Raw genomic sequence first — 56,667 nt, forward strand, 5'->3', positions numbered from 1 at the left:
CGACATGGTCGACATCTTCCGCGCCTCGGCGGCGGTGCCGGCGATCGTCGACGAGGTGCTGGCGCTCGACCCGTTGCCCAAGGTCATCTGGATGCAGCTCACCGTGCGCCATGACGAGGCCGCGGCCCGCGCCGAAGCCGCCGGCATCAAGGTGGTGATGAATCGCTGCCCCAAGATCGAATATGGCCGACTTTCGGGCGAAATCGGCTGGAACGGCGTCAACAGCCGGGTCATCTCGTCCAAGAAGCCGGTGATGCGCCAGGGCTTCCAGAGCTTCGGCATTCGCCAGCGGTAAGCGGAAAGGAATTTCGCTTTTCCAGGCTTTCCATGCCGGAATCTGCGCCGCGATCGCTTGAGACGGAAAAATCGTCTTTGCCTTTGTTCGCAGGCTTTGCGATCAATGCGGCCGGTTTGTAAATTGTCAGGAGGAACTCATGTCCCAGCGCACGCCCGGCTTCAACACGCTTGCAATCCATGCGGGAGCCCAGCCGGACCCGGCGACCGGCGCGCGCGCCACGCCAATCTACCAGACGACGGCCTATGTCTTCGACGACGTCGATCATGCCGCGTCGCTGTTTGGGCTCAAGGCCTTCGGCAACATCTACACCCGCATCATGAACCCCACGCAGGCGGTGCTCGAGGAACGGGTCGCCGCGCTCGAGGGCGGCACCGCGGCGGTTGCCACGGCTTCCGGCCATGCGGCGCAGCTTCTCGTCTTCCATACGCTGATGCGGCCGGGCGACAACTTCGTCGCCGCAAACAAGCTCTATGGCGGCTCGATCAACCAGTTCGGCCATGCCTTCAAGAATTTCGGCTGGGAGGTGCGCTGGGCCGATCCGGCGGACCCCGAGAGCTTTGAGAAGCAAATAGACGGCAACACGCGCGCGATCTTCATCGAGAGCCTCGCCAATCCGGGCGGCACCTTCGTCGACATCGAGAAGATCGGCGACATTGCGCGAAAGCACGGCCTGCCGCTGATCGTCGACAACACCATGGCAAGCCCGTACCTGCTGCGGCCGATCGAGCACGGCGCCGACATCGTCGTGCACTCGCTGACCAAGTTCATCGGCGGTCACGGCAATTCTATGGGCGGTATCGTCGTCGATGGCGGCACCTTCGACTGGTCGAAGTCGGGCAACTATCCGATGCTGTCCGAGCCGCGCCCCGAATATGCCGGGCTGGTGCTGCACGAGACCTTCGGCAATTTCGCCTTCGCCATTGCCTGCCGGGTGCTGGGACTGCGCGATTTCGGCCCCTCGATCTCGCCGATGAACGCCTTCCTCATCGCCACGGGGCTGGAGACGCTGCCGCTGCGCATGCAGCGCCACTGCGACAACGCGCTGAAGGTGGCCGAGTGGCTGACGAAGCACGACAAGGTCGCCTGGGTATCCTATCCCGGCCTGCCGTCGGACCCGAACCACGCGCTGATGAAGAAATATTCGCCCAACGGTGCCGGTGCGGTCTTCACCTTTGGCCTGAAGGGCGGCTTCGAGGCCGGCGTCAAGGTGGTGGAAGGCGTGGAGCTGTTCTCCCACCTTGCCAATATCGGCGACACCAAGTCCCTCGTCATCCATCCGGCATCCACCACCCACCGCCAGCTCAGTGACGAGCAGAAGACGGCGGCCGGTGCCGGCAACGACGTGATCCGCCTGTCGGTGGGCATCGAGGACGTCGCCGACATAATCGCCGATCTGGAGCAGGCTCTCGCCAAGGCATAACGCCATGTATGTCAGCCATTTCCTGGCGGTCACGACCGCCGGCACCGAGACGGAAGAGGGGGCTCCGGCCCCCGACCGGATCGTGTCCGGCGCGCCCAGTTTCAAGACCTGGAACGTCGAGGAGGCCGATGGCGGTCTCTACGCCGGCATCTGGGAAGCGACGCCGGGCAAGTGGCGCATAGAGTACGACGAGTGGGAGTTCTGCCACATCCTCGCCGGCATATCGATCGTCACCGAGGATGGCGGCGAGGCCCATACGCTGAAGGCTGGTGACAGCTTCATCCTCAGACCCGGCTTCAAGGGCACGTGGGAAGTCGTTGAGACGACTCGCAAGGAGTATGTGATCCGCGTGTAAGCGGCGCGCATTGCCCTTTCCGCAACGTAATCCCCCATATCCACGCTTTCCACAGGCGCACGTGCATTGCCAGGCATGCCGCTGCGTCATACCCTCAGGACATCTCAGAGCCCAACGGCCCCGCCCGGACAGCGGGAACAAGCTGAAGGGTCCAACTGGGACCGCTCCGGCAGAGAGGCGGCAACGGCGTCAAAACCGTCGCAAGATCGAACCCGGAAAGTCCAGCGGAACCGCTGAAGGCGGTCTGGAACGCTACAGGCGGACCGATGCTGCCATGAAGGCCGGGAAAGTCCTTTGATGGTGTCTCGAACGACCTTTCGGGCGTGAGAGAACGGTCCGGGCAGGCAAATTCCTTCGGGAATGCGCAAGCACGAGACCACCGTCAGAAACAGGTTTCGGTGCGGCTTCGTCTCTTCGAGGCGTAACCATATCGAGAGTCTGATCTGAACAGGGAGGCACTGGGAGCAATCTCAGTGCTTTCCTTGTTTCGGCGTCTGGAATGGCGGTCACCAGCGGCAGACAAGCCGCTCTAGCCCATGAAAATGGTAGATGTCGCGATATTGCGGCTCTTCCGCGATTTTGAGGCTTGGCAGGCGTTCGAAGAGCACCTTTAGCGCTGCCTGCATCTCCAGTCGTGCCAGCGGTGCGCCGATGCAGAAGTGGATGCCGGCGCCGAACGAGACGTTCTTCTGGTCCTGCCTTGAAGGATTGAAGCTGCGCGGCGCATCGAATGCTGCCGGGTCGTTGTTGGCCGCGCCAAGCAGCAAAGCAACCTGCTCGCCGGGCTGGAGGGCGATCCCGGGCGCAAGCTCGACTTCCTCATAGGCATAGCGCGTGAACATGTGCAGCGGCGCGTCGTAGCGCAGGCATTCCTCGACCGTGGCGGCAACGGCTTCATCGCTGCCGAGGAATGCGGCGGGCCCGCCATCCAGCGACAGCAGGGTGCGTATCGCGTTGCCGGTCTGATGCACGGTCGCCTCGTGGCCGGCATTCAGCAGCAGGATCGCCGAGGAAACCAGTTCGTCCTCCGACAGCTTCTCGCCGCTTTCGTGTGCCGCGATCAGCACGCTCAGAAGGTCGTCGCCGGGCTTCCGCCGCCGCTCCTCGGCATGGTGGCGGATGAAGGCGGCGAAGTCTCCGGCAGACCGATTTGCCTGTTCTTCGGTCTCGCGTGTCGGGGCGTGCATATACATGCGCACCATGTCGTTGGACCAAGCCACCAGTTGCGGCCCCGTCTCCGCGGGCACACCCATCATCTCGGCGATGATGGTGGCGGGTATCGGCGTGGCGAAGGCGGCTATGAGATCGGCCTCGCCATTCGCCTCGAAACCGTCGATGAGTTCGTGGGCGAGGCGTTCGACGCGCGGGCGCAGGCGCTCGACCTGCCTGGAGACGAAGGCGCGGTTGACCAGCGTGCGCAGCCGCGTGTGGACGGGCGGCTCGAGCTCCAGCATCGAGCCTGCCTCGGCCCGGTCGAAGTCGGCGAGGTGCCCGCGGTCGCCCTTTGCAGCGACGCTGGCCATGTAGCCGCCCGGCCGCTCGCGGCCGAGCCGCCGGTCGCGGAAGGTGCGGTTGACCGCCTCGTAGCCCGCCAGACACCAAAGGCCGAAGTCTTCCCAGAAGAAGACCGGGCATTGCGCGTGGAAGAAGGCATAGGCGGGGTAGGGATCCTGCACGAATGCCGGCTCGTGCGGGTCAAGCCGGACGTGGCGGCTGGCTGGGTCGAAATCGACATAGTCTGGCTTTTGCATGCCGCTTCCTTAGCGCGGCTTGCTTCGCATGTGCCAGTCCCTATGGTTGCGACGGAATTGCCGGTGCGGCTGTATCTGAGGGACAGGAAACATGAAAACGATCGTGGTCGGCGCAGGCATCGCCGGGCTTTCGACGGCGTGGGAGCTGACGCGGCGCGGTCATGCCGTGACCCTTCTGGAGCAGGGACCTATCCCCAATCCGCTTGCGGCGTCCGGTGACCACCACCGCATCATTCGCCGTGCTTATGGACCGGGGAGCGGTTATGGCAAGGCGATCAGTGAGGCCTATGATGCGTGGGACGCACTCTGGAGCGATCTCGGGCAGAGCCATTATGACGCCCGGGGTTTCCTCTGCGTGTCGCGCGCGGTGGGCGACGACACCGACCTCTATCGCGAAGGCATGGAAAAGGGCGGCTGGCCGATCGAGCTGTTCTCCGCCGACGAAGCGGCCCGCCGCTGGCCGTTTCTCGAAGCCGGGAGCTTCCGTTACGCGTTCCACTCGCCCGAGGGCGGCGCGCTGCATTGCCGGCGCATCGCCGCCGGCATCGGGGAATGGCTGCGTGCCAACGGCGCGGATGTGCGCGAGCAAATGCAAGTCGTCGCAGTCGACTGCGAGGCGGGCAGCGTAAAGCTGGCGGACGGCAATAGCCTGACGGCGGATCAGGTCGTGGTCACGGCGGGCGCCTGGGTGACCAAACTCTTCCCTGACCTCGTCTCCGAGCTGACGACCTATCGCACAGCCGTCTCCTATCTGGAGCCGCCAACCGATCTGAAGCAGGCATGGGAGGCAGCGCCGGTGATTCTCGATGTCGGCGGCGACACTGACGGCTACATCATCCCGCGTTCCGGCGATGGCGGCCTCAAATTCGGTTCGGGACTTCACAAGCGGCAGCAGGACGACGCAAATGCCGCGCGCGAGCCCGAAGACGGGGAGGGCGAAGCGATCCTGCGCCTGTTCTCGCCGCCGATCGCGCGTGTGGACGAGTACACGGTAAGCAATGTCGTGACCTGCGCTTACACCTTTACCGAGGACCAGCGCTTCTTCGCGACGCGCAAAGGAAAGTGCCTCGTCGTCTCCGCCTGCTCGGGCCATGGCTACAAGTTCGGCACGGCCGTCGGGCGCCGGGTGGCGGCCGCGGTCGAGAACGGGGATACGCAAGACCTGATTCGCTGGCTGCGGGCCGAGGATATGTGACGCAACGACATGCCGGGTTCGGCTTTCGAGGCATTTACCTTCGTCAGTCGTCGGGCTTGCGCAAGGCAAAGCCGGCATCCTATCTAACGGGTAACGCCAATCCTCGATTCCGGCCGTCTACGCGCCGATTTCCATCCGAAAAGGGACACCCATGAGAGACCCGATCGAAACCTACATGAATCTCGTTCCGATGGTGGTCGAGCAGACCAACCGTGGCGAGCGGGCCTATGACATCTTCTCGCGGCTTCTCAAGGAGCGCATCATCTTCATCACCGGTCCGGTCGAGGACGGCATGGCGACGCTGGTCTGCGCGCAGCTCCTGTTCCTCGAAGCCGAGAACCCGAAGAAAGAGATCAATCTCTACATCAATTCGCCCGGCGGTGTGGTGACGAGCGGCATGGCGATCTATGACACCATGCAGTTCATCAAGCCGGCCGTGTCGACGCTGTGCATCGGCCAGGCCGCGTCGATGGGTTCGCTGCTGCTGACGGCAGGCCATGCCGATATGCGTTTTGCGACGCCGAATGCGCGCATCATGGTGCACCAGCCTTCCGGCGGCTTCTCGGGCCAGGCCTCGGATATCGAGCGTCACGCGCAGGACATCATCAAGCTGAAGCGGCGCCTCAACGAGGTCTATGTCAAGCATACCGGCAAGGACTACGAGACGATCGAAAAGACGCTCGACCGCGACCATTTCATGACCGCCGACGAGGCGAAGGACTTTGGCCTCATCGACAAGGTCATCTCCAGCCGCGAAGCCGTCGAGGGTCCGGCGGACGCTTGATCCGGCGCATGGGGAACGGCTCTGACGCATTTTTGACGTGCTCTGCGCCATTTCGGTCACAATTTGCTGTTCCCACGGCGCAGGTGGCATCCTACGTTAAGCCAATGTTGAGTTTCGGCGGCTTAGCTTTTCCAAGGGATTCGCGTACCGTCGCCGCCGTTTTCGGATTGTCTGGAGTACGAAGCGGCTTCATTGAGCCAATGGCATTGGCGGGAACGCGCTCCCGTCATAGAGTTGTGTCTGCGGACGGTGCGTTGCGCCGCGGCCGGGACAGAGCCGAAAGGGTTTGGATAGCATGAGCAAGGTCAGCAATGGTGGTGGCGGCGGCGACTCGAAGAACACGCTGTATTGCTCGTTCTGCGGCAAAAGCCAGCATGAGGTCCGCAAGCTGATCGCCGGTCCGACGGTTTTCATCTGCGATGAATGCGTCGAGCTGTGCATGGACATCATCCGCGAGGAGAACAAATCCTCGATGGTGAAGTCTCGCGAGGGTGTGCCCACCCCGCAGGAGATTCTCACGGTTCTCGACGACTATGTGATCGGCCAACCCTACGCCAAGCGCGTGCTGTCGGTTGCCGTCCACAACCACTACAAGCGGCTGGCGCATGCCGGCAAGAACGCTGACGTCGAACTGGCGAAGTCGAACATCCTGCTGATCGGTCCGACGGGCTGCGGCAAGACGCTGCTGGCCCAGACGCTGGCGCGCATCATCGACGTGCCCTTCACGATGGCCGATGCGACCACGCTGACGGAAGCGGGCTATGTCGGTGAGGACGTCGAGAACATCATCCTGAAGCTGCTGCAGTCGGCCGACTACAATGTCGAGCGCGCCCAGCGTGGTATCGTCTACATCGACGAGATCGACAAGATTTCGCGCAAGTCCGACAACCCGTCGATCACCCGCGACGTGTCAGGCGAGGGCGTTCAGCAGGCACTGCTCAAGATCATGGAAGGCACCGTCGCTTCGGTTCCGCCGCAGGGTGGCCGCAAGCATCCCCAGCAGGAGTTCCTGCAGGTGGATACGGCCAACATCCTGTTCATCTGCGGCGGCGCGTTCGCCGGCCTCGACAAGATCATCTCCGACCGTGGCCGCAAGACCTCTATCGGCTTTGGCGCGACGGTCGCCTCGCCGGAGGATCGCCGCACCGGCGATCTGTTCCGCCAGGTGGAGCCCGAGGATCTGCTGAAGTTCGGCCTCATCCCCGAATTCGTCGGCCGTCTGCCGGTGCTGGCAACGCTCGAGGATCTTGACGAGCCGGCGCTGATCCAGATCCTGACCGAGCCGAAGAACGCACTGGTCAAGCAGTACCAGCGCCTTTTCGAGATGGAGAACGTGGAACTCACCTTCCACGAGAGCGCGCTGTCGGCGATCGCCAAGAAGGCTATCGAACGCAAGACTGGCGCACGTGGTCTCCGCTCGATCATGGAGGCCATCCTGCTCGACACCATGTTCGAGCTTCCGGCGCTGGAAGGTGTGCAGGAGGTCGTCATCTCCGATGAGGTCGTCTCCGGCAATGCGCGCCCGCTCTACATCTATGCCGAGCGCGAGAAGGAAAAGGGCAACGCCAGCGCATAGGGCTGGCGTTCCGCTCCGCAACGGCTGGCATAGTTGACCGGATGCGGCCTCGTGGCGCTTGCCATCGGGCCGCATGAGCGCCATAAGCGGCGGACGGCAACGCATCCTGCCAGAGGAATCGATGAAGACCTTTTTCACGCAGTTCTTTACGTGGTGGAACGGCCAGACGCTCGGCACGCGCTTCCACACATGGCGCCACGGCACCAAGGTCGGCACCGACGAACTCGGCAATACCTATTACGAGGGCGGCAAGGATTCCGAGGGACGCACGCGTCGCTGGGTGATCTACAACGGCTACTCCGAGGCCTCGGCGATCCCGTCTGGCTGGCATGGCTGGATGCACCACCGCACCGACGTTGCGCCGAGCAGCGAAGATTATAAGCCACGCGAGTGGGAGAAGGCGCACAAGCCGAACCTGACGGGTTCCGCGGCCGCCTACCGTCCGCGCGGCTCCGTGCTGACGCCTCAGGAGCGCCCGCGCGTGACCGGCGACTACGACGCCTGGACACCGGGTTCCTGAATTGGTGCGGCGGGAGAGGGCACTTTTCTCGCCACATTCTTCTCATATCGAATGGCCTCTTCCCGAAACCGGATCGCGCGCCGCATGGGCAACGACAGCATGATCGAGAATGGCCGCAAACGCTTTCCTGCGAGGATGCATAGCATCCTGCTGACCGGACTGACCGCTGCTCTGCTGGCAACCAGCGGGCCTGCGCTGGCGGAACGTGTCAGCAATCCGGTCGCCGAGTTCACCGGCGTCGACAAGATTACCGGCCGCATCATCACTTTCGACGTCTATGTCGACGAGACGGTGCAGTTCGGCGCGCTTCAGGTGACACCCCGCGTCTGCTACTCGGCGCCCGACACCGAGGAGCCGAAGACCGATTCCTTCGTCGAAGTCGACGAGATCACGCTCGACCGCAAGATCCGGCGCATCTTCACCGGCTGGATGTTCGCCGAAAGCCCCGGCCTCAATGCCGTGGAGCACGCCGTCTATGACGTATGGCTGAAGGCCTGCAAGCAGGAATCGGACGTGCCGGCACCGGAAGAAGCCAAGAGCTGACGTCAATCGTTGAAGCGGGCCTCGCCGGCCAGCGCTTCCTCGAGCAGCGTTTCGTATTTCGCACGTGGCACGTCGATCGCGCCGAAGCGCTTCAGGTGCTCGGTGGTGAACTGCGTGTCCAGCAGAATGAAGCCGCGCTCCCGCAGCCGTTCCACCAGATGCATGAGGCAGATTTTCGAGGCATCCGTCTCGCGCGAGAACATGCTTTCGCCGAAGAAGGCGCGTCCGAGCGTCACGCCGTAGAGCCCCCCGACAAGCCGCCCCTCGCGCCAGGCCTCGACGGTGTGGCAATTGCCACGCGCGAAGAGTTCGGCATAGGCCTCGCGTATCGGCTGGTTTATCCAGGTCGACATGCGGCCTTCGCGTGCTTCGGCGCAGCCTTCGATGACACCCTCAAAGTCGGTGTCGAACCGGATGTCGAAATGGCCGCGCCGCGCCGTCTTCATGAGGCTCCTGGGCGAGTGGAACGCGTCCAGCGGGATGATGCCCCGGCTCTCGGGCCGCACCCAGAATATCTCCGGATCGTCGGCGTTCTCGGCCATGGGGAAGACGCCCGACGCATAGGCGCGCAGCAACAGGTCGGGCGGGATGCGTTGGCCGGGTGCGAACGGGCGGGTCATCGCAGTGTGGCCGGTTCTCTACTCCGCCTTGGCGAGATACTTTTCCAGCCAGTGGATGTCATAGTCGCCGTTGGCGATGTCGATGTTGCCGATCAGGTCGCGGAACAGTGGCAGCGTGGTGTTGATGCCGTCGACCACAAACTCGTCCAATGCGCGGCGCAGCCGCATCATGCATTCGACGCGGTTGCGTCCGTGCACGATCAGCTTGCCGATGAGGCTGTCGTAATAGGGCGGGATCTTGTAGCCGGAATAGGCGCCTGAATCGACGCGGATGCCGAGGCCGCCTGGCGTATGGAAATGGGTGATCCTGCCGGGCGAGGGGACGAAGGTCTTCGGGTCCTCGGCGTTGATGCGGCATTCGATGGCATGGCCCTCGAACCGCACTTCGTCCTGCGTCACGGAAAGCCCGCCGCCGGAAGCGACGCGAATCTGTTCGTGGACGAGGTCGATGCCGGTGATCGCTTCCGTCACCGGATGCTCCACCTGCAGGCGGGTATTCATCTCGATGAAATAGAACTCACCGTTCTCATAGAGGAACTCGATGGTGCCGGCGCCCGAATAGCCGAGGTCGGCGACTGCCTTTGCGCAAATCCCGCCGATCTTTTCGCGTTCGATCGCGTTGAGTGCCGGAGAATTCGCCTCTTCCCAGACCTTCTGGTGACGGCGCTGCAGCGAGCAGTCGCGCTCGCCGAGATGGATCGCCTGTCCGGCACCGTCGCCAACGATCTGCACCTCGATATGGCGCGGCTTCTCGAGATATTTCTCGATATAGACGGCATCGTCGCCGAAGGCGGCACCCGCTTCCGTGCGCGCGGTATTCAGTGCGACCAGCAGGTCTTCTTCGGAGCGCGCCACCTTCATGCCGCGTCCGCCGCCACCGGCCGAAGCCTTGATGATGACCGGATAGCCGATCTCGGCCGCGATCCGGAGCGCTTCCTTCTCATCGGAAACCGCGCCCTCGGAGCCCGGCACGACCGGAATGCCGAGGCGCTTGGCGGTGCGCTTTGCCTCGATCTTGTCGCCCATCACGCGAATATGGTCCCCCGAAGGGCCGATGAAGGTGATGTTGTGGGCGGCGAGAATGTCGGCGAACTTGGCGTTCTCCGACAGGAAACCGTAGCCGGGATGGATCGCATCGGCGCCGGTGATCTCGCAGGCCGCAACGATCTGGTGAATGTTGAGATAGGAATCGCGCGAGGCGGGCGGGCCGATGCAGACACTCTCGTCGGCGAGACCGACATGCATCGCATCCGCATCCGCGGTGGAGTGCACGGCCACCGTCTGGATGCCGAGCTCCTTGCAGGCGCGCAGCACCCTCAGTGCGATCTCGCCGCGATTGGCGATCAGGATTTTGTGGAACATCCGCCTTGCCCCGGCCTACTCGATGACGACCAGCGGCTCACCGTACTCGACCGGCTGCGCATCCTCGAACAGGATCGCGGTGACGGTGCCGGAGCGCGGCGAGGGGATCTGGTTCATCGTCTTCATCGCTTCGATGATCAGCAGCGTCTGGCCTTCCTTGATCTGCTGGCCAACCTCGATGAAGGGCTTGGCGCCCGGCGCGGCTGCCAGATAGGCGGTGCCGACCATCGGCGACGGAACGGCATTCTTGCTGTTGTCGGCCGGTGCGGCGGGCTGGGCGCCAGTAGTGGCGGCAGACGCCGACTGCGCAGCAGATGCCGGCGCCGGGGCGGCAAGGGGTGCCGAGTAGGCCTGAACGGCTGCCGGCGTGCGCGACACGCGGATGCGCAGATCTTCCTGCTCGACCTCGATCTCGGTCAGGTTCGTCTCGTCGAGAATGCTTGCGAGATCGCGGATGAGCTGCTGGTCAACACCGGTTTTCTTCGTCGACATCGGAGGTTTATCCTTGCCCTTTTTGCTGGGCCGCCCCGAGCCGGGCGGCGAGCGCGTGCAGTGCCATGGCATAGCCCTGCGAGCCGAAGCCGCAGATCATGCCGGTCGCGACCGACGACACCCATGAATGGTGCCGGAACTCTTCGCGCGCGTGAATATTGGAGAGATGCACTTCGGCGACCGGCAGCGGCGAGACCGCGCGGATCGCGTCGTGGATTGCGATCGAGGTGTGGCTGTAGGCGCCCGGATTGATGACGATGCCCTTCGCCTTGGAACCCGCTTCCTGAATCCAGTCGACCAGCACGCCCTCGTGATTGGACTGGCGAAAGTCGATCTCGATGCCCAGCTTTGCGCCGGTCGACCGGCAATCCTCGCCGATCGTCTCAAGCGTTTCCCCGCCATAGATACCCGGCTCGCGTTTGCCGAGCATGTTGAGGTTGGGACCGTTGAGGACGAAAATGATATTGGACATGTAAAGATGGTTTCCTGCGCCGGCACCTCTATAAAGGGCATAACCAGCGGCGAAAAGAGCGCAAGTGCGTTCTTTTCATGTCCACAGCAGCCTGAAGCGACGAGATCGTCCCTCAGGATGCGCTCTCGTCAGTTGGTGGCCCGCACCTGCTCGACCTTCTCCTGCAGAACCGCGCGGCCGAGAGCGCCGAAAACGACCTCTTCGCCGACCACGTAGGAAGGCGTGCCGGTGATCGAGAGCCTGCTCGCCAGCTCGTAGGTCTGGTTGAAGGCATCCGTGATCGCCGGGTTCTTCATTTCCTCGCGCAGTGTCGCCTCGTCGACACCCTGTCCAAGTGCCGCGCGTATGGCCGATTCCTCGGTCGCGCGCTCGCCGGCCATCAGTTCACGGTGGAACGCTGCGTATTTCTCAGGGGCGAGCGCCCGAAACGCCATCGAAACGACATGCGCCTTCTGCGAATCCGGGCCGAGGATGGGGAATTCCTTGAGCACGAAACGCAGATCCGGATTGGCTTCGACCATCGCGTCCATGTCGTCCATGGCGCGGCGGCAGAAGCCGCAATTGTAGTCGAAGAACTCGACGATGGTTACGCTGCCCTCGGGATTGCCGATGACTCCGTCGTGCTCCGCGTCGAAAATTGCGTCAGAGGACGAGGCGATCGTCTCGACCTGCGCGACGCGCTGAAGCTCCCGCTCCTTCTCCTCCAGCGCGACCTGCATGTCGCTGAGGATTTCGGGATTGGAGAGCAGGTAGTCGCGCACCACGGTCTCGATCTCGCCGCGCGTTGCCGCCGCTGGCTCGACAATTGCCGCCGTCTGCTGAGGCGCAGCGGCCACATCCGTGCGGCTGCCTGCCGCGAAGCCGAGGGCGAGCATTGCCACTGAAATCGTGACGCCTGCGATGCCGAGTGCGACCGTCTTGCCCATTGTCTTCGTCCTTGTTGCTCAGTTGGCGAACCTTAGCGGCCCACCGGTCTGTAGTTGATGATGTCCTGCGCCCGAAGCCAGCCCGGCGAACCGTTTGGCATCTTCTGCTGCGCCCGCGCGGCAAAGATTTTCGCGTCGCGGTAGTTGCCTGAATAGAAATGACCGTCCGCCGTGGCAAGCTCAGCCTGCGGCACGTCGCCGAGCTGCCCGTAAGCCTGGGCGAGATACCGGTAGCCCGCCGCATATTCAGGGTCGCGCGAAAGGCCAGCCTGAAGTTCGTTGACGGCCTTGCGCAGGTCTTCCTGCTTACCGGTCGCCATCAGTGCCTGGCCATGGCCAATCTGAATGATGCCCGATCTTTGTTTGTCGAGCCGCATCGCCGTGGCGAAGGACGTCGCAGCTTCCGCCGGCCTGCCGGCCTTCATCAGGATTTCGCCGCGCATCTCGTGGAAGTACGGGTTCTTGGGCGCCGCGCGCACGAGCGTGTCGATCTTGCTGACGGCGGCTCGCGCGTTGCCTGAAAGGAAAGTGCCGATCGCATCGGCGTAGATCGCGGGCACCCCGCCCGGATTGTCGCGGAAGAGGCGGCCAGCCGCGGCATGCCCCTGGGTGAAGGCTGCGATCTTCGCGCGCACCATGTCGTGGCGCTGCTGCAGTGCCGGCGGGTCCTTGCGGTCGAAATGGCGGCTTGCACGCGCCAGCGTCTCCAGGTTGGCGATGCGCTCGCGCGGAACAGGGTGGCTGAGCTGGTAGGGGTCGACCCGCACGCCGGCGAGCGTCATGGAATCCGCCAGCCGCTCGAAGGTCGCCAGCATGCCCTTGGCCGACTGTCCGGTGCGTTCGAGATAGGTGATCGCGGACCGGTCGGCGGTTGCTTCCTCGGTGCGCTGGTAGCTGAGTACGGAGCGCCGAGCCGCCTCCATGCCGCCGGTGAATATGCCGGCGGCGGATTGTCCGAGCCCGCGCGCGCCTGAGGCGGAGCCCGCAACCGCGGCGCCGACCCCGAGCACGGTGGCAATCACGGCCATGGTCTGCGCGCGCGCAAGCTGCTGGTGAAGTCGCTGTTGGTGGCCACCGGCGATGTGGCCGGCCTCGTGGGCAAGCACCCCGATCACCTCGTTCGGCGTTTGCGACATCAGCAGTGTGCCGGTGTTGATGAAGATGCGGCGGCCGGTAACGAACGCATTGAACGATGGGTCGTTGACCAGCACGATCTCGATGCCGGAACGGCCGAGCCCGGCCGCCTCGAGCACAGGCCGCGCATATTCGCGCACCAGTGCCTCGATCTCCGCATCGCGCACCAGCGAGATATTGCGCGCCTGGGCGAATGCCGGCGGTGGCGCAGGCAGGGTCATCGGCGCTGCTAAGGCAGCTGCCGCGAGCAGACGGACGGCGAATGCGCGTGAAAGAAACGACGACATGGCAACCACAGGTAACCGACCTCGCATTCGGTGGAAAGGCGAGGTGAATGAAATCATGAACTTGTGATCCCTGTACTTTCCGGCAATTGTGCGGCGCATTCAGCCCGCCAGAAAAGGAGCCATGATGGTCGTCGCCATTTCGAGACGCAGCGAGGTCGAGCCGTTCCACGCGATGGACGTGCTGGCCGAGGCCAACAGGCTCAGGGCGCAAGGGCATCCGGTCGTCTCCCTGGCGGTGGGCCAGCCGTCGGATCCCGCGCCGGCGGTGGTTCGCCAGGCGGCTGCCGATGCGATAGCGGCTGGCAAGATCGGCTATACCGATTCGCTGGGACTGCCAGCACTGCGCGCGGCGATCGCAGCACATTATGCGGACCACTACGGCATCGAGGTACCGGCCGCGCGCATTGCGGTGACCACCGGCTCGTCCGCAGGCTTCAATCTCGCCTTTCTCGCGATGTTCGATCCGGGCGACCGCGTCGCGATCACCGCGCCCGGCTATCCGGCCTATCGCAACGTGCTGACCGCGCTTGGGCTGGAGGTCGTCGAGATCAGGCTCGACGGGGAGGGCGCGCTCACGGCGGACCATCTCGAACGGGCGCAGCGCGAAAAGCCGCTGAAGGGCGTCTTGTTTGCGAGCCCCGCTAATCCGACGGGTGCGGTGATTCCGCCTGAAACCTTGCGGGGCATCGTCGAAGCCGCACGCGCCATGGGAATCGCGGTGATCTCGGACGAAATCTATCACCGCCTGGCTTATACAGCGCCCGATACGACGGCGCTGGCCTTCGGCGATGACGTGACGGTCATCAACTCCTTTTCCAAGTATTATTGCATGACCGGCTGGCGTATCGGCTGGATGGTGCTACCCGAGACGCTCGTGCGGCCTGTCGAGCGCGTGGCGCAAAGCCTGTATATTTCCGCGCCCGAGATTTCCCAGGCTGCCGCGATCCGAGCCTTCGAGGCGGGCGCCGAACTGGACAGGGTCAAGGAGCGCTATCGCGTCAACCGCGCGTTGCTGGCCGACGCGCTGCCGCAGATCGGCCTGCCGCTGGCCGCCCCGATGGATGGCGCGTTCTATGCCTATTGCGACGTGTCGCGCCATACCAATGACAGCATGGATTTTGCGCAGCGCTTGCTGAAGGAATGCCATGTCGCGGCCACGCCGGGGCTCGATTTCGACCTTGCCGAGGGGCACCGCTTCCTGCGCCTGTCGTATGCCGGCAGCGAAGCCGAGATTTCGACTGCGATCGAGCGGCTGCGCGCTTGGCTCTAACAGAGAAACCGGCGCAAGCGCCGGTTTCCATATTGCTTTTCAGATGAGGTCAGGGATCAGAAGAAACCCTTGCGCTGCCACCAGCCACCCTTGCGCGGCTTGGTTTCGTCATTTACGGGCGTCGACGACGTGACCACCGGCTCGGCAGGTTTCGTCTCCACCTTAGCTACGACCGGCATTTCCGCGGGCGCCACCGGCTCGGAAGGTGCTTCCGGCGCGGTTTCGGCAACGACTTCGCTTGCCGCCTCCTCAGCCACTGCCTCGGCGGCAGCAGCCTTGCGGCGGGGCGCGCGTTTCGCCTTCGGCTTGGCTGGCTTTTCCGCCGCCGCTTCGGCTCCCTCGTCGGTCATCGGCGCTGCAAGATCGGCTGCCGCATCGGCGACTTCCGGTTCTTCGGCCTTTGCCTTCTTCGAAGTGCGGCGCGGCGCCTTCTTTTTCGGCTTCTCGGCTGCCTCAGCCTCGGCGACTGGCACAGCCGGTGCCGCGGCTTCCACGGCGTCCATCGCTGCCTGATCGGCCATCTCGGGCGCTACGTCGGCGGGGGCTTCGGCTTCCGTTGCCGCCGACACCGCGTCGTCGCCAGCCTCGGCTGCAGCCTCGTCGTCGCGACGGTTACGCTTGCCGCCACGCTTGCCGCGCCGGCGCTTCTTGGACTGGCCGTCGCCATCGGCTTCGGCCTGAACGGTCTGCTCGGCCGCACCCTCGTTGTCCGTGTCGGCCTCATCCGCCTGTTCAGCAGCGCCGCCGGCATCCGCGGCTTCACCTTCAGCATTGTCACCGGCAGCTTCCGCATTGCGATCGCGGTCACGACCGCCGCGCCGCCGCCTGCGCCGCTTGCGCTTGCGCTGGCCTTCGCCGTTTTCGTCCTGGTTCCGCTGCTCCGCGGGTGCGGCGGCTTCCGCCTCTTCTTCCTCGTCAACGACATCGATGATGTCGTCTTCAGGCTCTTCGGGATAGACGATTGGTGCCGGCGGCGTGAAGCCTGCGGGCCGTTCGGCCGGCGCACCCTTGATGATCGCATAATGCTGCGACCGCACGCCTTCGTCCGCCTCCACCGAGATCGTTAGCCCGAAACGGAGCTCCAGCTCGGTCAGGGTCGAACGCTTGTGGTTCAGCACGTAGATCGCCGTCGAGGTGGGCGTGCGCACCGTGATGTGATTGCGCGAATCCTTGAGCAGGAATTCCTCGATGGCGCGCACGACGTGAAGCGCAACCGAGGATTCCGAACGCACATGGCCGGCGCCGCCGCAATGCGGGCAGGGCTGCATGGTCGATTCGAGCACCGAAGCGCGGATGCGCTGCCGAGACATCTCGAGCAGGCCGAAATGCGAGATGCGGCCGACCTGGATGCGCGCGCGGTCGTTCTTCAGGTGATCCTTCAGGCGCTTTTCGACCGCACGATTGTTGCGGTTCTCTTCCATGTCGATGAAGTCGATCACGATCAGGCCGGCGAGGTCGCGCAGGCGAAGCTGCCGCGCGACTTCCTCCGCCGCTTCCAGATTGGTCTGGAGCGCCGTGTCCTCGATCGAGTGCTCCTTGGTCGAGCGCCCGGAGTTGACGTCGATCGCGACCAGCGCCTCCGTCTGGTTGATGATGATGTAGCCGCCGGATTTCAGCGTCACCTGCGGCTGCAGCATCTTGTCGAGCTGCCCTTCGATCCCGTTGCGCGCGAAGATCGGCGAGGTGTCGCGGTAGGGCTGCACGACCTTCGCGTGGCTCGGCATCAGCATGCGCATGAAGTCCTTGGCCTCGCGATAGCCGTCTTCGCCCGCGACCAGGATTTCGTCGATGTCCTTGTTGTAGAGGTCGCGCACCGAACGCTTGATGAGCGAGCCTTCCTCGTAGACGAGGGCCGGGGCCGACGACGAAAGCGTCAGCGTGCGCACATTGTCCCACAGCCGCATCAGATATTCGTAGTCGCGCTTGATCTCGGCCTTGGTGCGGCTTTCGCCGGCCGTGCGCAGGATGACGCCCATGCCCTGCGGAACGTCGAGATCCTTGACCACGTCCTTCAGGCGCTTGCGATCCTGCGCATTGGTGATCTTGCGGGAAATGCCGCCGCCGCGTGCCGTGTTGGGCATCAGCACCGAATAGCGGCCGGCCAGCGACAGGTATGTGGTGAGCGCCGCGCCCTTGTTGCCGCGCTCTTCCTTGACCACCTGCACCAGCAGGATCTGCCGGCGCTTGATGACTTCCTGGATCTTGTACTGGCGGCGGCTGGGCCGGCGACGTTCGCGGATTTCCTCCAGCGCGTCCTCGGCGCCGACCGACTCGACCTCGCCGTCATCGTTGTTGCCGCCATTGTCGCCATTGCTGGCGTGATCGTCGTCGGCATTGTTGTTGCGGTCGTCGCTTTCGACGTCTTCCGAGACTGAGTCGGCCTCGACGGCCTCGGCGATGGCACGAGGCGTATCGTCGTTGCCGCTCTCCTCGCGCTCCGTGCCGTTTTCCTCGGCAGACTCGTCATCCGACGGCGAATCGTCGGCTTGGTTTTCGCCGTCGTCGGAAGCTTTACGCTCGTCGGTGGCGCGCCCGCGGTTACGCCCACCACGACGACGGCGGCGATTGCGACCGCGCTCCTCGTTTTCGTCCTCGTCGTCCTCGGACTCAGCCTCCTCGGCCTCGGCGCGCAGCAGCGCCTGCCGGTCGGCCATCGGGATCTGATAGTAGTCGGGATGGATTTCGGAGAAGGCCAGGAAACCGTGCCGGTTGCCGCCATACTCGACGAACGCGGCCTGGAGCGACGGCTCGACCCGCGTTACGCGGGCCAGATAGATATTTCCCTTGAGCTGCTTCTTGTCCTGGGACTCGAAATCGAATTCTTCGATGCGGTTACCGCGAACGACGACAACCCGCGTTTCCTCCGGGTGGGAGGCATCTATAAGCATTTTGTTGGGCATTATGTCTTGTCTCCCCGGCGCGGGCAGACGACGGCAACCGCGTAAACACACGGCTCCTTTGCGACGTTCTGGGGGACGCGCCGGACAATAGTGTGTCCGCATAGCGCATCCGTAGCCGACCATCCGCTCCGGCCGCGGCCGGGACGGCGCGGTTTCTTCCGGGCTGGAACATGGTCAGGCTTTCGATCATCGCGTTACATGCGGAACCATTTTTGAACCAAGGTCCGACAGGACGGACCAGCTAATGTGCTCGTACAGAGCCGACAGGGCGCACAGCCCCACCGTTTTCCTCACGCCAGGCGGTCCGCGTCACCGGACCCACCCTGCAGAAAAAATCCTTCGGAAACGCTGCGCCGGGACCGGTCGGGCCTTGTAAGCCGCCAAAATGCCGTTGCTGCCAAAGCAAGGGTGGGCGGCAGGCTGGAACGATCACGAGCATTGCAGTGATCCAAGCCCGCTTTTATGATTTGCGGCAGGTCATGGCAACCCCGATTTCGCAGCCCGATTCGTATCCGAGTATCGGGGCTTGCGGGCTAAAGGGTTGCTTAACCATACGCCGCTACCAATCGTTAAGATTACGAATTCCGGGCCTTCGGGAAGCACAGGACTCAATGCAGCCGCAGCCTTATCGATCAGCATTCGAAGGCAGGCGCAGCCGGCTCGCTGCAGGCTTTTGCGCATGGCTGCTGCTTGTCGCGGCCATGCTGTGCGGGGCTTCAGGCGCATCGGCGGAAGAAGTGCTTCAGGCGCACGGCTACAAGATGGCCGGCGATGCCGCGCGCACGCGCATCGTTGTACATTTCGACCGCGAGCCGGAAATGCGCTGGTTTCTGCTGCGCAGCCCGCATCGGATGGTGATCGACCTGCCGGAGGCTGGTTTCGCCTTCGACGACGCGGAACTGGAGCCGCGCGGGTTGGTCACCGAGGTTCGCTACGGCAACCTCGATGAAGGACGCTCCCGCATCATCCTCTCGTTTGACGGGCCGTTCGCCGTCGAACGGATGGACATTCTCGAAAACGAATCGAATCACGGTTTCCGCCTCGTTGCAGATATCGTCGCGGGCTCCGAGAAGGCCTTCGAAACGGCGATGGCCGAACAGATCGAGGCGACCGGTTCCACTCAGGTTACACCCAAAGGCGACCGGGTCGGCCATGCCGGCAATGAAGGCCCGCGGCCGTTCCGGATCGTCATCGACGCTGGCCATGGTGGCATCGACACCGGTGCGAAGGGTGTCACCGGCACGCTGGAAAAGACCATAACGCTCGCATTTGCGCTCGAACTGCAGAAGGCGCTCCGCGATCTGGGCGAGTACGATGTCTTTCTCACGCGCGACCGGGATCTGTTTCTGCGTCTCGACGAACGCGTTCGCATCGCGCGCCAGCACGAGGCCGACCTTCTGATCTCGATCCATGCCGACGCCATCCGGCTGAAGGGCGTTCGCGGGGCAACCGTTTACACCGTGGCCGACAAGGCATCCGACGCCGAGGCTGCCGCCAAGGCGATCCGAGAGAACCTGGCCGATGAGGTTGCAGGCATCACCGTCGAGGAAGAGAGCCAGGAAGTGGCCGACATCCTGGCCGATCTTATTCGGCGCGAAACGCAGAGCTTTTCGATCCGTTTCGCCCGCTCGCTGGTGGGGGAACTGTCATCGTCGATCCAGATGATCAACAAGAACCCGCACCGCTTCGCCGGCTTCCGGGTGCTTCGTGCACCGGATGTGCCTTCGGTGCTGCTCGAGCTTGGCTATCTGTCCAATCCGGACGACGAAAAGCTGCTGCGCGATCCCGATTGGCGCGCCAAGGCCGTCTCGAGCATCTCCTCGGCGATAGGCCTTTTCGAGTCCGCGCGGCAGGGAGCTGGCGGGTGAGACCGCTGCGCGGCCGGTTTCACATTCGTTGCAACGACACAACACACTGTGATTTAATCGAAGAATCGCGCAAATGCGCTTCCCAGCCGCCGCAATTTCCCCACAAGGGGGAATAAGAAGGGGGCGAACGGAGCGGAGCGCGACTTCACCCCCGCAGGGCGTGGCGATGGCGTAGTACCCTTCGATCCGCAGACTGGAGTGGGCATGATACGTCTTATCGGATATTTCTTCGGCGTCGGCGTCGCACTTGCGCTCGTGGCAGCGGCGGGTGTGGCGATCTATATCGGCGCTGTCACCAAGGACTTGCCCGACTACGAAGTGCTTGCGCGCTACGAGCCGCCGGTGACGACGCGCGTTCATGCCTCCGATGGTGCGCTGATGGGTGAGTTCGCTCGCGAGCGCCGCCTCTATTTGCCGATCCAGGCAGTGCCCGACCGCGTCAAGGCAGCCTTCCTCTCGGCCGAAGACAAGAATTTCTACTCGCACCCGGGTGTCGACATCACCGGCCTGGTGCGGGCCGTTGTCACGAACGTGCAGAATGTCGGTTCGGGCCGCAGGCCGGTCGGCGCGTCGACGATCACGCAGCAGGTCGCGAAGAACTTCCTGCTGGATTCGAGCGTGACCTACGACCGCAAGATCCGCGAGATGATCCTGTCGTTCCGCATCGAGCAGGCCTACTCCAAGGACCGCATCCTCGAACTCTATCTCAACGAGATTTTCTTCGGCCTCGGCGCCTATGGCATCGCAGGCGCCGCGCTGACCTATTTCGACAAGTCGGTCAACGAACTCACCGTCGCCGAATCCGCGTATCTCGCAGCGCTGCCCAAGGGGCCGTCCAACTATCATCCGTTCCGTAACACCGAGCGCGCGATCGAGCGCCGCAACTGGGTCATCGACCAGATGGTCGCCAACGGCTACGTCGAACCCGAAGAGGCTGAAAAGGCGAAGGCATCGTCGCTGGGCGTGACGCCGCGTCGCGGTGGCACCTACCTCTTTGCCGGCGAATACTTCACCGAAGAGGTGCGCCGCGCGATCATCTCGCGCTACGGCGAGGACGCGCTTTATGAGGGCGGGCTGTCGGTCCGCACGACGCTCGATCCGAAAATGCAGGTCGTGGCGCGCAAGGCGTTGCAGAACGGCCTGATCAAATACGATACGCTGCGCGGCTATCGTGGCCCCGTGACCTCCATCGATGTTTCGGGCGACTGGGGCGTGCCGCTCGGCGAGGTCGAGCGCCTTTCTGACGTGCCCGAGTGGCGGCTGGCCGTGGTGCTGGCCTCGTCCGACCAGGGCCTCGATGTCGGCCTCCAGCCCTCCCGCGAGGCATCGGGCGCGCTGAGCGATGAGCGCGAGACTGTTTCCGTCTCCAAGGAAAACATGAGCTGGGCGCTGCGCTACACCGCGGACGGCAAACGCCTGAAGGCCGACTCGCCGGCCGAGGTGCTCAAGCCCGGCGACGTCGTCTTCGTCGAAAAGATGGAAGCCGGCGGTGAGGACGCGGAATCCGGCTGGATTCTCCGTCAGATTCCGGAGGTGTCCGGCGGCATGGTGGCGATGGATCCCCATACCGGCCGCGTGCTGGCCATGGTCGGTGGCTTCTCCTACGCGCAGTCCGAATTCAACCGGGCAACACAGGCCTATCGCCAGCCCGGCTCGTCCTTCAAGCCGTTCGTCTATGCCGCCGCGCTCGACAATGGCTACACGCCGGCCTCGGTGGTTCTCGACGCGCCGATCTCGATCCGCATCGGCAATGAGGTCTGGGAGCCGAAAAACTATGGCGGTGGCTCTGCCGGTCCGTCGACGCTTCGCGCCGGCATCGAGCGTTCGCGTAACCTGATGACGGTGCGGCTTGCCAACGACATGGGCATGAACCTGGTCGCCGAATATGCCGAGCGCTTCGGCGTCTACGACAAGATGCTTCCGGTGCTGGCCATGTCGCTGGGCTCGGGCGAGACCACCGTGATGCGCATGGTCTCGGCCTATTCGATCATGGCCAATGGCGGCAAGCACATCGTTCCCTCGCTGATCGACCGCATCCAGGATCGCTACGGCAAGACTGTGTTCAAGCACGACCAGCGCGAGTGCGAGGGCTGCAACGCCACGGCATGGGATGGCCAGGCAGAGCCCGAGCTGGTCGACAATGCCGATCAGGTTCTCGACCCGATGACCGCCTACCAGATCACCTCCATGATGGAGGGCGTGGTGCAGCGCGGTACGGCAACGACCATCGCCGAGCTCGGCTACCCGATCGCCGGCAAGACCGGCACCACGAACGACGAAAAGGACGCCTGGTTCGTAGGCTATACGCCGGATCTCGTGGTCGGCGTCTATATGGGCTACGACCAGCCCCGCCACATGGGCAAGGGCTCGACAGGCGGCGGGCTTGCGGCTCCGATCTTCAAGGAATTCATGGCCGATGTGTTGAAGGACACGCGTCCGGTCGACTTCCGCGTGCCTGAGGGCATGAAGATGATCGCCGTCGATCGCAAGAGCGGCATGCGCGCTTCGGAAGGAGCGAGCGGCGCGATCATGGAAGCCTTCAAGCCGGGCACCGGCCCTGCCGACAGCTACTGGGTCATCGGCATGGACGATTTCCAGGCCGCCGAGCGCGCCCGTGAGCTTTCGCCACAGGCGAGCGAAGCGATCAGTTCCGGCGGCGGCGGCCTTTACTGAACCGTCCGGGCGGGCCCGGATGTCGGCCCGCTGGCGGCTGAAGACGACCCCGTGCGGGAAGACCGTGTCCGGTGTCTTGCCGCGATGCCCTGGGCTCTCCGGACCAGCTTGAACGACGTGCTCGCCGTGGCTGCCTCAGGGCAGCCGGGCGCTCTTTACAGCTGTGTGCGCGGTCCCTATGGTCCGCGCCGATTCAGATAGAAGAACAACAGGATCACACGCGGCAATGCGCGCAGAAACCGAATATCTTGTCGACGAAATCAAGCAGGCCATAACCCTGCTGAGGAGGCATCTTTGACTGGGATCAGGCCGTAAAACGACTTGATTACCTGAATATGCGCGCCGAGGACGCCGATCTCTGGAACGATCCTCAGGAAGCGCAGAAGTTGATGCGCGAGCGCCAGATGCTGGATGACGGCATCAAGGGCATCACAGGTCTCACCCAGTCGCTCAACGACAATGTCGAGCTGATCGCGCTCGGCGAGGAGGAGGGCGACCAGTCCGTGATCTCCGAAGCCGAGGCTGCCATCCGCGCCTTGCGCGGCGAGGTGCAGGCACGCCAGATCGAGACGCTTCTGTCGGGCGAAGCCGATTCCAACGACACCTATCTCGAGGTCCACGCCGGTGCCGGCGGAACCGAAAGCCAGGACTGGGCCAACATGCTCTTGCGCATGTACACCCGCTGGGCCGAGCGGCGTGGCTTCAAGGTCGAGGTGCTAGAGGTTCATGACGGCGAGGAAGCGGGCATCAAGTCTGCCACCGTGCTCATCAAGGGCCACAATGCCTATGGCTGGCTGAAGACGGAATCGGGCGTGCACCGGCTGGTGCGCATTTCGCCATACGATTCCAACGCGCGGCGGCACACCTCATTTGCAAGCTGCTGGGTCTATCCCGTCATCGACGACACGATCCAGATCGACGTGTCGGAGTCCGATGTGCGTATCGACACCTATCGCGCTTCGGGCGCGGGCGGCCAGCACGTCAACACGACGGATTCGGCGGTTCGCATCACGCACCTTGCGACCGGCATCGTCGTTGCCTGCCAGGCCGAGCGCTCCCAGCACAAGAACCGCGCCAAAGCTTGGGAGATGCTGCGTTCACGCCTTTACGAGGACGAGCTCAAGAAGCGCGAAGCCGTCGCCAACGCAACCGAGGCTTCGAAGACCGACATCGGCTGGGGCCACCAGATCCGCTCCTACGTTCTGCAGCCCTACCAGCTCGTGAAAGATCTGCGCACTGGTGTCGAAAGCACCAGCCCGCAGGACGTGCTGGACGGTGAGCTGGACGAATTCATGGAAGCGGCATTGTCACAGCGCATCGAGGGCGCAAGCGGCGAGCCGGTCGAGGATATCGACTGAGGCTCGGCCTGTGGGCTAAAGCAGGTTGCTGACCTTCTTGCCCGCCTTGAGAAACCGCAACGGGTCGATCGCGTCCCCGTTGCGGCGAACCTCGTAGTGAAGATGCGGACCGGTCGAACGACCGCTTGATCCGACCTCGCCGACGACGTCACCGGTTTCTACCGTCTGGCCCTTTTTGACACGGAGCTTGCTCATATGCGCATAGCGTGTGGTCAGCCCGTTGCCGTGGTCGATCTCGACCATCCTGCCATATCCACCGTTCCAGCCGGACTTGACCACCGTGCCGGCGCCCGCACTGCGGATGTCTGTGCCCGACGGCGCACGAAAATCGATGCCAGCATGCATCGCAGGGCGCCTGATGATCGGGTCTCGCCGCACGCCGAAGCTGCTCGAAACGGGCCGGCCCGGCACGGGATTGTGGATCGGCATCTCGCGCGCCAGCGCCTTGACGGCCTCCAGCTTGCTCAACGCCTCATCCATTTCCCGCACCCGCGCCTCGAACTGGATTCCAGCGGCGACCGGCAGCAGCGGACCGCCTACCGCTTCTCCGCTTGTGTCGATCTCGATGGGGAGACCGGCAGACTGCAGCGCCTCGGAAATCTCGTCGGCGGCGACGAACGCGCTTTCGGTGATCGTGTCGATCCCGTCGATCTGCTCCGACTCGATCGCACGCAGTGAGCGATTGATTGAAACGAAAAGGCGGTCGGCGCGGTCGGCCGCTGTCTCATAGCCCTGGCTTGCCGGCTTGGTTGACCAGAACGAGCTGGCCGCGCTGTCGGCAATCACCACCGGTGTCTTCTCGTTCAGAGCCCGTAATTCCGGCTTGGTGGAGGGCAGGGGCGCGGTCTCTGGCAGTTTATCGCCAGTGCCCTTCACACGCTCGAGGATCGGGCCGATGCGTCCATGGCGCTGGGTGAGCTGGGATTGGCGGGCGAGCAGTTCCGAGACTTTGCTCTCCACAAGCTGCTGGTCAAGGATCTGCCGGCTCGTGATGCGGTCGACCTGCGCGCGCAGGGCCGAGATGCGGTCCTCATAGGCCTGCTGCATGCGGGCCTGCCGCGCAGCCGTGGCGCCAAGTAGATCGTCGCGCAACACCAGATAGGATGTGGCAAGCAGATAGCCGACCGCCATGGCCGCCACGGTGGACCCGATAAAGGCGGCAAGCCACGGCCTCACGACGAAGTGTCGTATCTGGTCGCCTCGGGCGATGATGACGGTGTGCGGTTCTTTACGTCTGCCAAAGACCGAAGTCTGCCGATTCTCTTTCACGGAACACATACCCAACTGTAGGAGGATCGTGTGTCGCATTACACCTTGTTAGGGTTAACAAAGCTTTGCTGGCCGGCATCCCATAGCTGAAACGGAAACGCCCCGGCGGGGCCGGGGCGTTGAAATCGGGCTCTGTGATTCTTCTCTCGGCGCGAGGCGCCATCAAAAGAAGAAGAGCCAAAGCAGAATGATAATGGGGATGGGAATACCGATCATCCAAAGCAAAAGACCGCGCAGCATTTTTATCTCCATGATAGGGAATTACTCGCTTCCCCAAGAGAACGGTAAACGGCCGTTTTCGTTCCCTGGAGTTTAAGTGGCAAGCTCGCGTGCCGCTTCGAGCACTTCCGAGGCGTGGTCCCGCACCTTGACCTTGTTCCATATGCGGGCGATGCGCCCCTCGCGGTCGATCAGCAGCGTTGTGCGTTCCACGCCCATATATTTGCGGCCGTACATCGACTTCTCGACCCACACGCCATAGGCCTCCAGGGCGATGCGTTCCTCGTCCGCTGCAAGTGTCACTGTCAACGCGTGCTTTGCCTTGAACTTGTCGTGCTTCTTGGCGCTGTCGGGAGAAATGCCGATCAGGACGACGCCGAGCGCATCGAATTGCGGCATGAGCCCGCTGAAGTCGATGGCTTCCGTCGTGCAGGCCGTTGTGTCGTCCTTCGGGTAGAAGAACAGCACCACAATGTCGCCGCGATGGGCGGCTAGCGACACACGCGTTCCGCCATCGCCGGGAAGATCGAAGTTCGGTGCCGGGTCGCCGACCTTGATGTTTGTCATGCCCTCACTCTTGTTTGTGGTTACGCCGGTAGGCTGACGGGTATAGTGGTTTCGTCAGATTCGTCCAACGTGGGAAACAGGCTCGGCGGCGTGCATCACGAGGCACCTCCTCATGAAAAAATCCGGTTTCGCCGCGGCGACATAACGAGTCTCGACCAGTTCCCCTCTGCTCAACCGCTGCCAGCTGCGCCACCCTGGCTGCGTATGTGCCGTCGCGGCGCCAGGATCGCGCTTGCCGCCACGATGGCGATAGCCTTGATCGTGGCTGTCGGGGCCGTGGCACTGTTTTCGGGCCTCGGAGACGAAAGGCTGCGACTTCAGGCGCAGCAGGCCGTTTCCACCCTGGCGGGCGAGGACTTCAACGCCGAGATCGGTAGGGTCGGCATTTCGTTTGCCGGGTTGAAGCTGATAGGGCTGAGCGTGGAAAACGCGCGGCTCACGGCTTCGGCCGATGGCCGGGAAGTCATGCAGATCGGCTCGGCGCGCTTCGGCCTGCGCCTGCTGCCTTTGCTCAGAGGCCAAATCGAGCTTTCCAGCGCAAGGCTTGCCGACGCGCGCATAAACCCCGCCGCAATACGGGTGGAGGGCGGGGGCCAGCAATTACCGGTCTTCGACGACAAGGGCCTGCTCGACACGGACGCTGCCCTGGCCCAGCTTTTCGGCGGCGCCAGACGGCTTATCGGCCTGTTTGATCGGGAGGATATCGACGGCATAGAGCTCTCCGACATCCAGATAGCGCTTGGTGATGACGACAACGCCCTGCTGCTCGTCCGCAGTGCCAGCCTTGAAGGTGATGCGCACGGTGCTCTTGCTCTCGCCGGCGAGCTCGAATTCCGTGATCGCGTGTCCACGGTGGAAGGGCAGGCGGCGCTGGACGCGGATGGCCAGACGATAAAGACGCTTGCCGTCCAGCTCACATCCTCCTTGCCGGATGGCGGCGAAGCCACAGCCAAGCTGTCGGGCTCCGAGTCGGTGGCCGGCGAACGGCTGGACATCGACGGGCGCGTTGCCGCGCTTACCATACCTTTCGGGCAGGACGGTTCTTTCATCGCCGATGTGGATGTTGCCGCGAGCATGGCGCGGGGAACCGCCAAGGTTGAAATCGAAAGGCTGGACATTGCCAGCGGTCGTTCGTTCTGGCGATTCAACGGCGCGGTTGGCCCCAATCCGGCCTCCACGCATCCGACCTATCGCTTCGAACTTGTCAGCGACGGTTCCGCCGTCGCGCCGGAAGGCTCCCCGGAGCCGGCCCTGCCGGTCGTTGCCCGTCTTGCCGGTTTGTGGGACCCGGAAGCCCGCCGCCTCAGCGTTGACCAGATGGGTGTCAGGTCTTCCCAGGGGGAGGTGGAAGGCCGCGCTGCCGCGACATTCGAGCGGGGAAAGAGCCCCGGCCTTGAAATGGCGCTGGACGTTCGTGACATGCCCGTAGGCCAGGTCAAGCAGCTCTGGCCGTGGTTTGCCGCGGGCGGCGCGCGCAACTGGGTATTGTCCAACATCTACGGCGGCCACGTCGAGACAGGGCGACTGGACCTCACGACGCCACCCGGCCGTATCGGTAACGGGGTGCCCTTCGGGGCCAGGGAAGTCTCCGGCAATTTCTCGATCAGAGGCACGCGCTTCGACGTGGCCGGGCGGATTCCACCCGTGCGCGACGGCGTCGGCGCGGTATCGTTTCGCGGCTCAGATGTCGACATCTCGTTGGAAAGCGGCACCGTTTTCATGGCAGGTGGGCGCACGGTCAAGGCCAGCAACGGCGAACTGACCGTGCGCGAAGCACATATGCCGCCGGTCATCGGCAAGCTGCGCATCGACGTGGAAGGCGAGGCTGGCAGCGTCCTTCAGCTCGCCAGCTACGATCCCATCGACGTCCAGCGTTTCATTGACCTGAAACCGGCGGATCTTTCCGGGTCCGTCAAAGGCACGGTGATCGCGGACATTCCGCTGCAGCGTTCGATTCCGGTGGAAAGCCTCGAATGGCAGGTCGATCTCGATTACGAGAATCTGTCGCTTGCCGAACCGTTCGACGGACAGACGATCACGGAGGCCAACGGAAACATCACCGTCGATCCGAGCAAGGCGGTGATCGACGCACAGGCGCGCATGAACGGGTCGCCGGCGACGCTCAAGCTCGTCGAGCCGCTGGGCGCGAACAGCCCCATCGGGCGCGCGCGCAACATCTCACTCAAGATGGACGATGCCGCCCGCGAGGCCATCGCGCCCGGCCTCGACGTCTTGCTGTCGGGCGTCACCGAGGTCGAACTCGACGACGGATCGTCCGAAAGCCGTGGCATAAAGGCGAGCCTGCGGGACGCTACACTGACGATACCGTGGGCCGGGTGGAGTAAGGGCAAGGGCGTGCCCGCCACTGTTGTCTTCTCGCTGGCTACGGACGGCAACCGCGTCGACCTGCGCGACTTTACTCTCAGCGGCGATACCTTCGCCGCCAGCGGCGCGCTGTCCTTCACCGGCGGAGAAGTCGCGAGCGTGCGCTTGCCCAAGGCCCGGCTCAATCGCGGCGACGACTTCTCCTTCGACATGAAGGCGCAGGGTAAGGGCTACGCGATCACCGTGCGCGGCAAGAGCATCGACGCCCGCTCGGTCGTGAAGCTTTACGCCAAGGATTCCACTGGTGGCACGTCGCAGGGCGGCGCCGCGCCGGTCACGCTCGACCTTGAGGTGGACCGCGTCGTCGGCTTCCACGGCGAGGCGCTCAGCAATGTGAAGCTGAAGTACAGCGGCACCGGCGCGCGCACCGACAAGCTCGAATTCTCCGGAACAACCGCCAGCGGCAGGCAGGTTACGTTCCGCGACGGGCGCCAGGGCGACGCCCGCAACGTCGTCATGAATTCGGCCGACGCCGGCGCGCTGCTGCGTTTCCTTGACATATACGAACACATGGAAGGCGGAACGATCGCCATGTCGCTTGCAGGCGCCGGCAACGGACCGCTGCGCGGGCAGGTCGATGCGCGCGACTTCTGGATCGTCGACGAGCCGCGCCTGCGCTCTCTCGTCTCGACCGCGCCGGCCAATGACGGGCGCTCGCTCAATCAGGCTGTGCGTGGCGAGATCGACACGTCGCGCGTGCAGTTCGAGCGCGGCTTCTCGATGATCGAAAAGGGACAGGGGTTCCTGAACCTGCAGCAGGGCGTGGTGCGCGGACCGCAGATCGGCTCGACCTTCCAGGGCAGTTTCTACGATACAGCGGGCAACATGGACATGACGGGAACCTTCATGCCCGCCTATGGCCTCAACCGCATTTTCGGTGAAATTCCGCTGATCGGCCAGATCCTTGGCAACGGCCGCGACCGTGGCCTGATCGGCATCACCTTCAGGCTCGCCGGAAAAGCCGGCGAGCCGCAGCTTCAGGTCAACCCGCTATCCGTCATCGCGCCCGGCATCTTCCGCTCGGTGTTCGAATACCGGTGAGCGTCGGGCCGGGATCTAGGCCGGCCTGACGAGGATATGCTTCTTGCGGCCCAGCGAGAGCTTGATGACACCTTCGGACGTAAGGTCCCCAGCGCCAAGCACACGCTTTTCGTCGGTAACCTGCTCGTCATTGACGCGCACCGCGCCGCCCTGCACATGCCGGCGCGCCTCGCCGTTGGAACCGGCAAGGCCCGCCTTCACGAAAAGCGCGAGCACGCCGACGCCGCCTTCCAGCTCGCCGCGGTTGATCTCCACGGTCGGCAGGCTCTCGGCCAGCGCTCCTTCCTCGAAGGTCTTGCGGGCCGTCTCCGATGCCTGCTCGGCGGCCTCGCGCCCATGCAGCATGGCGGTGACCTCGGTCGCCAGCACCTTCTTGGCGTCGTTGATTTCAGAGCCGCCGAGCGCCGCAAGCCGCGCGATCTCGTCGAGGGGCAGGGTGGTATAGAGCTTGAGGAAACGCTCAACGTCCGCGTCCTCGGTATTGCGCCAGTACTGCCAGAATTCGTAGGCCGGCAGCATGTCCGGGTTCAGCCAGACGGCGCCGGAGAGCGACTTGCCCATCTTGGCGCCGGAGGACGTGGTCAGCAGCGGTGACGTCAGCGCGTAGAGCTGCGGCGTTCCCATGCGGTGGCCGAGGTCGATGCCATTAACGATGTTGCCCCACTGGTCCGAACCGCCCATCTGCAGCCGCGTGCCGTAGCGCTTGCTCAGCTCCACGAAATCGTAGGCTTGCAGGATCATGTAGTTGAACTCGAGGAACGACAGCGACTGCTGCCGATCGAGCCGCAGCTTGACGGAATCGAAGGACAGCATGCGGTTGACCGAGAAATGCCGGCCGACATCGCGCAGGAATTCGAGGTAGTTGATACCGCGCAACCAGTCGCCATTATCGACCATGACCGCGTCTTTCGGCCCCTCGCCGAAGGAGAGGTAGCTCGCAAACACCCGCTTTATGGAGGCGATGTTGTCGGCGATCGTGTCCAGCGTCATCAGTTGGCGCGCTTCGTCCTTGAAGGACGGATCGCCGACCATGCCGGTGCCGCCGCCCATCAGCGCGATCGGCCGATGGCCCGTCTGCTGGAGCCAGTGCAGCATCATGATCTGGATCAGACCGCCGGCATGCAGGCTCGGCGCGGTCGGATCGAAGCCGATATAGGCCGTCACGGTTTCCTGGGCGAAAAGGTCGTCGAGGCCGGTTTCATCCGAGATCTGGTGGATGAAGCCGCGTTCTGACAGCGTGCGCAGGAAGTCGGACTTGAAGGCGGACATGATCGTGCTTTCCATGGAACATATTTGGCCCGCGCTGCGAATGGCGCGGGAACCCGCGCGGCTTTAGCATCAAGCATGCGAGAATCACAAGAACGGCGGCGGAAATGACGCTGACATGCGCGATCGGCCTGATGAGCGGCACCTCGATGGACGGCATCGACCTTGCCGTTGTCACCACGGACGGGCGCGGCGACGTGCGGCGCGGCCCGGCCGGGTTCGTAGCCTACGAAGCGGCCTTCCGCCGTCGTATCGAAACCGCGCTCGGTGAGGCCAAGGGCATTTCCGCACGCGAGGAGCGGCCGGGAGGCCTTGCGGCGCTGGAGCGTGAGATCACGCTGCGCCATGCGGATGCGGTGAAGCGGTTCCTGGCAGAGCATGGCGACATAACCCCGCAACTGATCGGCTTTCACGGGCAGACGGTACTGCACAGGCCGGAGCAGGCCCTGACGGTGCAGCTCGGCGACGGCGTGTTGCTTGCGCGCGAAACGGGTTTGCCCGTGGTCCACGACATGCGCGCCAACGACATGGTGCATGGCGGGCAGGGCGCGCCGCTCGTGCCGGCCTATCATGCCGCGCTGGCCGCTTCGCTGCCGCAGGATCTGCAGCGGTTTCCGATGGCGTTCGTCAACATCGGCGGCATTTCCAATGTGACGTTCGTGACCGCCGCCGGCAATCCCGTCGCCTTCGACAGCGGGCCGGGCAATGCCTTGATCGACCAATGGGTCTCAGGCGAGGGCGGCGTGCCATTCGACGCCGATGGCATGATCGCCAGCGAAGGCGGCGTGATACGAGCCGTCGTCGACCGATACATGCAAAGCCCGTTCTTCGAGCGCGCAGCACCCAAATCGCTCGACCGCAACGATTTCACGCTCGACCTGGCGGCCGGACTGGAACTGGCCGACGGCGCCCGCACGCTGGCAGCCGTCTCCGCCGAGGCGATCCTGGCGGCCGCCGCGCACATGCCGGCCCAGCCCAAGCTCTGGGTCATCTGCGGCGGCGGGAGGCGCAACCCCCACATCGTTGCCGACCTGCGCGCCGGCGTGCCGCCCGGTGTCGAGGTCGTTCTGGCCGAGGATACCGGTCTCGACGGTGACGCCATGGAGGCGGAAGCATGGGCATATCTCGCCGTCCGCGCAATGAACGCCCTGCCTCTGACCTTCCCGACCACCACAGGCTGCCGAGAGCCGGTGACCGGCGGCGTTCTCAGCCTTCCCTGACTTGCGATCTAGATAAGCTGCATGCCTTTCAGGCTCGCATGACCGTTGCGGCCGACGATGATGTGGTCGTGAACGATCACGCCGAGCGGCTTTCCGGTCTCGATGATCGTCTTGGTCATCTCGATGTCGGCGCGCGAGGGCGTGGGATCGCCGGACGGATGGTTGTGAACAAGGATGATCGCCGTGGCCGAAAGCTCGAGAGCCCGGCGCATGACCTCGCGCGGATAGACCGGCGTGTGGTCCACCGTGCCCGACTGCTGCACCTCATCGGCGATCAGCACGTTCTTCTTGTCGAGGAACAGGATGCGGAACTGCTCGCGCGGCTCGAACGCCATCGCCGCGCGGCAATAGTCGATCACCTGCGCCCATGAGCCGAGCACGGGCCGGCGCCCGATCGCGCCTCTGGCCATACGGCTGGATGCGGCGGCAATCGTCTTGATGTCGAGCGCGACAGCATCGCCCACACCCTCCACCTCGCGCAGCAAATGTTCAGGCGCGCCAAGCACTTCGGCGAACGAGCCGAATCGATTGATGAGCGTCTTGGCTAGCCCCTTGGTGTCCGCGCGCGGGATCGACCGGAAGAGCAGCAGTTCCAGCAACTCGTAGTCGGACAGCGCGCCGGCACCCGCTTCCCGGAAGCGGGTTCTCAGCCTTTCGCGATGTCCGAGATAGTGCGGTTTCTCCGCCGCGGCTTTCGCCGCGCGTGGCGCAGGCAACGCTCGTTCCGCGAAGAAGCCGCGTTCGTCGCCATCGTCACCCTGCATGTTCAACTTTCCCCACCCTAGCTCAGGGCACAGGATAGGCGAACCGTGTCAGGCGGCAAGCCCCGGCCTGTCCAGACCGGCGGGAGAAAGCGTGAAAACCTCGCAGCCGTCGGCCGTCACGCCGACGGTGTGCTCATACTGCGCCGACAGCGACCGGTCGCGCGTCACCGCGGTCCACCCGTCGGAGAGCACTTTCACATGGAGCCGCCCGAGATTGATCATCGGCTCGATGGTGAAGATCATGCCTTCGCGCATCTCGACGCCCTCGTTCGGGCTGCCGTAGTGCAGGATATTCGGCGCATCGTGAAAGAGCCTCCCGACGCCGTGTCCGCAGAAGTCGCGCACGACGGAGCAGCGCTCGCTTTCGGCATATGTCTGGATAGCGGCACCGATCGCACCCGTGCGCACGCCGGGTTTCACCGCCGCGATGCCACGCGTCAGGCATTCATGCGTGACTTCCAGCAGCCTCTCGGCGGCGCGCTTGATCTGTCCGACCGGATACATGCGGCTGGAATCGCCATGCCATCCGTCGAGGATATAGGTCACGTCGATGTTGACGATGTCGCCCTCGCGCAGTGGCTTGTCGTCCGGAATGCCGTGACAGACCACATGGTTGATCGAGGTGCAGGTGGATTTTGTGTAGCCGCGATAGTTCAGCGTCGCCGGCAGAGCACCGTGGTCCATGCCGAACTCGAAGACGAAGCGGTCGATCGCGTTCGTCGTGACGCCCGGCGCGACCATGCCCGCCAACTCGTCGAGGCAGTGTGCCGTCAGGTTGCAGGCCTTGCGCATGCCCTCGAAGGCATCGGGTCCGTAGAGCCTGATCTGCCCCGTATTGCGCTGTGGCGCGGCGTCCGCGTCGAGATAGGTGACCATCGTCTTCCGTCCATTGGATGCGAACCCACCATGTCGCACCGAAGCGCCGCCGCTTCAAGAGGAAGGGCGCGACTTCCACGAATCGGCCAGTGCCCGAACTTGCTCCTCGACGGCTGTCATCGCGTCGGCAAGGCCGGCCCGGTCTCGCAGGAGAAGGCGGGAGAGTGCGGTCTCTGCGGCGATGCTCGTCGTCACCGCCTGTTCGTGTTCGGCCGCACTCTTGCAGGCATCCGGGTTCTCCATGCGAAACCGGGCTTGCGCCGCCTGCTCGATCAGGCGTGTCAACCGCTCCTGCAGGGCCGGCAGGAAATGCAGCCGCATGCCGGGCAGGGGCAAACCTTCGATCCGAGTCGACCATGTCTCGTCGGCCTCGACCGGGAAGGCTCGCGTCACCGTGCCGGTGGTCACCACATCGCCGGGTTCGATGCCACGTCGCAGCGGACGTTCTTCGAGCCCGGCGACGAAATGGCGAAACGCGGCAAGCGGCCCGTCGAGCACATTGCGCGCGGAACCGCGATCGACCTCGACATCGTTCCTGAAAAGGACGATTTCGAAAGATGCCAGTCGCTCGATCCAGTCAGTCGCCGCGTCATGGTCGATGGCCATCATCGGGCCATGCAGCAATGCGCCGTGCATGGCGGCTGCCGCGACGGTGTCGGCTGCGGTAAATCGCCAGCCGGGATAGATCGACTGTACGACCTCGAAACCGTGTGCGACAGCGTCGATACAGGAAAGCAGTGCCCGGTCGTCCATATCCGCGCGCGGCGGCCGCGCGACGCGGAAGACAATCTCGGGCTCTATGCGGGGTTCCACAAACGCTGAAATGTCGAGTTCCGCCTGACCTTCCCCCGGGTCGAACCCGTATGTAGAGGTGTCGTAGGTCGGCCCCCAGATGGGCGCGCGCACGCGGTACTCGTCCCAGATCGTGCGGTTGGTGAAGCCGATCTTCCAGCCGACCGGATGCTCGCCCCTCGCGATACGCGCCCCGATGACGGCGTCGGCGGCTGCATAGGCCGCATCGAGGTCGAACGACGGATCGCCGTCGCTGAACGGTTCGATCTGCCGGCGATCATCCAGCGCGGCAAGGATGGTCGTTGCAATGTCTTTCATGGCGCCCCCTTACCTTGGGTTAGGCCATGATCGAAAAGGAATGTCCAGCGCTTCGCCTGCCGCGAGAAAGACAAAGGGGGGCGCAATGCGCCGCCCTGTCGTCATCTAGGGAAACCGGGTTCACCCCTCGGCCGGCCATCCGGCCACGGCCTTGACCTCCAGAAAGTCTTCCAGCCCGTATTTGCCGCCTTCGCGGCCAAGGCCCGACTGCTTGTAACCGCCGAACGGGCTTCCCGCGCCGCGACCGGCACCGTTCATCTGCACCATGCCGCTGCGAAGCTGCCGGGCGACGCGGCGGGCCCGCTCGGGATCGCTCGTCTGGACGTAGCTCGACAGGCCGTAGGGCGTGTCGTTGGCGATCTCGATCGCCTCTTCCTCCGTCTCGAACGGGATCATGGCGAGCACCGGACCGAACACCTCCTCGCGCGCGATCGTCATGTCGTTGGAGACATCGGCAAACACGGTCGGGCGCACATAGTAGCCGCGATTGAAGCCTTCGGGCCGGCCCGGGCCGCCGGCCACGACCCGCGCGCCTTCCTTGATCGCGATCTCGATCAGGCCCTGCACCTTGTTGAACTGGGCCTCCGAGACGAGCGGGCCGATATGGTCGCCCTGTTCGGCCGGATTGCCGACCTTGACGGTCGCGGTGTGCCGGCCTGCGATCTCGACCGCCTGCTCATAGACCGGACGTTCGACCAGCATGCGCGTCGGCGCGTTGCACGACTGGCCGGTGTTCTCGAAGCAGTGGTTGAGGCCCCGCACCACGGCCGCCTCAAGGTCGCTGTCGGCGAAGACGAGGTTGGGCGACTTGCCGCCGAGTTCGAGCGTCACGCGCTTGACCGTGTCGGCCGACGACTTGGAGACTGCGATACCGGCCCGCGTCGAACCGGTGAACGACATCATGTCGATGTCGGGATGACGCGACATTGCTTCGCCCACAGACGGCCCGTCACCGTTGACCATGTTGAACACGCCGGCCGGTAGGCCAGCCGCGTCGATGATCTCGGCAAAAACGATCGACGAAAGCGGCGCGATCTCGGATGGCTTCAGCACCACCGTGCAGCCCGCCGCGATCGCCGGCACGACCTTCAGCGTCACCTGGTTCATCGGCCAGTTCCATGGCGTGATAAGCCCGCAGACTCCGATCGGCTCGTGAACGATGCGGTCGTTCGGGTTGCGTTCGTCGAGCGGGTGCTCGAAGACGAAGTTCTTCAGCGTGCGGATGAATGTCTTGATGTGATAGGCGCCCACCGACGCCTGCGATTCCGTGGCCAGCTTGATCGGCGCGCCCATCTCGTCCGAGATCGCCTTGGCCATGTCGTCCATGCGCGCGTTGTAGGCCTCAAGCAGCCTCTCCAGCGCTTCCACGCGTTCCTCGCGGCTGGTGCGCGACCATGCGGGGAAGGCGCGCCGTGCCGCCGCGACGGCCTTGTCGACATCCGCCTGCGCACCCAGCGAGATGACCGCGAAAGGCTGTTCGTCGGCGGGGTTGATCACCTCCAGCTCGCGCGCGGCGGCCGGCGCCGTCCATTTGCCGTCGATGTAGAAATCGGTCTTGCGCAGCATCTCTGTCTCCTGGTCGATGGGCTCGTGCCTGCTTAATACCGCGAGCCGCCCGGCTCCAATACCACGGAGGCGACGTCGTTGGGGCAGGGCGGTCACGTGGGCCGGCTGGGGATATCCGCACATTCATGTGACATCGCTAAAATGCAATCGAATCCTTTGGCGGTTCCGAAAGGCGGGAGTGGGCAGATCGTGGGAGAGGGGCGAAAGGAGGTATCCGTGAGGCCCAGTTATTCCGCCGCCCGCCACAATCTCGAAGAAGCCTATCGGCTGCTGCCGGGAGACGACGAGCTGAGCGTCAAGTCGCGCCAGGCGCTGTCGATCCTGATCGACGCGATGCTGGCGCAGGAATTTGCCGTCGATGGCGAATCCGCAAAGGTGATCGAGTTCCCGCGCCGGATGCGCTCTGGCACGGGATAGGTTGCGTTTCTCGGACCTGCTTCGGATCAGAACGTCCCACGTCGACTGAACGACGTGAGGCGTCTGGCAGCTCGGCTGCCTTTCGTGAGGAGCAGGCGGCAAGCGGCCAGCGTTCATCCCACGGTGGAAAGGCAGGTCAGCAAGGCACCCTTCTTGTTGGAGAAGCCGATGGTGGCTTCCTGTCCCCCGCCGAGAAAATGTCCCGTCGCGGCGAAGGCATCCTTCAGTGGGCCGCCTTCAGGCAGCAATTGTGTGCCGTCGATGCTGTAGGCGCCCGCGCCGTTCTGCGGCAGGCTCGGGTCGGCTGCCCAGTCCGCCGTGCTCGTGCCGATGATCTGGTAGGTGCCTTGTCCGTCCAGCAGCAACGTGCCGAACGGCGCCATGCTGGTGTCATGGCAGCGGAAGATGCCTACGGGGGCATCCTGCGCCAGTGACGGGTTGGTTGAGAAAGCAACAAGGGCGAGGGTGGCGGCAAGGCGCATGTCTGCATCCATCTGAGCGTTGAGAAGGCGCGCAGATTAGTCAGCCTCGGCACCTCCGGCGACGCCGCAAGATGATGAGGAAGCGCATTTCGCTATGGGCGCGGGCCATCGCGGCTTGCGGGCAAAGGAACTCGGCCTCGACGCATGATGGCCCCGGATAGCCCATTGGAAGTCAAACACGGTGGCCGTTAGCCTCGCAGTTCGCCGCTGGCGCTGTTGACTGGTATCGGTAGGCCGGATGCGCCGGCGTCGCGCAAGCGGGTCGCCAGGAAAACGACGTGCGGAGGCGCGGCGCTGTCTGCGTTGCTGAGGGGCGTGGACTCCTGAGGCAGTTTCTAGACCCCAGGGTGAGGCTCGGCCATGGGAGGCTGCCAGTGGCAAGCCGAGCCTCCAACCCCGCTGACCCCCTCGTCAGCAATCAAAGGCTGACACTCTCGGTTGAGTCGCGCAATCAGGTTTCGCGTCAATCAACAGCTTCCGGTGTGGAGCGGCCGGCGGGAAACCACGATGGCTTCGCGCTCAGATCCGTACCGTCACGACGGCATATTTGACGCATTAGGGAGTAAGTAGCACCAAGTGCTTGATTTTTCTGGCACGCCCAACGGGACTCGAACCCGTGTTTCCGCCGTGAAAGGGCGGCGTCCTAGACCGCTAGACGATGGGCGCTTGCCAGAACGAGGTGGCTTATAGTGAGCATCGCAGCAACGGGCAACCCATCTTTGCACGGCAAACAGGAAAATTTCGCGTTTTGCCTGCGGCTATTTGCGCCGGCGGCAACGCCAGTTCCAGTCGCGCTCGGGGCCGACGTCGATATGAACGGAATTCGTGTGGCAATAGGTGCCGACGCCGCCGCGGCCAGGCATGCTGCGGAGGAACTTCGCGAGTTCCCATTTGCCAACGCCTGCCACCTGCACGTCAGCCGCCGCGCAATACATGTGCAGCGAGTTGCGGGCGCCGCGGGCGCGACGGTTGCGCTCGGGATTGCGGTAGCCTGACGTGACGACGACCTTGCTGCCATAGTGCCGTTCGACGGTCTTGAGCACACGTACGAGAGAAGGCTTCAGGCAGGCGACGTCCACGCTTTCTGTCTGCTTGGTCAAGCCGTTGGGCGCGAGCCGCGCGAGACCGGCCGCCGAAGCGACCTGGTATGGTTCTTCACCCTCGTGCAGATCGATATCGCTGGTGTCGTCGATGCCGGACCGGCGGGAGATCTCGAACAGCGAATCGGGACGTACGCCCGGCAGCGCTTCGCCATTCTGCGGAATGATGGGCGTCGACGCCGAAGCGTTGGCCGACGCAAGCTGAACAATTGGTTTGGAAGCTGCCGGCTCGATCTTGGGGGAGGCGGTGGCGATCAGCGGCTTGGGCGCCGGCGGCGCGGATGCGGCGCGTGCATTGGACGCGCCGAAGAAAGCTGCAAGGAAACCGCGTTTTTTAGGTTCTGCCGCCGCAACCTGCGGAGGCGGGGCGTTTTCAAGGAACTGTGTCGCCTGCTGTTTCGGCGGCTCCTCGGCTGCGGCTGGTTGCGTGGCCTCGGTTGCCGGTTCGGCCGCTGCCACAAAGTCCGTATCGGTCTGCTGTGCATCGGCGGTTGCGACCTGCGGCGCGCCTGCCGGACCTTCAGGCGCCTGCTGTTCGGCAGTTGCTGCGGCAACCTCGGTTTCGGAGCCGGGGCGAATCGTAGGAGCTGCACCCACGGCATCCGGCAGCGAAGGGTCGTTCTCGTCCATGACGAAAGCTTCCGTCGCGCTGGCTGTCTGGTCGCTGGTGAATGTCGCGGCGGAGAAATCGTCAGAAGACTGTGCCGTGAGCGCGGACTGATCGGATGGATTGAAGCCGAAGAAGGTTTCTTCGTTGCCGGATGTGGCAGAGCAGGAAGCGAGGAGCGTGGATGCAAGCGCTGCGATGATAGCGCGCCGTCCTCCGCGTGCGAAGCGCGTTCCCTCGACCTTCAATGCAAACCCCTTCCTAGAACCGGGACAAAACTGGAATGCGGACTTCACAAAAACCTACGAAATCAGCACTGTCCCCCAAGCCCGGGAACGAGACGTACCGAATCCCGAACCAAACCGCAACCATCCGGCTAGGGATGAATTGAGGCAAGATCATGATTCTGCCGCCAAATTGCCGCGTTTTCCCACGCTTTGAGCGGGTCCGATCAGCGAAGGCGCTTGGGGCGGGGATCCGCGAGTTCGCCGGCAAGGCGCCGGTCGAGATAATCCGCGCACTCGTCAAGCAGCAGCTCGGCATCGTTCGAGAAGAAGTGGTTCGCGCCGGGTAGCGTCTTCTGCGTGATCGTGATGCCCTTCTGGGTATGGAGTTTGTCCACCAGGCCCTGCACGTCCTTCGGCGGCGCGACCTTGTCGGCGTCGCCGTGGATGATCAGGCCGGAAGACGGGCAGGGTGCCAGGAACGAGAAGTCGTAGATGTTGGGCTGCGGTGCGATCGAGATGAAACCCTCGATCTCCGGGCGGCGCATCAAAAGCTGCATGCCGATCCATGCGCCGAACGAATAACCCGCCACCCAGCACGTCTTGGAATCGGGATGCAGCGATTGCACCCAGTCGAGCGCCGAGGCGGCGTCGGAAAGTTCACCAGTGCCGTGGTCGAATTCGCCCTGGCTGCGGCCGATGCCGCGGAAGTTGAAGCGCAGCGTCGTGAAATCCCGCTTCTGGAACATGTAGAACAGGTCGTAGACGATCTTGTTGTTCATCGTGCCGCCGAACTGGGGATGCGGATGAAGAATGATCGCGATCGGGGCGTTCTTTTCCTTCGAGGGCTGGTAGCGGCCCTCGAGACGACCTGCGGGACCTGCAAAAATGACTTCGGGCATACTTACTCCACTTCACGCCGCATGCTGCGGCCTCGTCTCGCGCGTCAGAATCGGGGCAATCCCGCCCCTCGGTCTTGACGGGACAGGGCCGTCACCCTAGAAGCTAGTTTAGAACAATTCAAAACTGGCGGCGAAAGATGCCTGCCGGTTCGCAACGCGGGTAAATAGGACGGCTGACCTTGCAATTTCAAGGAAAAACGCCGACCTGACGCAGCGATGCCGAGCCAAGGAGATTGAAACCCGTCATGGCGGCGAGCCGCGCCTATCTCGACCACAATGCCAGCGCACCGCTGTTGCCGGCTGCGCGCGCTGCCATGCTGGCCGCGCTGGAGGTCGACGCGAATCCGTCATCGGTTCATGCCGACGGCCGTTCGGCACGCCGCATTGTGGACGGGGCGCGACGCGATGTGGCGGCGCTTGCGGGCGGCAAGCCGGAGCATGTGGTTTTCACCTCTGGCGCGACGGAAGCGGCATCGATGCTCCTGTCGCCGGACTGGCGCATGGGCAAGGCGCCTGTGCGCATGGCGCGCCTCATCGTCTCGGCAGCCGACCATCCCTGCATTCTGAATGGCGGCCGCTTTGCGCCGGATGCGGTCACACGCGTCGGCGTGGATGCTGACGGCATTGTCGATATGGCATCGCTTGAGCGCGAACTGGCCGGCCACGACCGCGCGCAAGGACTTGTGCTTGTGGCGATCCATGCCGCCAACAACGAGACGGGCGTCATCCAGCCGGTGCGCGACATCGCCGCGCTGGTCAAGGCCCATGGCGGCGTGCTCGTGGTCGACGCGGTGCAGGCCGCAGGTCGCATTCCGCTCGGTATTGCAGATGGTTACGGCGATTTCCTGATTCTGTCCTCGCACAAGATCGGCGGGCCCAAGGGCGTGGGCGCGGTGGTCGGGGTCTCCGACCTGATGATGCCGGTGCCTCTGGTCTCTGGCGGAGGCCAGGAGAAGGGCTTTCGCGCAGGCACTGAGAACGTGCCGGGAATTGCCGGCTTCGGCGCAGCCGCGCGCGAAGCTTTGACCGGTCTTGCCGGCATCGATGGTATTCGCGCCATGCGCGATGCGTTCGAGCAGGTTGTGGTCGAACTCGCCCCCGCGGCAACGATCTTCGGAAACCGCGCCGAGCGGCTTTGCAATACGCTGTTCTTTGCGGTACCGGGCCTCAAGGCTGAAACCGCCCAGATCGCATTCGACCTTGCTGGCGTTTCGCTGTCGGCGGGATCGGCCTGCTCCTCCGGCAAGGTGGGGCCAAGCCATGTGCTGAAGGCGATGGGGCATGGCGAGGCGGCGGGCGCGCTGAGGGTCTCGATCGGACCCGAGACGGGCGAGGCTGAATTGAAAGCGTTCGAGCAGGCGTTGCGCGCGCATCTGGCGCGGCGCGACGGGCGAGAGCGGGCCGCCTGAGGCGGCGGAACGAAAATCCGGGCTTTTTTGCCCGGCAAAACATGTGTGCGTTGCAAATGCAGCCCGTTGGCGGGGTGCATTTTTGCCAATGGCACACTACATGAACCGCATACCGCGATATATGCGCGGATATATATGCGAATCGACAACTGCCGGGCCTTGAACCCGGCAAGGATGGAGAGCGCCGATGCCTGCTGTGCAGGAAACGATCGAGCAGGTCCGCAAGATCGATGTGGACCAGTACAAATACGGATTCCAGACCGAGATCGAGACCGACAAGGCCCCCAAGGGCCTGAACGAGGACATCATCCGTTTCATCTCGGCCAAGAAGGACGAGCCGGAGTGGATGCTCGAATGGCGTCTGGGCGCGTTCCGCCGCTGGCTGACGCTCGAGGAGCCGACCTGGGCGCGCGTCTCCTATCCGAAGATCGACTTCCAGGACATCCACTACTACGCCGCGCCGAAGAACCAGTCCGGTCCTAAGTCGCTCGACGAAGTCGATCCGGAGCTGCTGCGCGTCTATGAAAAGCTCGGCATCCCGCTGCGCGAGCAGGAAATCCTCGCCGGCGTCGAGAAGGATGCCGATGACGAAGGCGCAAACGACAACGTCTACAAGTCCGGCCGTGTGGCCGTCGACGCCGTGTTCGATTCGGTGTCCGTCGTCACCACCTTCAAGGAGGAGCTCGCCAAGGCAGGCGTGATCTTCTGCTCGATTTCGGAAGCCATCCGCGAGCATCCCGAGCTGGTGCAGAAATATCTCGGCTCCGTCGTGCCGACGACCGACAACTATTATGCGACGCTCAATTCGGCGGTCTTCACCGACGGTTCCTTCGTCTTCGTGCCGAAGGGCGTGCGGTGCCCGATGGAGCTGTCGACTTATTTCCGCATCAACGAGAAGAACACCGGCCAGTTCGAGCGCACGCTGATCATCGCCGAGGAGGGGGCCTACGTCTCCTACCTGGAGGGCTGCACGGCTCCGCAGCGCGACGAGAACCAGCTTCACGCTGCCGTGGTCGAGCTGATCGCGCTCGACGATGCCGAGATCAAATATTCGACCGTGCAGAACTGGTATCCCGGCGACGCGCAGGGCAAGGGCGGCATCTACAACTTCGTCACCAAGCGCGGCGATTGCCGCGGCAAGAACTCGAAGATTTCGTGGACGCAGGTCGAGACCGGCTCGGCGATCACGTGGAAGTATCCTTCCTGCATCCTGCGCGGCGACAATTCGCGCGGCGAGTTCTATTCGATCGCCGTCTCCAACGGCCACCAGCAGATCGACAGTGGCACCAAGATGATCCATCTCGGCAAGAACACGTCGAGCCGCATCATCTCCAAGGGCATTTCGGCCGGCAAGTCGAACAACACCTATCGCGGCCAGGTCTCCGCCCACCGCCGCGCCGAGAACGCGCGCAACTTCACCCAGTGCGATTCTCTGCTGATCGGCAACGAGTGCGGCGCCCATACCGTGCCCTATATCGAGGCGAAGAACTCGACCGCCAAGTTCGAGCACGAGGCGACGACGTCGAAGATTTCGGAAGACCAGCTCTTCTACGTGATGCAGCGCGGCATTCCCGAGGAGGAGGCGATCGCGCTGATCGTCAACGGCTTCGTCAAGGAAGTCATCCAGGAACTGCCGATGGAATTCGCCGTCGAGGCGCAGAAGCTGATCGGCATCAGCCTGGAAGGAAGTGTCGGCTGATGAGTGTCGTTCGGGTCGTCAGCGCAGATCCAGAAGCAGCTACGAATCCGGAGTTTATTCGGAGAGTGATCGACGCTGCTGAAAAGTTCGCGACCGTGCGCGCTATGCCGGACAAATATGTGAGGAAATTCAAGGTTCCTTTCTTCGGAAAGATACCGAAGAGACTTGATTATTCTCTCGCCTCCTTGTCCGAAGTCGACATGATATTCTCGCTCATGGGACCAGAGGAGCTCGTCCTTTTCAAGACGTCTCCCATTCTGACCCGGGGGCTGGAAACGCCCATGACTGCCGCCGTTGCCTACCTGGGCGAAGTCATCAAGCGAAACTCGGCTCGCGGCTTCGAGTGGGCTGACCTGGGGGTCTGGTCGAAAGAGTTCGTGGGCAGGACCTGTGGCGAGTCCGACGTTCCGCCCACTTTGAACCTCGTGTCCGCAGACAGAACCCGCGTAGTCGCATTGATAGACTGCATCGATGCGAAGATCAGGGCCGGCTGGACGCCGATTGTAGCAGAAATCGCCAAGGAAGAAGATTTCGACAGTTTCCTGGAGCGCTTCGCGAGCCGTCACGTGTTCGCCGACAGCCGCTCAGCTGTGTAAATGAACTGGATAGAAGACTATGCTTGAGATCAAGAACCTTCACGCCCGCATCGCCGAAGACGGCACCGAGATCATCCGTGGGCTCAACCTGACCGTCAACAAGGGCGAGGTTGCCGCCATCATGGGGCCGAACGGCTCCGGCAAGTCTACGCTCTCCTACATCCTCGCCGGCCGCGACGATTACGAGGTGACGGAAGGCGACATCCTCTACAACGGCGAATCCATCCTCGAGATGGACCCGGCCGAGCGCGCCGCCGCCGGCATCTTCCTGGCGTTCCAGTATCCGATGGAGATACCGGGCGTTGCCACGATGGAGTTTCTCAAGGTCGCCATGAATTCGCAGCGCAAGGCGCGCGGCGAGGAAGAGCTGAAGATCCCCGACCTGCTGAAGCGGGTCAAGGAAGCGGCTGGCTCGCTCAACATCGACATGAACATGCTCAAGCGTCCCCTTAATGTGGGCTTCTCCGGCGGCGAGAAGAAGCGCGCCGAAATCCTGCAGATGAAGCTGCTGGAGCCGAAGCTCTGCGTACTCGACGAGACCGATTCCGGCCTCGACATCGATGCGCTCAAAATCGTTTCGGATGGCGTGAACGCCCTGCGTTCGCCGGACCGAGCGATCGTGGTGATCACCCACTACCAGCGCCTGCTCGAGCACATCGTGCCCGACAGCGTGCATGTGCTCTACAAGGGGCAGGTGATCAAGTCGGGCGACAAGAGCCTGGCGCTCGAACTCGAACAGAACGGTTACGCCGGCGTGATCGACGAAGCGGCCTGAGGCGAATGATGAACATCCATGCTTCCCCCACACTGACACCGGCTGAATCCGCGCTGGTCGAGGCATTTTCGGAACGCGTGTCCGATCTGCCGGGCGATGCCGCGGTGACGGTCATGCGTGACGACGCCGTCGAGCTGCTGAAGGGCGGCCTGCCGACGCGGCGCATCGAGGCCTGGCACTATACGGACCTGCGCCGGCTGCTGACCGCGGTGCCTGCCTTCGAGCCGTCCGCGAAGCCGGACACGCTGCGGCCGCTGATCGACGGTTCGGTTGTGCTGCGCGTGGCCAATGGCAAGGCGGAGAAAGCTTCGGAGATTGAGGGTGTAACGGTCCGCCGTTTCAAGGACATGTTGCTGGCGGGTAACGGCGATGCCGCGCTTGCGCCCGTCGATGCGGCGGATGCCGTTGCCGCCGTCAACACGGCTTTCGCGTCAGACGGCTTCGCCTTGACGATCGCGGACGGTGCAAAGCTCGACGCGCCGATCGAATTGCAGAACCTGCAGGCCGGCGGACAGGTGCATGCCCGCTTCCCGGTCGTCGTCGGCGCTGGCGCCAGGGCAACGATCGTCGAGCGCCAGACGGGCGCAGGCGCGGCGCTCGCAAGCTCGGTCTCCACCCTGGACGTCGGCGACGGCGCGGACGTTGTCTGGGTGCTAGTGCAGGAACAGCCGGCAACCGCGACGCATCTTGGCCAGATCAGGATCCGCATCGGAAAGGATGCGAAGCTCACGCTCTTCATCATGAACGCCGGCGGCAAGCTGGTCCGGCAGGAAGTGCATGTCGACGCGGCCGGCGAGGGGTCCGATTTCAAACTGCGCGGCGTCAACCTGCTCGGCGGCGATACGCATTGCGACGTCACTATGGTGCTCGACCACTCGGCGCCCGATACGACCTCGACCGAGATCATCCGCAACGTGGTGACCGATAGGGCCCATGGCGTCTTCCAGGGGCAGATCCGCGTCGCTGCGATCGCCCAGAAGACCGACGCCAAGATGGCGTGTAACACGCTGCTTCTGTCCGACGACGCCGAGTTCTCGACCAAGCCGGAGCTGGAAATCTTCGCCGACGACGTCGCCTGCGGCCATGGCGCGACGGTGACGGAGATCGACGCGGGCCACCTGTTCTATCTGATGGCGCGCGGCGTGCCGGAAAAGGCCGCGCGCGGCCTGCTCATCAAGGCTTTCCTCGCCGAGATCATCGAGGAGCTTGACGACGAGGCGCTTGTGGCCGCTCTGGAGGCAAAGCTCGACGGCTGGTTCGCCGAGCACGGGTAATTGTGGTGCGTCCTTCGAGGCTCGCCCTGAAAGGACGCAGCGAACCCGCAAACGGTCTTGCGGGCTCGCACCTCAGGATGAGGAAGGTTGTGCATCGAGCCCACTACGTCTTGGGCTCGACAAATGACTTCCCTCATCCTGAGGTGCGAGCGAAGCGAGCCTCGAAGGACGCACAACAAGGCACGTTCAAATGGATCAGAAAGTCGAAAACGCTCCCTACGACGTCGAGGCGATCCGGCGCGACTTCCCGATCCTGTCGCGCGAGGTTTACGGCAAGCCGCTCGTCTATCTCGACAACGGCGCTTCGGCACAGAAGCCGCAGGCGGTGATCGACGCGATCTCCCACGCCTACAGCAACGAATACGCCAACGTGCACCGCGGCCTGCATTTCCTCTCGAACGCGGCCACCGACGCCTATGAGAAGGCCCGCGAAACAGTGCGCGGTTTCCTCAACGCGGAAAGCGTCGACGAGATCGTCTTCACCAAGTCGACGACGGAAGCCATCAACACCGTTGCCTATGGCTGGGGCATGCCGAAGATCGGCGATGGCGACGAGATCGTTATTTCGATCATGGAGCATCACTCCAACATCGTGCCGTGGCATTTCATCCGCGAACGGCAGGGCGCGAAGCTCGTATGGGTGCCGGTCGACGATGACGGGGCATTCCACCTCGAGGATTTCGAGAAGAGCCTGACCGAGCGCACCAAGCTCGTGGCGATCACCCATATGTCGAACGCGCTCGGCACCGTCACGCCGGTCAAGGAGATTTGCCGCATCGCCAGGGAACGCGGCATCCCGACGCTGATCGACGGGAGCCAGGCCGCCGTCCACATGCCGGTCGACGTGCGCGACATCGGCTGTGACTGGTACGTGTTCACCGGCCACAAGGTCTACGGGCCGTCGGGCATCGGCGTGCTTTACGGCCGCAAGGAAATGCTGGCCGCCATGCGTCCCTTCCAGGGCGGGGGCGAGATGATCGAGAATGTCACCGAGGAAACGGTGACCTACAACGACCCGCCGCATCGCTTCGAGGCCGGCACGCCGCCGATCGTGCAGGCGATCGGCCTGGGCGCTGCGCTCCAGTACATACAGGGCATCGGCCGCGAGCGCATGGCCGCGCACGAGGCCGAACTCACCGCCTACGCGCATGAGCGCCTGCGTGGCATCAACGCGATGCGCATCTTCGGCAACGCGCCGGGGAAGGGGGCTATCGTCTCGTTCGAGCTCGAAGGCATCCACGCGCATGACGTCTCGATGGTCATCGACAGGTCGGGCGTGGCGGTCCGCGCGGGCACCCACTGTGCCCAGCCGCTACTCAAGCGTTTCGGCGTAACCTCGACATGCAGGGCCTCCTTCGCCATGTATAACACGAAGGCCGAGATCGATATCCTGGCCGAGGCGCTGGAAAAGGCGCGCACATTCTTTGGATGATGATGATGGACGAAACGGCAGCACACACGGAAAACAGCGAGGCGCAGCCTGCGAACGACGCAGCTTCCGCCTCCTCCATTCCTCAGGACGAGCTGGCGCGGTTGACGGACGACATCGTCAGCGCGCTGAAGACGGTCTATGATCCGGAGATCCCGGCCGACATCTACGAGCTCGGCCTGATCTACCGCATCGACATCGAGGACGACCGCTCGGTCAAGATCGACATGACGCTGACGGCGCCCGGCTGCCCGGTCGCGGGCGAGATGCCCGGCTGGGTAGAGAATGCGGTCAGTACCGTGGAAGGCGTCTCCGGCGTCGACGTCAAGATGGTGTTCGACCCGCCCTGGACCCCCGACAGGATGTCGGAAGAGGCCCAGGTGGCGGTAGGCTGGTATTGACGATCGCCTTGCAGATATCCCGAATCTTCACCATCTTCGGGTTACGACAATCATTCCGCCGGCCTTGAACCGGCGCGCAATGGAGAAGGAAATGGGTAGATTTCAGGTGATGACGATGACCGACGCAGCCGCAGGCCGCGTGCGCGAGATCGTGGACGCCCGTGACGGCGCGCAAGGCATTCGTGTCGGCATCAAGAAGGGTGGTTGCGCGGGGATGGAATATACCATCGACCTGGTAACCGAACCGGAGGCGAAGGACGACCACGTCGAGCATGGCGGCGCCCATGTCTGGGTCGCGCCGGAGGCCGCTCTCTTCCTGCTCGGCACCGAGATGGATTTCGAGAAGACCACGCTGCGCACCGGCTTCATCTTTCACAACCCGAACCAGTCGTCTGCCTGCGGCTGCGGCGAATCCGTCGAGTTGAAGCCCGCCGACCTGAAGGCGCTGGCCGAAGCCCGCGCGGCAGCCGACGCAGCCTGACTCTTGTGGCCGTGCGTCCTTCGAGGCTCGCCCTCGAAAGAATGTAGCAAACCTGCAAACGCCCTCACGGGCTCGATACACAACGGCCCTCATCCTGAGGTGCGACCCTGAGCTTGTCGAAGGGGAGCCTCGAAGGACGCACTCCCGGTTCGCTCACGCCACCCACAATCCGCGCTTCCTGTGCCATCCTTCGATGGATTCGTCGGGATAGAGTTCGAAGGTCGCATCGCGCTCGCGAATGTCGGGCTCAACCCACGAGGCCTTGTAATTCAGCATCAGATGGACACGCTCGGGCGCTGGCGGCAGGTCGGAGTCTATGGCCGAGGCGAAGGGGTGAACGAGGTGGGGCCAGGTGGGATCGTAGAGCCACAGCGCCGTCCCGCAGTTGCGGCAGAAGCGGCGTTCGCCGCTGGATGTCTCGCAATGTTGTCGCTCGTCGTCCTGGATCTCGGCGCGATAGAGCCCGAGATGTTTTTCGCCTTCGATTGACAGCGTGCGCGCGTCGGCGCCGAGGTTGATCGCATATCCGCCGCCGCCCTGCTGCTTGCGGCAGATCGAGCAGTAGCAGAGCTGGTAGGGCACCGGCGTGTGGCTCCGGACTTCGAAGCGGATCGATCCGCAACGGCAGGAGCCTTTCAGGAGCATCGGCATCGCGGCTTTTCTCCGTGTCGCGTTTGCTGCACTCTAACGCCGCCGTCAGATTTTTGTTTCTCTCGAGATGTGGACCCGGGCATGGACAACGACGCGATCGCCGACCTCTTTTCGGGGCTCGGGCGAGTAACGATCCGGCGCATGTTCGGCGGCAAGGGCATTTATCACGACGGCCAGATCGTCGCGCTCGAGGTGGGCGGCGACATCCTGCTCAAGGCGGATGCCGTCAGCGCGCCGGACTTCGCGGCAGCCGAGTCATCGCAGTGGGTCTATGAGGGCCATATCAGGAAAGGGCCGGTCGCCATGCCGTACTGGTCGATTCCCGACAGCGCGCTCGACGATCCGGAAGAGATGACGCAATGGACGCGCAAGGCCTACGAGGCGGCATTGCGCTCGCGCAAGATCGGGAAAAAGTAGGTCGCGCCCAAATGGGCTTTGCCTTTCGGCGAGGGCGAGGTTGAAACGCGACCGCAGATCGTCGCATTGGCGACGGCTTGCACTTTCCTGCCTTCGTCATCCTCGGGCTTGCCCCGAGGATCCATGCCGGACCGTGGAACGGGCCGCCAACGGCCCGTATCAGACTCTTGCGGGAATCTTCATGAACGCCGGCATGTCGTCGCCGAACCCGATCGGCGAGGGCTCGTCGTCATCGCGCCGCCAATTGTTGTTGCGGCCGCCGCGCTCGCGCCGGTTGTCGTCCTCGCGCTGGCGTGGCTGTTCCGGCTTCGCCTTGCGTTCGGCGTTGTCCGCCTTGATCGCCTCACGACGCGCCTGCTTGTCTTCGGCAGGCGCTTCCTCTGCCACCTGAACGGGCTCGGCGACGGTCTCGTCGGCTTCGCTGCGGCGGGCGCGCTTTTCGCCGCGCGGCTTGCGCTCGCCGGACGATGCCCTGCCGCGTTCGCGGCCCTTGCCGCGGCCCCGACGGGGTGCTTCATCCTCGGCGTCGTCCTGGGCGACTGTCGAGAGGTCTCCGTCCATCCACTCGATCTCCTTGCCGATCAGCTTCTCGATCGCATCGAGATACTTGCCATCGGAGCGTGTCACGATCGTGAAGGACTTGCCGGAACGTCCCGCGCGGCCGGTGCGGCCGATACGGTGGACATAGTCCTCGGCATGGATAGGCACGTCGAAATTGAAGACGTGGCTGACATCGGGAATGTCGAGACCGCGCGCGGCGACGTCCGACGCCACCAGCAGCTTCAGCTTGCCTTCGCGGAACGCCGCCAGCATGGCCATGCGCGCGCGCTGGTCCATGTCGCCGTGCAGTGCCCCGGCATCGAAATCATGCTTCACCAGCGAGCGGAAGAGCTCGGAAACGTCGACCTTGCGATTGCAGAAGATGATCGCGTTCTTGAGTTCGTCTTCCTCGGCGCGGATCAGCTTGCGCAGGGTTTCGCGCTTGTCCCAGCCCTTCGACTTCGACTTCACGAGCCGCTGGACGATGTTGACCCCGGTGGAAGCGGCCTTCGAGACCTCGATGCGCACCGGCGCCTGCAGGAACTGCTCGGTCAGCTTGGTGATCTCGGGCGGCATCGTCGCCGAGAAGAAAAGCGTCTGGCGCGTGAACGGGATCAGCTTGGCGATCCGTTCGATGTCGGGAATGAAGCCCATGTCGAGCATGCGGTCGGCCTCGTCGATCACCAGAATGTCGACGCCGGTCAGCAGCAATTTGCCGCGTTCGAAATGGTCGAGCAGCCGGCCGGGCGTGGCAATCAGCACGTCAGCGCCGCGCTCGAGCTTCTTTTCCTGCTCGTCGAAGGACACGCCGCCGATCAGCAGCGCGATGTTGAGCCGGTGGTTCTTGCCGTATTTGACGAAGTTTTCCTCGACCTGGGCCGCAAGCTCGCGGGTCGGTTCGAGGATCAGCGTGCGCGGCATGCGGGCGCGGGCGCGTCCCTTTTCGAGCCGGGTGATCATAGGCAGGACGAAAGCGGCCGTCTTGCCTGTGCCCGTCTGGGCGATGCCGAGCACATCCTTGCCCTGAAGCGCATGCGGGATGGCGCCGGCCTGGATCGGCGTCGGGTTTACATATCCGGCGTCATGGACGGCGGAAAGAACTTTCTGGGAGAGGCCGAGATCGGCAAAAGTGACCTCGGGAGCCTCGACTGTGGTTTCGGCTTGAATGTCGGTCTGGTTGTCTGATGACACGTTATGGCTGTCTTTGCTGGTTCGCGAGTTTGGGACGCCGCCGCACAATGCGTCCATCAAATCCGGCGCACGGCGCTCGGATACCTGTCGGTGGCGTTAAGGCGCGATTGCCGCAATGTCAACGGCGGCGACTGTAAAACGCCCGGGAATGGCGGCTTTTGGCGAGATATGATTAAGTGTTGGGCAGATTTCAATACACAAAGCGCTCGCTTGTCCTACTTCCGGCTGAAGATCGCGCCCGGATGAGGGGTCGCGCAACGCTTTGCGGTGAGCGTCCCTCGATGCATCGACACTCACGGAAGCCTTTTGGAGATGTAGCCGCGGAAATGCCGGGCCTGCCAGACTGCATCTGATGCGTCACTGCAACAGTCCGGGCGTGCTTTAATGATCTCGGACTGTTTTAGGTAAACCTAAATTTGACCTGAGCGCCAAGTGGTGCGCTAGATTGGCGCCAGAAATGAAATTGCCGTGAACTGACTATCGAACCGAAAGGTGTCAGACCATGAAGCAGGTTCTTTTCGCTGCGGCCCTTCTTGGGGCCGCCACCGCACCAGCGGCTGCAGCAGATGCGGTCATCATCGATCCGGTCATTTCAGCGCCCGTCCTGTCCAGTTACGACTGGTCCGGTTTCTATGCGGGCGTCCAGGTCGGTTACGGATGGGCCAATGTCGATCGCCTCAACACGGGCGGCTTCGCCAACAGCTTCGATGCCGACGGATTCATCGGCGGCATTCATGTCGGTGCCAATTACCAGAGCGGTGCATGGGTGTTCGGTGTCGAGGGCGACATCGAGTATTCCGGTATCGATGGCAATGACGCCGGCGTGGGCGGTGCGGTCGATACGATCGAGATCGACTGGATGGGGTCGCTGCGCGGCCGAGTGGGCTATGCCTGGGATCGGTTGCTGATCTACGGCACCGGCGGTCTGGCTTTCGCCGGCGTCGAGGCTGACGCCGACGGCCTTATCAATGACAGCCAGACGCATATCGGCTGGACCGTAGGTGCCGGCGCCGAATACGCTTTTGCGAACAACTGGACGACGCGTCTCGAATATCGGTACGCCGATTTCGGCGACCAGGATTACACGCTCCAGCCCGTTGCGTTCGATGCGAACTACGACATCAAGGTGCATGCGGTCCGCGTCGGGTTGACGTACAAGTTCTGATGGCGCTCGCAGCCGCCCCGCAAGATGGGCGGCGCGACAGCTCCTCAATACCGAAACTGTTCGGTGAGGATGCGCTCGTCCCAGGAATGGCTCTCGTCGAAGAGAAGCGTGACCGTGGAGCGTCGCGACTCGCGCACGCTGACTGAGGTCACAGATTTGACCTCGACATGGTCGGCGACGGCGTTCACCGGGCGCTTGTCGGCTTCCAGAATGTCGAAGCGCACATTCGCATGGTTCGGCAGCAGCGCCCCACGCCATCTGCGCGGGCGAAACGGGCTGACCGGCGTGAGCGCGAGGAGGGGTGCGTCGAGCGGCAGGATCGGCCCGTGCGCAGACAGGTTGTAAGCTGTGGAGCCGGCGGGCGTGGCAACCATCACGCCGTCGCAGATCAGTTCGTCGAGCCGCACCTTGCCATCGACCGTGATGCGTATCTTTGCGGCCTGCGCCGATTGCCGGAACAGCGACACCTCGTTGATGGCGCGGCTCGTCCGTGGTGCACTGTCGGCGGTCTCGACATCCATCACAAGCGGTCGGATCGTCTCGGGCGTGGCTGCGGCGATGCGCGCGAGCAGGTCGACTTCCGAATATTCGTTCATCAGGAAGCCGATGGTGCCGCGGTTCATGCCGTAGATCGAGCGACCGGAATCCATGTTGTCCTGGATCGCCTGCAGCATGAAACCGTCGCCGCCCAGCGCCACGACGACGTCTGCATCCTCAACCCGGCTCTGGCCATAGAGCGCTGCAAGCCGCGCCGCCGCCTCACGAGCGTCGTCGCTTTCTGCCGCGATGAAGGTGAGGGCGATGTTTTCGTCGGGCATGGATTTCCGGCGGATAAGAGCCTGCGATGGAGGCGGGTGCGGGAGGCGTAGCACGGCGCGGGCACCGAAGAAAGCGGCACGGACGCCGCGGCATATTCCGTGCCTCGCGCACATTCCACTTTACTGCTATGCAATTTATGCTACCCCGCTACCCAATGCCCTTGTAGCTCAGTTGGTAGAGCACCTGATTTGTAATCAGGGGGTCGGCGGTTCGAGTCCGTCCGGGGGCACCATCCTTGATTTCCTGCGCCGGATGGTGCGAGTTCTCAACACGACATCTGCGCCTTTAGCGGGCCGGCTCCAGCGCGTCGCGCACTTCGGCCAGCCCTTTCACGCCTTCGCGTGAGCCGGTCGCGGCCAGCGCCTGGAAGACGCGGTGCGCGTCATTGATTCTTCTTAGATTGAGGTAGGCGTAGCCGCGCAGCACCATGAGGTCGAGGCGCTCTGGTGCGATGCGGGCGCGCTCGTCCAGCGCCAGTAGCGTCTCGACATAGCGGCCGCGTTCGAATGCGCCGGCGGCGCGCTGGGCGAGGATGGATCTTTGCAACTCGTTGGCGCGGCGCGCATCCTGTGGCTGCGCCGTGGCCGCAACCGCTGCCTCATCGACCAGTTCCACCCTCAGATAGGCAAGGCTCTGTCCCCAGGCGGCATCGCGGCGCGTCTTTTCCGAGCTCCCCCCGAGTGCCACCGCGAAAGCATCCACGGCCTCCATCGGCCGGTTTGCGTCCATCAGGCACCAGCCACGCTGGAGCGCGGCTTCCGCCGAAAGCTGACGCGGATCGGCGTGGCTCGTGCAGGAGCGCCGCGAGGGCTCCGACGCGCGCGGCTGTGCCGCCGCTTGTGGCGCAGCAGGCGCAGCCGCAGACGCAGACGGCTGAAACCCGCTCTCGCTTCTTTGCGGTGTCGCTGTCGGCGCACGGGGCAGGGCGGGTGCCATCGGCGCGGGCTCGACCCTGCCGTCTCCGACGTCACGGATGCGGTCGGAGCGTCCCGCCCATATGCGCTTTATTTCAGCAAGACCGGCGGTGTCGCCGAGGAGATGGCGGGTCAGCGCAAGCCCATAAGCGGAGGGTTCGTCGTCCGGGTCCCATCGCAACGCCGTGGAAAACCACTGTCCGGCCGTCTGGTGCTGCTCCCACGCGCGGGCATACCATCCGAGCTGTCGCGCGCCTGGCACGTCGCGCGCGGCGACAACCTCCGCCACGATGCGCCCGAGCACGTCTTCCGACAGCGTCGGGCGCGGCTCCGTGCCAAGGAGGTTCGCTGCGGCGGCAAGATAGACCGCGCGAATCTCGTCGCTTTCGTCGCGCCAGCGATAGGTGATCGCTTCGGCTTCCCCGTGCTGGCCGCGCGCCATGAGCGCAAGCGCCAGTCCCTGCGAGGCTTCCGCAGAATCTTCGCGCTCGCGCGCCATCCGGAACCATGTCTCCGCCTCGGCATGGTTGTCTCGCACAAGGTAGTACCAGCCGAGAAGCCGCGCGTCGGATGCGGCATCGCCCTCTCTTGCCAGTCGCTCGACCCGCGCCAGTTGCTCTGCCGGAACGGTTGCGGTGGCATCGTCGCCGCCACGCGCGACCGCGTCGCGTGCGAGGTCGTCGCGAACCGGCTCGAACTCGCCCGCGCCGCCATCGGTCGTGCGTTCGAGCGCCAGCAACTCGTCAAGGAGGGGCGGCGCGAGTTGCTGGCTTGCGTTCTGGATTGTAGCCAGGCGTTCCTGCTGGTTGTCGCAGTTGTCCAGAATATAGCGATAGGCGTCGCGGGCGCGCGTTTGGCGATCTGTCTGGGCAAAGGCTTCGGCGACGCGCCACAGCACGTCGACTTCTCCGCAGGTCAGAAGCTGCGGGTTCTCCGAGCCCATGCGGATCACTGTTGCGTATTGATCGATCTCCGAAGCGTTGACGAGCCTTTCGCGCGCCTCCGCCAGCGCAAGCCGATCGAGAAGATCCTGCGGCGGCTGCCAGTCCGGCTCCTCGCTGCGGCGGTCGGCGATGGCCTCTCGAGCGGCCGCGAGGCGGCCTTCCGAATAAAGCTGCCACATCGCTTCCAGCTTTTCGTCGACGTTGACAGGCACTGCAAGCGGGTCGGCCGGTGGCGTCCATTGCGGATAGAGAGCCCGTAGGCGTGCGATTTCGATCTCGAGCCGCTTCGTGTCGCCCTGGCGGGCGAAATAGCGCAACGCGGACTCGTCCACCTTCTGCGGGGCGTCAGGCGCTGGGGCGGCCCCACTGGCCTGAGCCTGAACCAGTGCCGGCGGCATCTGTTCGGCGGCGGTGGGAACGTCCTGCACGGGGAAGGGCGCAGCCACCGTGTCTGTGGTTTCGCCGGAAATGTGGTCGTCGTTGATTGGCCAATGGTGCTGCGCGTGCGCAATCGCCGCCCCGCCAACCACGGCAGCGATGAAGCCTGCGAGGCATGCCCTGCCAAGTACGCGAGCGGCTATAGGCATTGCTGCTGTTCCTCTCTCGCATAGGACAGCCCGAGCAGATGCAATGTCGAGGGGTAGTAAGCAGTCGGCGCGAACTGCTTCAGCTCGGCGGGCAGGGGCGTGCCGTCGAGCACACAGTCGGCAAGGGCGGGGATGATCCGGTAGCCCACGTCCATCAACTCTTCCTTAACTTCACCACTTCTCACATCAACGAGCGCGAGGCCCCCGTTGGCACCGGCGATTCCCTCCCGAAAACGTCTCAGCAGCGCCGTGTCGTCCAGTCCTGCGCGCATCAGGTACAGCGGGATTCGCACTGCATTATAGCTGAATTCGGCGGGGAATCCCTCGGCAGGTTGCGCCTCGTCTGCGATGGAAATCCAGTCCGATGGCAGTTTGCGCGCGCCGAACCCGGCTTCCCTGGCGAGATCGAGCCCGCCGCGTCCGAGGGCTTCCCAGTCGACGGCTGGCACCAGTTCCGCCAGCACTGGAAAGGCCTCGAAGACCCAGTAGGAGAGATTGACGACCGGCCCATCCGGCCGATCATCGGCTCCGAACCCAACGACGCCGGGGCGCAACATGAGGCGGTCGTTTTGCTCGAAGACAGCTTCGTCGGCAAGCGCCGTCGCAATCTGTCTCGCCGCGTCGGTGAAGCGGGCATCGTTCCATTTGGCGCCCGCGCGCGCCAGTGCATATGCGATCAGCAGGTCGCCGTCGGACGCATTGTTGGAGTCGCTTACATGCGGCTCGGCATCGGGGTCCCATTTCCACACGGCAAGCCCGTCGTCGCGCAGCAGCAGCCTTGTATTCGTGAACGTCCATATCCGTGCAAAGTCAGCCCGGTCGTTGGCCAGCAACGCCAGAAGCAGCCCGTATCCCTGGCCCTCGCTATGCGAAATGCGGCCGTTGGCGTCGTCGATGACGCGCCCGTTCTCGGCGACGAAACGCTCCTTGTAAGCCACCCATTCCGATTCCTGGATGGTCCCGTTCGTCTCTTGTGCATGTGCCATGGCGGGCAGGGCTCCCAACAGCAAAAGCACTTGGAGGATTTGCCGGATCATCGCCGTCTCCCGAGCCGCGATAGAAGGGCGGAGGTCGCAATTCCAAGCAGAATGCACGCAAGCACGAGCAGGAGGGAATACGACAATATGTTTGCCGAGAGCCAGTTCGCGGCGATCAGCCGATAGTTCGTGAATGAGGGCGCCAGTGTCTGTTTGAAGGACGTCGAGGCTGCGGGCTCGATGGCAACCGTTTCCATATCCGTCTTCAAGGTCGCGATGCGGCCAGCCAGTTTTTCCCACATCCCGTGCTTGGAAAGGACTGCACTTCCCCTGGCCAATGTGCCGCCGTCCGGAGCGGTAAAGACCGTCCACACCCCGCTGTTTCCGGGGTTGGCACCCTGAACGGCAAGGAACGCGTCGTCCTGCCGGGGCACGAAGGCCGCCTGGCTTCTGGGCACGAAACGCAACATCTCCGGGGTGATGCCGAAGGTCTCGGAGAACCAGGTCTCTATGCCCCTGATCCAGGCCGCAACCCTACTGCCCTGGACCTGCTGGCTCCAGTCTTCGATGTCGACGCGG

The 56,667-nt window shown here is 63.8% G+C and carries 49 protein-coding genes and 2 tRNA genes (2 of these 51 only partly in view); 26 read left to right on the top strand and 25 right to left on the bottom strand.

What is annotated here, in order from left to right; translation table 11 throughout:
- The 3 genes from ACVJNE_RS21905 to ACVJNE_RS21915 form a co-directional block, all read left to right on the top strand.
- Positions 1-295: the 3' portion of a CoA-binding protein gene (locus ACVJNE_RS21905; RefSeq protein ID WP_499568896.1), read on the top strand. It extends 227 nt beyond the left edge of the window; 295 of the gene's 522 nt are visible here — the last part of the coding sequence; the start codon falls outside the window, past its left edge; its stop codon occupies positions 293-295.
- Positions 296-434: 139 nt separating this feature from the next.
- The gene (locus tag ACVJNE_RS21910) at positions 435-1,718 is read left to right on the top strand and encodes an O-acetylhomoserine aminocarboxypropyltransferase (RefSeq protein ID WP_499568897.1); all 1,284 of its coding nucleotides are present in this window, start codon (positions 435-437) and stop codon (positions 1,716-1,718) included.
- A 4-nt stretch (positions 1,719-1,722) separates the two neighbouring features.
- Complete coding sequence (locus tag ACVJNE_RS21915) at positions 1,723-2,073, top strand: cupin domain-containing protein (RefSeq protein WP_499568898.1); 351 nt, start codon at positions 1,723-1,725, stop codon at positions 2,071-2,073.
- A 506-nt stretch (positions 2,074-2,579) separates the two neighbouring features.
- On the opposite strand, the gene ACVJNE_RS21920 is transcribed toward ACVJNE_RS21915, so the two are convergent.
- Entirely contained in the window at positions 2,580-3,824 is a 1,245-nt protein-coding gene (locus ACVJNE_RS21920; RefSeq protein WP_499568899.1) for a cytochrome P450, read from the bottom strand.
- Positions 3,825-3,915: 91 nt separating this feature from the next.
- On the opposite strand from ACVJNE_RS21920, the gene ACVJNE_RS21925 reads away from it, so the two are divergent.
- The 5 genes from ACVJNE_RS21925 (at position 3,916) to ACVJNE_RS21945 (ending at position 8,442) form a co-directional block, all read left to right on the top strand.
- A complete protein-coding gene (locus ACVJNE_RS21925) occupies positions 3,916-5,019 on the top strand; it encodes an NAD(P)/FAD-dependent oxidoreductase (protein ID WP_499568900.1) in 1,104 nt (367 codons plus the stop codon).
- A 151-nt stretch (positions 5,020-5,170) separates the two neighbouring features.
- Positions 5,171-5,803, top strand: coding sequence for an ATP-dependent Clp protease proteolytic subunit (locus ACVJNE_RS21930; protein ID WP_173190847.1), 633 nt, complete (start codon positions 5,171-5,173; stop codon positions 5,801-5,803).
- A 295-nt stretch (positions 5,804-6,098) separates the two neighbouring features.
- Positions 6,099-7,379: an ATP-dependent Clp protease ATP-binding subunit ClpX gene (gene clpX / locus ACVJNE_RS21935; RefSeq protein ID WP_173190849.1), complete on the top strand. Its 1,281-nt coding sequence runs from the start codon at positions 6,099-6,101 to the stop codon at positions 7,377-7,379.
- Positions 7,380-7,500: 121 nt separating this feature from the next.
- Positions 7,501-7,899 (top strand): NADH:ubiquinone oxidoreductase subunit NDUFA12, encoded by a 399-nt coding sequence (locus ACVJNE_RS21940; protein WP_499568901.1) that lies wholly within the window; start codon positions 7,501-7,503, stop codon positions 7,897-7,899.
- 135 nt (positions 7,900-8,034) lie between these two features.
- Positions 8,035-8,442 (top strand): DUF2155 domain-containing protein, encoded by a 408-nt coding sequence (locus ACVJNE_RS21945; protein WP_173193481.1) that lies wholly within the window; start codon positions 8,035-8,037, stop codon positions 8,440-8,442.
- 2 nt (positions 8,443-8,444) lie between these two features.
- On the opposite strand, the gene aat is transcribed toward ACVJNE_RS21945, so the two are convergent.
- The 6 genes from aat to ACVJNE_RS21975 all read right to left on the bottom strand — a co-directional run bounded on the left by aat (position 8,445) and on the right by ACVJNE_RS21975 (position 13,669).
- Entirely contained in the window at positions 8,445-9,062 is a 618-nt protein-coding gene (gene aat, locus ACVJNE_RS21950) for a leucyl/phenylalanyl-tRNA--protein transferase (protein WP_499568902.1), read from the bottom strand.
- An 18-nt stretch (positions 9,063-9,080) separates the two neighbouring features.
- Positions 9,081-10,424 carry an acetyl-CoA carboxylase biotin carboxylase subunit gene (gene accC, locus ACVJNE_RS21955; RefSeq protein WP_499568903.1) on the bottom strand — a complete coding sequence of 448 codons (1,344 nt, stop codon included), beginning with the start codon at positions 10,422-10,424 and terminating at the stop codon, positions 9,081-9,083.
- 15 nt (positions 10,425-10,439) lie between these two features.
- Positions 10,440-10,916: an acetyl-CoA carboxylase biotin carboxyl carrier protein gene (gene accB, locus ACVJNE_RS21960; RefSeq protein ID WP_499568904.1), complete on the bottom strand. Its 477-nt coding sequence runs from the start codon at positions 10,914-10,916 to the stop codon at positions 10,440-10,442.
- A gap of 7 nt (positions 10,917-10,923) precedes the next feature.
- A complete protein-coding gene (aroQ, locus tag ACVJNE_RS21965) occupies positions 10,924-11,388 on the bottom strand; it encodes a type II 3-dehydroquinate dehydratase (RefSeq protein ID WP_499568905.1) in 465 nt (154 codons plus the stop codon).
- A gap of 128 nt (positions 11,389-11,516) precedes the next feature.
- The gene (locus ACVJNE_RS21970) at positions 11,517-12,314 is read right to left on the bottom strand and encodes a DsbA family protein (RefSeq protein ID WP_499568906.1); all 798 of its coding nucleotides are present in this window, start codon (positions 12,312-12,314) and stop codon (positions 11,517-11,519) included.
- 32 nt (positions 12,315-12,346) lie between these two features.
- Positions 12,347-13,669: a M48 family metalloprotease gene (locus ACVJNE_RS21975; RefSeq protein WP_499568907.1), complete on the bottom strand. Its 1,323-nt coding sequence runs from the start codon at positions 13,667-13,669 to the stop codon at positions 12,347-12,349.
- A 190-nt stretch (positions 13,670-13,859) separates the two neighbouring features.
- Here ACVJNE_RS21975 and ACVJNE_RS21980 point away from each other — a divergent pair, with 190 nt between their 5' ends.
- Positions 13,860-15,005, top strand: coding sequence for a pyridoxal phosphate-dependent aminotransferase (locus ACVJNE_RS21980; protein WP_499568947.1), 1,146 nt, complete (start codon positions 13,860-13,862; stop codon positions 15,003-15,005).
- A 56-nt stretch (positions 15,006-15,061) separates the two neighbouring features.
- Here ACVJNE_RS21980 and ACVJNE_RS21985 read toward each other — a convergent pair whose 3' ends face one another.
- Positions 15,062-17,905, bottom strand: coding sequence for an Rne/Rng family ribonuclease (locus ACVJNE_RS21985; RefSeq protein ID WP_499568908.1), 2,844 nt, complete (start codon positions 17,903-17,905; stop codon positions 15,062-15,064).
- Between the two features lie 611 nt (positions 17,906-18,516).
- Here ACVJNE_RS21985 and ACVJNE_RS21990 point away from each other — a divergent pair.
- The 3 genes from ACVJNE_RS21990 (at position 18,517) to prfB (ending at position 23,804) form a co-directional block, all read left to right on the top strand.
- Positions 18,517-19,773 (top strand): N-acetylmuramoyl-L-alanine amidase, encoded by a 1,257-nt coding sequence (locus ACVJNE_RS21990; protein ID WP_499568909.1) that lies wholly within the window; start codon positions 18,517-18,519, stop codon positions 19,771-19,773.
- A 204-nt stretch (positions 19,774-19,977) separates the two neighbouring features.
- A complete protein-coding gene (locus ACVJNE_RS21995; RefSeq protein WP_499568910.1) occupies positions 19,978-22,446 on the top strand; it encodes a penicillin-binding protein 1A in 2,469 nt (822 codons plus the stop codon).
- A 226-nt stretch (positions 22,447-22,672) separates the two neighbouring features.
- Positions 22,673-23,804 (top strand): peptide chain release factor 2 gene (prfB, locus tag ACVJNE_RS22000; RefSeq protein ID WP_368804884.1). Its coding sequence is split into 2 segments (ribosomal slippage): positions 22,673-22,738 and positions 22,740-23,804, totalling 1,131 coding nucleotides; the frame shifts between segments, so codons are not numbered across the junction.
- A 15-nt stretch (positions 23,805-23,819) separates the two neighbouring features.
- Here prfB and ACVJNE_RS22005 read toward each other — a convergent pair.
- A complete protein-coding gene (locus tag ACVJNE_RS22005) occupies positions 23,820-25,073 on the bottom strand; it encodes a M23 family metallopeptidase (protein ID WP_499568911.1) in 1,254 nt (417 codons plus the stop codon).
- A 312-nt stretch (positions 25,074-25,385) separates the two neighbouring features.
- Positions 25,386-25,859, bottom strand: a complete 474-nt coding sequence (locus ACVJNE_RS22010) for a peroxiredoxin (RefSeq protein ID WP_499568912.1) — start codon at positions 25,857-25,859, stop codon at positions 25,386-25,388.
- A 255-nt stretch (positions 25,860-26,114) separates the two neighbouring features.
- Here ACVJNE_RS22010 and ACVJNE_RS22015 point away from each other — a divergent pair, with 255 nt between their 5' ends.
- Positions 26,115-29,285 carry a hypothetical protein gene (locus tag ACVJNE_RS22015; protein WP_499568913.1) on the top strand — a complete coding sequence of 1,057 codons (3,171 nt, stop codon included), beginning with the start codon at positions 26,115-26,117 and terminating at the stop codon, positions 29,283-29,285.
- A 15-nt stretch (positions 29,286-29,300) separates the two neighbouring features.
- Here the strand turns inward: ACVJNE_RS22015 and tyrS are convergent, their stop codons facing one another.
- Positions 29,301-30,554 (bottom strand): tyrosine--tRNA ligase, encoded by a 1,254-nt coding sequence (tyrS, locus tag ACVJNE_RS22020; RefSeq protein WP_499568914.1) that lies wholly within the window; start codon positions 30,552-30,554, stop codon positions 29,301-29,303.
- 104 nt (positions 30,555-30,658) lie between these two features.
- Between tyrS and ACVJNE_RS22025 the strand changes: the two genes are divergently transcribed.
- On the top strand, positions 30,659-31,771 hold the full coding sequence (locus ACVJNE_RS22025; protein WP_499568915.1) for an anhydro-N-acetylmuramic acid kinase: 1,113 nt from the start codon (positions 30,659-30,661) through the stop codon (positions 31,769-31,771).
- Positions 31,772-31,779: 8 nt separating this feature from the next.
- Here ACVJNE_RS22025 and radC read toward each other — a convergent pair whose 3' ends face one another.
- From radC to ACVJNE_RS22045, 4 genes are all read right to left on the bottom strand, one after another.
- Positions 31,780-32,535 carry a RadC family protein gene (radC, locus tag ACVJNE_RS22030; RefSeq protein WP_379014984.1) on the bottom strand — a complete coding sequence of 252 codons (756 nt, stop codon included), beginning with the start codon at positions 32,533-32,535 and terminating at the stop codon, positions 31,780-31,782.
- 48 nt (positions 32,536-32,583) lie between these two features.
- Positions 32,584-33,411: a type I methionyl aminopeptidase gene (gene map, locus ACVJNE_RS22035; protein ID WP_499568916.1), complete on the bottom strand. Its 828-nt coding sequence runs from the start codon at positions 33,409-33,411 to the stop codon at positions 32,584-32,586.
- 54 nt (positions 33,412-33,465) lie between these two features.
- Positions 33,466-34,521 (bottom strand): 2-keto-4-pentenoate hydratase, encoded by a 1,056-nt coding sequence (locus ACVJNE_RS22040; RefSeq protein ID WP_499568917.1) that lies wholly within the window; start codon positions 34,519-34,521, stop codon positions 33,466-33,468.
- A 120-nt stretch (positions 34,522-34,641) separates the two neighbouring features.
- Positions 34,642-36,087 (bottom strand): aldehyde dehydrogenase family protein, encoded by a 1,446-nt coding sequence (locus tag ACVJNE_RS22045; protein ID WP_499568918.1) that lies wholly within the window; start codon positions 36,085-36,087, stop codon positions 34,642-34,644.
- A gap of 216 nt (positions 36,088-36,303) precedes the next feature.
- Here ACVJNE_RS22045 and ACVJNE_RS22050 point away from each other — a divergent pair, with 216 nt between their 5' ends.
- Positions 36,304-36,504 (top strand): hypothetical protein, encoded by a 201-nt coding sequence (locus ACVJNE_RS22050; protein WP_173190877.1) that lies wholly within the window; start codon positions 36,304-36,306, stop codon positions 36,502-36,504.
- Between the two features lie 113 nt (positions 36,505-36,617).
- Here the strand turns inward: ACVJNE_RS22050 and ACVJNE_RS22055 are convergent, their stop codons facing one another.
- From ACVJNE_RS22055 to ACVJNE_RS22070, 4 genes are all read right to left on the bottom strand, one after another.
- Positions 36,618-36,986: a hypothetical protein gene (locus ACVJNE_RS22055; protein ID WP_499568919.1), complete on the bottom strand. Its 369-nt coding sequence runs from the start codon at positions 36,984-36,986 to the stop codon at positions 36,618-36,620.
- 590 nt (positions 36,987-37,576) lie between these two features.
- A tRNA-Glu gene (locus ACVJNE_RS22060) sits at positions 37,577-37,652 on the bottom strand.
- 92 nt (positions 37,653-37,744) lie between these two features.
- Entirely contained in the window at positions 37,745-38,941 is a 1,197-nt protein-coding gene (locus ACVJNE_RS22065) for a YcbK family protein (protein ID WP_499568920.1), read from the bottom strand.
- A gap of 203 nt (positions 38,942-39,144) precedes the next feature.
- The gene (locus ACVJNE_RS22070; RefSeq protein WP_173190884.1) at positions 39,145-39,819 is read right to left on the bottom strand and encodes an alpha/beta hydrolase; all 675 of its coding nucleotides are present in this window, start codon (positions 39,817-39,819) and stop codon (positions 39,145-39,147) included.
- Between the two features lie 245 nt (positions 39,820-40,064).
- On the opposite strand from ACVJNE_RS22070, the gene ACVJNE_RS22075 reads away from it, so the two are divergent.
- The 8 genes from ACVJNE_RS22075 to sufA all read left to right on the top strand — a co-directional run bounded on the left by ACVJNE_RS22075 (position 40,065) and on the right by sufA (position 47,883).
- Positions 40,065-41,228, top strand: coding sequence for a cysteine desulfurase family protein (locus ACVJNE_RS22075; protein WP_499568921.1), 1,164 nt, complete (start codon positions 40,065-40,067; stop codon positions 41,226-41,228).
- 187 nt (positions 41,229-41,415) lie between these two features.
- Positions 41,416-42,927: a Fe-S cluster assembly protein SufB gene (gene sufB, locus ACVJNE_RS22080; protein ID WP_499568922.1), complete on the top strand. Its 1,512-nt coding sequence runs from the start codon at positions 41,416-41,418 to the stop codon at positions 42,925-42,927.
- Positions 42,927-43,523, top strand: coding sequence for a hypothetical protein (locus ACVJNE_RS22085; RefSeq protein ID WP_499568923.1), 597 nt, complete (start codon positions 42,927-42,929; stop codon positions 43,521-43,523). The genes sufB and ACVJNE_RS22085 overlap by 1 nt, the downstream gene beginning before the upstream one ends.
- 19 nt (positions 43,524-43,542) lie before the next feature.
- Positions 43,543-44,298 (top strand): Fe-S cluster assembly ATPase SufC, encoded by a 756-nt coding sequence (gene sufC / locus ACVJNE_RS22090; protein ID WP_173190892.1) that lies wholly within the window; start codon positions 43,543-43,545, stop codon positions 44,296-44,298.
- A gap of 8 nt (positions 44,299-44,306) precedes the next feature.
- Positions 44,307-45,572: a Fe-S cluster assembly protein SufD gene (gene sufD, locus ACVJNE_RS22095; protein WP_499568924.1), complete on the top strand. Its 1,266-nt coding sequence runs from the start codon at positions 44,307-44,309 to the stop codon at positions 45,570-45,572.
- Positions 45,573-45,762: 190 nt separating this feature from the next.
- Positions 45,763-47,004, top strand: coding sequence for a cysteine desulfurase (locus ACVJNE_RS22100; RefSeq protein WP_499568925.1), 1,242 nt, complete (start codon positions 45,763-45,765; stop codon positions 47,002-47,004).
- 2 nt (positions 47,005-47,006) lie between these two features.
- On the top strand, positions 47,007-47,402 hold the full coding sequence (locus ACVJNE_RS22105) for an SUF system Fe-S cluster assembly protein (protein ID WP_499568926.1): 396 nt from the start codon (positions 47,007-47,009) through the stop codon (positions 47,400-47,402).
- A 91-nt stretch (positions 47,403-47,493) separates the two neighbouring features.
- Entirely contained in the window at positions 47,494-47,883 is a 390-nt protein-coding gene (gene sufA / locus ACVJNE_RS22110; protein ID WP_499568927.1) for a Fe-S cluster assembly scaffold SufA, read from the top strand.
- A 153-nt stretch (positions 47,884-48,036) separates the two neighbouring features.
- Here the strand turns inward: sufA and ACVJNE_RS22115 are convergent, their stop codons facing one another.
- Positions 48,037-48,534 (bottom strand): GFA family protein, encoded by a 498-nt coding sequence (locus ACVJNE_RS22115; RefSeq protein WP_499568928.1) that lies wholly within the window; start codon positions 48,532-48,534, stop codon positions 48,037-48,039.
- An 81-nt stretch (positions 48,535-48,615) separates the two neighbouring features.
- On the opposite strand from ACVJNE_RS22115, the gene ACVJNE_RS22120 reads away from it, so the two are divergent.
- Positions 48,616-48,951 (top strand): TfoX/Sxy family protein, encoded by a 336-nt coding sequence (locus ACVJNE_RS22120; RefSeq protein ID WP_499568929.1) that lies wholly within the window; start codon positions 48,616-48,618, stop codon positions 48,949-48,951.
- Between the two features lie 159 nt (positions 48,952-49,110).
- On the opposite strand, the gene ACVJNE_RS22125 is transcribed toward ACVJNE_RS22120, so the two are convergent.
- The gene (locus ACVJNE_RS22125; protein WP_499568930.1) at positions 49,111-50,682 is read right to left on the bottom strand and encodes a DEAD/DEAH box helicase; all 1,572 of its coding nucleotides are present in this window, start codon (positions 50,680-50,682) and stop codon (positions 49,111-49,113) included.
- A 502-nt stretch (positions 50,683-51,184) separates the two neighbouring features.
- Between ACVJNE_RS22125 and ACVJNE_RS22130 the strand changes: the two genes are divergently transcribed.
- On the top strand, positions 51,185-51,847 hold the full coding sequence (locus ACVJNE_RS22130) for an outer membrane protein (protein ID WP_444575449.1): 663 nt from the start codon (positions 51,185-51,187) through the stop codon (positions 51,845-51,847).
- Between the two features lie 44 nt (positions 51,848-51,891).
- Here ACVJNE_RS22130 and ACVJNE_RS22135 read toward each other — a convergent pair whose 3' ends face one another.
- Complete coding sequence (locus ACVJNE_RS22135) at positions 51,892-52,665, bottom strand: NAD kinase (RefSeq protein WP_499568931.1); 774 nt, start codon at positions 52,663-52,665, stop codon at positions 51,892-51,894.
- A gap of 157 nt (positions 52,666-52,822) precedes the next feature.
- On the opposite strand from ACVJNE_RS22135, the gene ACVJNE_RS22140 reads away from it, so the two are divergent.
- Positions 52,823-52,898, top strand: a tRNA-Thr gene (locus ACVJNE_RS22140).
- A 53-nt stretch (positions 52,899-52,951) separates the two neighbouring features.
- Here ACVJNE_RS22140 and ACVJNE_RS22145 read toward each other — a convergent pair.
- The 3 genes in view from ACVJNE_RS22145 to ACVJNE_RS22155 are tightly spaced (at most 47 nt apart) and all read right to left on the bottom strand, a layout consistent with a single transcriptional unit that may run on beyond the window.
- Positions 52,952-55,111 carry a cellulose synthase gene (locus ACVJNE_RS22145; protein WP_499568932.1) on the bottom strand — a complete coding sequence of 720 codons (2,160 nt, stop codon included), beginning with the start codon at positions 55,109-55,111 and terminating at the stop codon, positions 52,952-52,954.
- A complete protein-coding gene (locus ACVJNE_RS22150) occupies positions 55,102-56,097 on the bottom strand; it encodes a family 8 glycosyl hydrolase (RefSeq protein WP_499568933.1) in 996 nt (331 codons plus the stop codon). The genes ACVJNE_RS22145 and ACVJNE_RS22150 overlap by 10 nt, the downstream gene beginning before the upstream one ends.
- Positions 56,098-56,144: 47 nt before the next feature.
- On the bottom strand, positions 56,145-56,667 hold the end of the coding sequence (locus ACVJNE_RS22155) for a cellulose biosynthesis cyclic di-GMP-binding regulatory protein BcsB (protein WP_499568934.1). Its footprint extends 1,826 nt past the window's final position; 523 of the gene's 2,349 nt are visible here — the last part of the coding sequence; the start codon falls outside the window, past its right edge — the gene reads right to left on this strand; it ends in the stop codon at positions 56,145-56,147.

The sequence above is a fragment of the Mesorhizobium sp. DxT genome (assembly GCF_058448885.1).

What these genes read in the sequence shown, in the direction of transcription:
- ACVJNE_RS22145 (WP_499568932.1), bottom strand. Translation starts at nt 55,111, where the DNA reads ATGCCTATAGCCGCTCGCGTACTTGGCAGGGCATGCCTCGCAGGCTTC.
- ACVJNE_RS21990 (WP_499568909.1), top strand. Translation starts at nt 18,517, where the DNA reads ATGCAGCCGCAGCCTTATCGATCAGCATTCGAAGGCAGGCGCAGCCGG.
- ACVJNE_RS21925 (WP_499568900.1), top strand. Translation starts at nt 3,916, where the DNA reads ATGAAAACGATCGTGGTCGGCGCAGGCATCGCCGGGCTTTCGACGGCG.
- radC (WP_379014984.1), bottom strand. Translation starts at nt 32,535, where the DNA reads ATGCAGGGTGACGATGGCGACGAACGCGGCTTCTTCGCGGAACGAGCG.
- ACVJNE_RS21940 (WP_499568901.1), top strand. Translation starts at nt 7,501, where the DNA reads ATGAAGACCTTTTTCACGCAGTTCTTTACGTGGTGGAACGGCCAGACG.
- sufA (WP_499568927.1), top strand. Translation starts at nt 47,494, where the DNA reads ATGGGTAGATTTCAGGTGATGACGATGACCGACGCAGCCGCAGGCCGC.
- accB (WP_499568904.1), bottom strand. Translation starts at nt 10,916, where the DNA reads ATGTCGACGAAGAAAACCGGTGTTGACCAGCAGCTCATCCGCGATCTC.
- ACVJNE_RS22135 (WP_499568931.1), bottom strand. Translation starts at nt 52,665, where the DNA reads ATGCCCGACGAAAACATCGCCCTCACCTTCATCGCGGCAGAAAGCGAC.
- ACVJNE_RS21970 (WP_499568906.1), bottom strand. Translation starts at nt 12,314, where the DNA reads ATGGGCAAGACGGTCGCACTCGGCATCGCAGGCGTCACGATTTCAGTG.
- ACVJNE_RS21975 (WP_499568907.1), bottom strand. Translation starts at nt 13,669, where the DNA reads ATGACCCTGCCTGCGCCACCGCCGGCATTCGCCCAGGCGCGCAATATC.
- ACVJNE_RS22045 (WP_499568918.1), bottom strand. Translation starts at nt 36,087, where the DNA reads ATGCTGCGCAAGACCGATTTCTACATCGACGGCAAATGGACGGCGCCG.
- ACVJNE_RS21915 (WP_499568898.1), top strand. Translation starts at nt 1,723, where the DNA reads ATGTATGTCAGCCATTTCCTGGCGGTCACGACCGCCGGCACCGAGACG.
- ACVJNE_RS22150 (WP_499568933.1), bottom strand. Translation starts at nt 56,097, where the DNA reads ATGGCACATGCACAAGAGACGAACGGGACCATCCAGGAATCGGAATGG.
- tyrS (WP_499568914.1), bottom strand. Translation starts at nt 30,554, where the DNA reads ATGTCCGCCTTCAAGTCCGACTTCCTGCGCACGCTGTCAGAACGCGGC.
- ACVJNE_RS22075 (WP_499568921.1), top strand. Translation starts at nt 40,065, where the DNA reads ATGGCGGCGAGCCGCGCCTATCTCGACCACAATGCCAGCGCACCGCTG.
- ACVJNE_RS22010 (WP_499568912.1), bottom strand. Translation starts at nt 25,859, where the DNA reads ATGACAAACATCAAGGTCGGCGACCCGGCACCGAACTTCGATCTTCCC.
- ACVJNE_RS22070 (WP_173190884.1), bottom strand. Translation starts at nt 39,819, where the DNA reads ATGCCCGAAGTCATTTTTGCAGGTCCCGCAGGTCGTCTCGAGGGCCGC.
- sufD (WP_499568924.1), top strand. Translation starts at nt 44,307, where the DNA reads ATGAACATCCATGCTTCCCCCACACTGACACCGGCTGAATCCGCGCTG.
- ACVJNE_RS22105 (WP_499568926.1), top strand. Translation starts at nt 47,007, where the DNA reads ATGATGGACGAAACGGCAGCACACACGGAAAACAGCGAGGCGCAGCCT.
- clpX (WP_173190849.1), top strand. Translation starts at nt 6,099, where the DNA reads ATGAGCAAGGTCAGCAATGGTGGTGGCGGCGGCGACTCGAAGAACACG.
- ACVJNE_RS22025 (WP_499568915.1), top strand. Translation starts at nt 30,659, where the DNA reads ATGACGCTGACATGCGCGATCGGCCTGATGAGCGGCACCTCGATGGAC.
- map (WP_499568916.1), bottom strand. Translation starts at nt 33,411, where the DNA reads ATGGTCACCTATCTCGACGCGGACGCCGCGCCACAGCGCAATACGGGG.
- ACVJNE_RS22115 (WP_499568928.1), bottom strand. Translation starts at nt 48,534, where the DNA reads ATGCCGATGCTCCTGAAAGGCTCCTGCCGTTGCGGATCGATCCGCTTC.
- ACVJNE_RS21945 (WP_173193481.1), top strand. Translation starts at nt 8,035, where the DNA reads ATGCATAGCATCCTGCTGACCGGACTGACCGCTGCTCTGCTGGCAACC.
- ACVJNE_RS21930 (WP_173190847.1), top strand. Translation starts at nt 5,171, where the DNA reads ATGAGAGACCCGATCGAAACCTACATGAATCTCGTTCCGATGGTGGTC.
- ACVJNE_RS22130 (WP_444575449.1), top strand. Translation starts at nt 51,185, where the DNA reads ATGAAGCAGGTTCTTTTCGCTGCGGCCCTTCTTGGGGCCGCCACCGCA.
- ACVJNE_RS22085 (WP_499568923.1), top strand. Translation starts at nt 42,927, where the DNA reads ATGAGTGTCGTTCGGGTCGTCAGCGCAGATCCAGAAGCAGCTACGAAT.
- ACVJNE_RS21920 (WP_499568899.1), bottom strand. Translation starts at nt 3,824, where the DNA reads ATGCAAAAGCCAGACTATGTCGATTTCGACCCAGCCAGCCGCCACGTC.
- ACVJNE_RS21980 (WP_499568947.1), top strand. Translation starts at nt 13,860, where the DNA reads ATGGTCGTCGCCATTTCGAGACGCAGCGAGGTCGAGCCGTTCCACGCG.
- aat (WP_499568902.1), bottom strand. Translation starts at nt 9,062, where the DNA reads ATGACCCGCCCGTTCGCACCCGGCCAACGCATCCCGCCCGACCTGTTG.
- ACVJNE_RS21995 (WP_499568910.1), top strand. Translation starts at nt 19,978, where the DNA reads ATGATACGTCTTATCGGATATTTCTTCGGCGTCGGCGTCGCACTTGCG.
- ACVJNE_RS22100 (WP_499568925.1), top strand. Translation starts at nt 45,763, where the DNA reads ATGGATCAGAAAGTCGAAAACGCTCCCTACGACGTCGAGGCGATCCGG.
- ACVJNE_RS21910 (WP_499568897.1), top strand. Translation starts at nt 435, where the DNA reads ATGTCCCAGCGCACGCCCGGCTTCAACACGCTTGCAATCCATGCGGGA.
- ACVJNE_RS22055 (WP_499568919.1), bottom strand. Translation starts at nt 36,986, where the DNA reads ATGCGCCTTGCCGCCACCCTCGCCCTTGTTGCTTTCTCAACCAACCCG.
- ACVJNE_RS21985 (WP_499568908.1), bottom strand. Translation starts at nt 17,905, where the DNA reads ATGCCCAACAAAATGCTTATAGATGCCTCCCACCCGGAGGAAACGCGG.
- aroQ (WP_499568905.1), bottom strand. Translation starts at nt 11,388, where the DNA reads ATGTCCAATATCATTTTCGTCCTCAACGGTCCCAACCTCAACATGCTC.
- ACVJNE_RS22120 (WP_499568929.1), top strand. Translation starts at nt 48,616, where the DNA reads ATGGACAACGACGCGATCGCCGACCTCTTTTCGGGGCTCGGGCGAGTA.
- sufB (WP_499568922.1), top strand. Translation starts at nt 41,416, where the DNA reads ATGCCTGCTGTGCAGGAAACGATCGAGCAGGTCCGCAAGATCGATGTG.
- sufC (WP_173190892.1), top strand. Translation starts at nt 43,543, where the DNA reads ATGCTTGAGATCAAGAACCTTCACGCCCGCATCGCCGAAGACGGCACC.
- ACVJNE_RS22040 (WP_499568917.1), bottom strand. Translation starts at nt 34,521, where the DNA reads ATGAAAGACATTGCAACGACCATCCTTGCCGCGCTGGATGATCGCCGG.
- accC (WP_499568903.1), bottom strand. Translation starts at nt 10,424, where the DNA reads ATGTTCCACAAAATCCTGATCGCCAATCGCGGCGAGATCGCACTGAGG.